Here is a 54,529-nt window from a genome sequence, read left to right as displayed (position 1 = left end):
TCGTCGGACCGATCCAGCACGATCGATGGGTCGGTGAGGTCGAGCAGGGCCAGGGCCAGCGAATAGGCATGCGTAGGGTCGGCACCGTGGTAGCATACCAGCCAGCCATCGTCGACGCGCAGCGGCTCGGGCCCCGCGCCGATCTTGGCGCCTTCCCAGTCGTAGCGCGGGTCGATACCCCCACGCCCCCCGAACAGAAATCGGTGGTTGCCCCAGTGAACCCCGTCGGGCGAGTCGGCCAGCCAGACCGAAGGTTTGCCAATGTCCGACACCATGGGGCGGTGCAGCACGTAGTAGCGGCCGTTGATGCGTTCGGGAAACAGCGCCACATCTTTATTGGGCGGGGGCAGGATCATACCCACCCGCTCGACAGTTACAAAATCGTCGGTAACGGCCAGACCCACGCCCGGCCCGTGTTCCGATACCGCCGTGTAGGTAATCCAGTAGCGGCCGTCGAGCCGCGTAATCCGGGCATCTTCGATTCCGAACGACTCGTCCATCCGGTCCGGAAACAAGAAAGGAGTCGGGTCGATGGTGAAGTGAATGCCATCCGGGCTGCGGGCCAGCCGCAGGTGGCTCAGCGATGTCAGATAGGTCTTACCATCCAGCGTTACCACGCGGGGGTCGTAGGGGCCTTCGGGTTCGGGAAAGTGCTTCACCGTCAGCGCCGGTGTGCCTGTTTCATCAGTCAGCATCGGCACACTGATCTGGCCGGGCCGGGCGGGGGGCGCTTCGGCGACACGCAGCAGCAGCAGCACCTCATCGCCCACCAGACAGGCGGCCGGATTAAAGGCCCCCAGTACGGAAAACCCCTCTACAGCGGGTAAAACATCGGTTGTTTTTAAAATTGGCTGGTCGGAAAGTCGGCGAAGTTTATAGTTTTGCACGGTAGTCGGCATTAAGCGGTTGGGACATCTGGTCGGCACTCGATTCGAGCAGCTACCCTGTTTAAACCGCAAAAGCCGGGTGGAGTTTAGCCACCGGCCGTTTGCTCGATTAGTCGGGCGGGCGGATAACCCTCACCTGCGCTACCAGGTTAGGAAAGCGTACAAAAACAGACCTTATTTAGCCATGATGAACCAGCTAGCGTTTGACCAGGACGAAGACGTGCTGATGATGAATCCAGATCCTGAAACTGCGGCTTTCGAAGACGACGATGACGACTTCGATGGCGGTGCCGAATTCGACGAACTGGGCTCAGGAAACACCAGCGGATACGGCGAAGACGATCTTGCCGATATCGACGACGAAGAATTCGATGAAGCCAATCTGGACGATGATCTGGATCTGGATCTCGATGACGACGATCTGGACGACGATATAGACTAAGCCGGATGGGGCTGTACTCCGCAGCCCTGCCAATCACCCTATTACCAGACTACGTATGACTCCCCAGCAACAAAATGTGGAAAAGGAAGAGATGGTAGAGCCCGCATCGACCAACAATGGTCCCGATGAAACGGCTCCCGACGCCGACACCCAGTCGTCTGATGCCAGCCAGGCTGGCCATCGCACGGCCGAAGGTGGCTCGCGTGCCCCCATCGATCCGGCCGAAGGCGCTTAGGCGTTCGCATACCGGTCTGCCCAGCGGGCGTACTACCAGTCATCAGCGGCTGGTAGTACGCCCGTCTTTTTTGGCCAGCACTGAGAGCAGGGTCTGGCACTTCATTTCGGTTTCGAGCCACTCGCGCTCCGGCACCGAATCTTCGGTGAGGCCGGCACCGGCGTAAAGCGTTGCCAGCCGTCCTTCGAGTTTCATACAGCGGATATGCACATACAGGTTGCTGGCGGGGCCATCGCTGCCGGCCGGGCTGTTGACGGGCCCCAGAAAACCCGCATAGAGCTCCCGCTCATGGGGTTCGTGGCTGGCAATAAAATCGATGGCCCGGTCGCGGGGCATGCCGCACACGGCCGAGGTGGGGTGCAACAGCCGCAGCATAACCGTACTCAGCTGTGGGTAATGAACCGCCTGCGTGTCGACTGTAAAGCGGGTACTGAGGTGCATCAGGTTGCCCGCAATAATGGTTTTCGGACCTTCTTCAAGGTATTCGCGCAGCCGTATTTTTTTGAAACACTCGATGATATAGCGGCTCACCAGGGCCTGCTCTTCGATTTCTTTCTGCGACCACATGGCTTCCGACGGTCGCTTGGGCGTACCGTCGGGTTCGTAGGCCGACTGCGTACCGGCCAGCGATACGGTCTGAAACAAGCCGTTGGCCTGCTGGCTGATGAGCCGCTCGGGCGTGGCACTGATCCAGATCTGGCCCCGCTCCGGAATCGACACGGCCGATACGAACGCGGTTGGGTAGGTGGCACACAGGGCATCGAACAGGGCTACGGCGTCGGGCGCACTCGTATACTGAAGCTGCTTGGTGCGCGAGAGCACCACCTTGCGCACATCGCCCCGTTGCATGGCGGCTACGGCTTCGGCCGCGTTGTGGAGGTACGTTTCGCGCTGGGCGTCGTCGGGTAAGACCGTAAAGGCATTGATCGCCGGGCCCGCCTGTACAGGCCGGGGCCGAATTGCCTGCCGAAAACGTTCGGCATCGGGGCCGGGCGCATAGGTCAGTGTGGCGGGGGCATCGGTCGTAAAACGAGCCTGGAGGTCGGCGCGCAGAAACAACGACTGGGCGGGGTTGTCGAGGCCGCCGTCGAGGTTGTCGAACGGACTCACCACAAATCCCGCCGGCAGTTCGTCGAGGTCGACCACCACGTGGGGCAGCGTTTCTTCAAACGATACGATCAGGTGTTTATCCTGCTGGCTGGGCAGTCGCCACAGGGCGGCTGGCAGGCCAAGGTGCCGGGCCGTATCCCAGAGATCGGCAGCCGTGGGCTGATGGGTAACTACTGAGTTGATGACGTAATCCGCTTGCATACGAAGAATCGGTCGCAAAAAGGGCCGCTGACAGGACAACAGTTTGTGGGCGGATTTTGTGCAGCCGGGCTCCGTTTCGGGCGTTTTTTTTGTGTTGTTACCAGCGTTGTGGGGGCGTTGATGACCTACTGGCCGCCCATAATGGCCACCGTAAGCCGGCTGATGCAGACAAGCCGGTCGGCTTCGTCGGTGATGCGGATATCCCAGACATGGGTCGAACGGCCGGTGTGGATGGGCGTGCAGCGGCCATAGACCCAGCCGCTCCGCACAGCCCGCAGGTGGTTGGCGTTGATCTCCAGCCCCACGGCCTTTTGCGTAGTGGGATCATCGAGCAGCATCCACGAGGCAACACTTCCCAGCGACTCGGCGAGTACCACTGAGGCTCCACCGTGCAGAATACCGAATGGTTGGTGGGTGCGGCCATCGACCGGCATCCGGGCAATCAGATAGCCTTCGCCGGCCTCCGTAAACTCGATCCCGAGGTGCTTGACAATCGAGTCGACGTGGGCGAACTGAAGGGCACTTAGATCGAAAGCAGCTTTCATAACGAGGTGATTTTGCGTAGTTTTGCCCCCTGTTTTCCGAAACGACAAATCTACAGTCTTGCAGCATAAAATCATCTACCTGATTCGCCACGGCGAAACCGATTACAACCGCCGGGGTGTAGTACAGGGCAGTGGCGTCGATTCTGACCTGAACGCCATGGGGCGGGCCCAGGCTCAGGCTTTCTTTGAGGCTTATCAGCACGTTCCGTTTCAGAAAATTTTCATCTCGGGGCTTAAGCGCACCTACCAGACCGCCGAGCCGTTTATCAGCCTGGGCATTCCATACGAGTCGCTGACGGGCTTCAATGAGATCAGTTGGGGCATCATGGAAGGCCGGGTGCCGGGCAGCACCGAAGACGTGTACTACAAAAGCCTGACCGATGCCTGGGCCGCCGGTCGTACCGATACCACTACCGACGGGGGCGAGAGCCCCGATCAGGTGGCTGCCCGGCAGCGCGAGGCCATGGCCGTGGTGCTGGCCAACCCCACCGAAACGCCGGTGCTGATTGCCATGCACGGCCGCGCCATCCGGATCCTGCTATGCTGGCTCACGGGCCGCCCCCTCTCAGAAATGGATCAGTTCGAACACAGCAACCTGTGTCTGTATAAACTCCGCTACGACTACGACACCCGCCAGTTCACCATTGAGTTGAGCAACGACACCGCGCACCTGCTCTCGCTGGCGATGGGTTAGTAGCTGCCGGCGGTTTTCGCCCTTTCTTACCCGTATAGCTCCATTAATGTAGTAATCCGGCCACTATGACCGGCTTGTCGTACTTTCGTATAGTATGCGCTAAACGTGTTGCCAGCGAATGGGTCCAGGAAAACAGAAAATATATTGGATTTGCCAGATCTTCGGCTGGACATTACTGATCCTGATCGAATACCTGGCTTATCTGCTGCAGGATGGCTTTGATCCGAATGCCGTGTATCTGGCGATTGCCAATATCGGCCTCGGTATCTCCTTGACGCACCTGTACCGGCGCATGATCCGGCGATTGAACTGGGTGCGGCTGCCGTTTCTGCAACTGGCTCCCCGCGTGCTGCTGTCGGTGTTTGTGCTCGCCCTGATCATGACTGCCGTCAACCTGCCCATCGACCGACTGATTGTGCCCGATTACCTCGTCGACGAGCCCTGGGTGGTCATCGGCTACATCATGACCTGGGGTAAAACCATGCTGGCCTGGGTGCTCAGCTATACAGTCTATCATTACGTCGAGCGCACCCGCGACGCCGAAATCGAGCAGATTCTGCTTAAAACGAGCATCCGCGATACCGAAGCCAAAGTGCTGCGTTCGCAGCTGAACCCGCACTTTGTGTTCAACGCACTCAACAGTATCCGGGCGCTGGTCTATGAAAATCCCACCAAAGCGCAGCAGAGCATTACGCAACTCTCCAACCTGCTCCGCAACTCGCTCCTGGCCGATCGGCGCAAGACCGTGGAGCTGCGCGAAGAAATCAAGACGGTAGAAGATTACCTGGCGCTTGAGAAGGTCCGCTACGAAGAACGGCTGAACTCCCGCATCAACCTCGACTCGCGCACGCTATTCTGGCAGGTGCCCCCCATGATGCTGCAGACACTGGTCGAAAACGCCATCAAGCATGGCGTGTCGCAGGCGGTCAGCGGGGGCTTTATCGAGGTACTGTCGACGGTCGACGCCGATAAGCTGCACATTTCCATCCGCAACACGGGTACCCTTGGTGACAAGGAAGCGTCGGGTGGGTTTGGCCTGGCCAACACGGCACAGCGGCTCGACCTGCTCTATGGCCCCGACGCGGCCTTCAGCATTGCTCAGGAAGACGACAACGTGGTGCGGGCCGATATTGTGATCCCCATGCAGTCGGACACGATCTTTCGTCGGCGTGAAACGGCAACATCGTAATCCGTTTTCAGGCTGCGGTTTACAGGGCGCTCCCTTCTTTGCCTGTTACCCGTTGCCTGTCCTGAGCCGTACACCAAAAACTGCTATACAGAAAACTCTAGACCAACATAATGAAAACCCTCCTGATCGACGATGAACGGCTGGCCCGCAACGAGCTCCGCCGGTTACTCGAAAATTTTCCTAAAATTCAGATTGTGGGCGAGGCTGCCAATGCCGATGAAGCCCTGCCGATGATCGACGAGCTGGAACCCGAGCTGCTGTTTCTGGATATACAGATGCCCGGCAAAAACGGGTTCGAGCTGTTGCAATCGATCGAAGGCAAAGCGCCGGAGGTGATTTTTACAACCGCCTACGATGAGTATGCCATCAAAGCCTTCGAGTTCAATGCCCTCGATTACCTGCTGAAGCCCGTTGAGCTGGCGCGGCTCTCCGAGGCCATCCACCGGGTCGAAGAAGAATTGCACAGTGCCGAGCCTGCCAGCCCGGCCGGAACCCCATCGACCAAAACGCTGGGCGAGAACGACCAGGTGTTCGTGAAAGACGGCGAAAAGTGCTGGTTTGTGAAGCTGGGCAAGGTACGACTCTTCGAATCGATGGGTAACTACGTGCGGCTGTATTTCGACGATCAGAAGCCGCTGGTTCTTAAGTCGTTGAACGCGCTGGAAGACCGGCTCAATCCGGCTACTTTTTTCCGGGCCAACCGCAAGCACATCATCAATCTGCAGTGGATCGAGAAAATCGAGCCCTGGTTCAGCGGTGGTCTGCTGGTGACGCTTCGGGGGGGCGATAAAATCGAAATAAGCCGGCGGCAGGCAATTCGGTTTAAAGATTTGTTAAGTTTGTAGAAGGGCCGACCGGTGACAAACATATGTACAACGGCGGTTCGCGTCGGTACTTAGTCTCCGGCTGGCGGTCGTTGGGGCCGTCGCTTCCTCAACGGTATGATTACATTGCTTCGCCTGGCATTGCCCGGCTGCCTGCTGGTGCTGGCGGCCTGTTCCCCTACACCATCGGGTCCGCCCGCCCTCGATCGAAAAGCGTATACACTGACGGGTGCCAGTCAGTGCGACACCACCACCAATAAAGGCATTGATCTGTCGGTTTCGTATCTCCAGCTCCGCGATGAGTCGGATGCGGCCCGGCAGATCAACGACAGCCTGCAGCAACTGGGCGTGGGCAGCATCACGGCCTGGCTCGACAGCACCGATGTAGCCACCCATCCCGAAGCCCGTACCAATCTGAAAGCGGCCGCCGATCTGTTTGCCGCCAGCTACCAGTCGCTGCTGAGCGAGATGGGCGGGCTGGGTGGCTGCTGGCAGCTCGAAACCAAAATGGATACGCTGTTCTCGAGTCCGAATCTGCTGACGGCCCGCATGGAAACGTTTGCCTACACGGGGGGCGCCCACCCCAACGCCAACGTTACGCTGATGACCTTCGACCGCCGAACGGGCCGCCCCGTCAACCTGGCCGACATTGTGGCTGATACCACGGCGCTGCTGGGCGTAGTCGAAACGGCCTTCCGCAAACAGCAGGGGTTGCTGCCGCAGTATAACCTCGAAGAGCGGGGCTATTTCCTGCGCGACGGTCACTTCTTCCTGCCGGCCAACATCGGCGTGGGGCGCAAGGGCCTTATCTTTTATTACAACCCCTACGAAATAGCGGCCTATGCCGTGGGGCCGATCGAAGTGGTGGTGCCCTACGAGCAGATGAACGGTATGCTGAAAAGTGGCTGGATGTAGCCCGGATCAGACAAATTTGATTTTGTTGAGGGCGAAGAACGTCATCTTCAGCAACAACCAGCCGTGGCTGAAGCGCGAGATGTTTGTTTCGCCGTAGGTGCGGGCCCGATACCGAATCGGAATCTCGACAAACTGCAGGTTTAGTTTGGCCGATCCGAAAATCAGGTCGAAGTCGCCGAAGGGGTCGAAATCGCCGAAGTAACTGCGGTTGGCAATCAGACGCTGGTAATTGGCCTGGGTAAGTACCTTGGTGCCGCACAGGGTATCTTTGATGCGCTGGTTGAGCAGCCACGAAAAAGCAATCGAGAAAAACTTGTTGCCCAGCAGGTTCAGCGTGCGCATGGCTTCTTTCTCCATGGGATATACAAGCCGGGTGCCGTTGATGTATTCCCCTTTGCCCGACGCAATGGCGTCGAAAAACTTGGGCAGATCTTCGGGCGGAACGGTCATGTCGGCATCCAGAATCATCAGAATATCGCCCGTGGCCATCCCAAATCCCTTCCGAACGGCGTCTCCCTTGCCCTTGCCATCCTGTTGCACACACTTGATGTCACGCACCGTTCGATAGTGGGCCGTTACGCGCTGAATTTCGGCCCAGGTATCGTCGGTCGAGTTGCCCTCCACAAAAATCAGCTCGGTGTGCCGGCCCATCTGGGGAGTGCGCCTGACAATCGATTCGATGTTGCCGCTCTCGTTGCGGGCCGGTACCACCACCGTAACGGTATGGTCGGCCGCGGGTTTGCGCTGGTGTTGGCTGCGGGCCACGATAAACGAATAGAGCCCGAAGTAGTTGAACAGCGGCAGGTTGGCCACGTAGCGATTCAGAAAGGTCGACAGCAGGGGCACATAGCGGGGCATGAGCAGCTTGCGACCCGTGCGGACAACGTCGAGGTCGGCCACGTCGAGCAGGTTGGTAATGTCGGCGCGGTCGAGCCAGTTCTGGCGGGCTTCGGGCATTTTGAGGCCCAGCCGTTCGGCCATGGTCAGCACCGGTGTCCAGAGCGCATTGCGGTACGTGATAAGGATGCGCGTGTCGGGATGGCATACGGCGTGCAGCTCACTGAGTACCTGCTGCACATCGGTGAAGTAGCCGATGGTATCGCTGAGCACCACGTAGTCGAAGCGTTCGTTGAGCGCCGACAGCGCAGCGGCATCGAGAACCTGAAAGTGGAGGTGGGGGTAAGCGGCCTGGGCATGGGCCACGAAATCGGGGTTAAGGTCGATGCCGACCCCGCGGGCAGGGGCGAGGGCATTGAGCACGTAGCCCGTGCCACAGCCAATTTCCAGCACCGAGCGCTGGGTGGGAATGGTATACTTGAGAAAATCGATCAGACACCGGTAGTAGTAGCGATTGCGACCAATCCAGCGATCCCGTTCAGGGCCAGTCATGAGGAAGGTTGTAAAAAAAGTTAGGCGTGGGCGTAATACTAACGCATAGGACCGAAAACACAAACAGGTTGTGTGTAGGCGGTAGAAGGCGCTCCTTCCCGAAAAAACCGATTAGGTTTGTGGCTCAGACGTTCAGACACTATGCAACGGTCGACCTACGGACTCATTCTGCTGCTGATTGGCTTCTTTGGTATCAAAGTGCTGCGTTTTCAGACGCTGGGCTACACCTTCAACGACATGTATGCCTTTCTGCAGATGTCGCACAGCTGGCTGGATGGGCGGCCGTTCATGTACGACAATATCTGGGGGTATCACCACCGCATTCACAACTACTACACCGTACTGCTCTGGGGGCCGCTGACCTACTGGTTTGGCGCCTACGGTCTGTTTGCCGTTCAGGCGGGGCTGCTGGCAGTGGCCTACGCGCTCGTCAACGAGCGGCTGGGCCGGGGGCCGGCCTGGATGCGCTATACCCTGCTGGGAGTCGTGCTGCTGGGGCCGGTGGCGTTCTGGCTCAACGATCACCCGTCCATCGGCTGGCACACCGAGCTGACGTACCTGCCGGCGGCCCTGCTCTTTGCCCTGGCGTTGCTGAGCCGGCAGCCGCTGGCGATAGGGCTGGCCGGCCTGGGGGTTGTGCTGATTAAAGAAGACGGGGCCATTCTGGCCGCGCTGATTCAGCTGGGATACGAGGCTCTGCGCTGGATCAGGCAGCAACCCGGTCAATCGTGGCTGGCCGGGCTCAGACAGCCCCGGCTCTGGGTCATCGCGGGCGGCTGGGTGCTTGTTTTTGGCCTGGGCATGGTGTGGCTCCGGCTCAAGAACAGTGCGCCCGAGCCGCGTCTGCAGCAGGCCATGGCGTTGCTGACTGCCAACATCGGCGAGCGGGCGTTCTGGAAACAGATGCTGGGCCTGCTGAGTCGTTCGCTGCTGCTGCTGCTCCCCGTGCTGGCCATACTGGTGCTCTGGTTGCGGCAGTGGCGTGGCCACCGCCCCTGGGCCGTGCTGGGCCTGTGGCTGGTGGGGGTAGCCGTGCTGACAGCCCTCAACTTCGTGCAGAGCGTGCTGTACTTCGGGCAACCCCTGTTCTACCTGGTGTCGCTGACATGGCCCCCGCGCTTCGTGCTCGTGTGGGGTTTCTCGGCGGCTTATCTCCTGCTGCTGGCCGGCCTTTTCACAGATCAGTGGCAGCCCCTGTCGGCCCGTACCACCGCCCTGACCGTGGTGGTGCTGCTGCTGGTGCAGGTGCCGCTCCTGTACATAGCCCGCCCCGACATACCCGATGCCCGCGACTGGCTGGGCGTGGTGCGGGGGCAGCCGGCCCGCTATATGGACCGGACGCTGCTGCAACCCGACGACCTGGCCGTGGTGCGTTGCCTGGCCGATGCACTGCCCCGGCACGCCAGCGTCTTTGTCTACGATTTTCTGGTGCCGTACTTCCATCGTCAGTATGGTATATGGCCTACCGGCCGACAATACGAACCGGCCGATATAGCGCTTATTCCGCGGCCCGATACGCCTGGCTTACGCAAAGCGTTACCCATGAAGCCACCCTACGACGTGATTCACCTGCGGGCCTACGACCTGTACGTGGCCACGCGCTACCGAACGCAGGTTCAGACCTGCCTGCCTCCACCGGCCGACCGTCGGTAAACAGGGCCTGGGCGGAACGCCGGGGGGCTGCTCGCTCAGATAGTAGCCCGCAACGGGCCTGCACATGTACACTTGACTATCTTTACGCCCGAATGATACGGACCTGTCCTGATCGACGCCTGCCCTGGCCTTCCTGCCGGCGCCGAAAGCATCGGGGCACGCCAGCTGCCCCGTCTGGCAGGTCGCCGTTTTTTACTACACTATATGCAATCACTGTACCCCTGGCGTAGGGCTGTAACGCTGTCCTGTCTGCTACTCCTGCTTTTTTTTGCGTTTAAGACACTGCGGTTTCAGGCACTGTACTACACTTTCAACGACATGTATATTTTCATCCAGTCGTCGTGCAGCTGGCTGGATGGCCGGCCGCTGCTGTACGAAAACATCTGGGGCTACGACAGTCGTATTCATAACAACTACATCCTGCTGCTTTTCGGCCCGCTGATCTACGGGTGGGGCGTCTACGGCGCGTTTGGGACACTGGTGCTGCTGTTGCTGGTGAGTTACTGGCTATTGCTTAAAACGCTGGCCCGTCGGGGGAGCTGGTTTATGTGGCTCACGCTGGCGGTGCTGTTGTTCGGGCCGGTCTGGTTCTGGTACAACGAACATCCGGGTATTGGCTGGCATCCCGAACTGCTGTACTACCCGCTCGTGCTGCTGTTTATGCTGGCGCTCACGACTGCCACAACGGCCTGGCCGGTCTGGGTAACGGGGGGGCTTATTGTGCTGGTCAAGGAAGATGGCGCGCTGCTGGCGGGTTCAGTTCACCTGGCCGTGATCTGTCTGCAGTACCTGCGGGCCGATGCCGGCCGTCGGGTGCTGGGTGTGCTGGGGCAGCGCCGGTTCTGGCTGACAGCCGTAGGCTGGGCCGGGGTCTTTGTGGCAGGTGTGCTGTTTCTGTCGTTCAAAAACCGGGCGGCCGAACCCGAACCCCGGCTTCAGCAGGCCCTCATGGCCATCCGGACGGGGATAACCGACCCGACGTTTATTCAGATAAACCTGACCCTGCTGGGCCAGACCCTGCTGCTGCTGCTGCCTTCGATGGGTATGCTGGTACTGGTGCTGAACCGGACGGGCAACCGGCAGGCGGGAAGTATCTGGCTGGTGTATGCCGTGGCCCAAACGGCCCTGCTGCTGTCGAACTGGGTACAGGGATCGACCTACTACGGTACCAACCCGTTGTTTTATCTGGTATCGCTGACCTGGCCCCCGCGTTTTGTGCTGGTCTACGCCTTTTCGGTGGCCTACGTGGTGGCGGTATGGCTGCTCTACGGCGCCGACGCCCGGCCCTTGCCCCGGTTGTGGGTGATCGGTCTGGGCGTGGTGCTGTTCCTGATCCAGCTTCCGATTGTTTCGCTGGCGCGGCCCGACGTCGACTACCAGTCCACCTTTGTCAGTACGTTCACGCACCGCTTCGATCCCGTCAAGGAGCCCCTGTTGCCTGCCCGCGATGTTGCTATTGTGACGCAGCTGGCCCAGACCATTCCGCCCCGGTCGAGCGTGTTTATGTTCGATTACCTGATTCCGTTTTTCCACCGCCACTACAACATCTGGCCCACGGGCAAGCAGTGGCAGAACGCCGATCTGGCCATTGTGCCGCGAACTGGTTTTGAGCCGCTGCGGGCCTATGTGCCAAAGGCGATGAAACAACCGTACCGCCGGATAGCGTTATCGACCTATGAGGTGTACGTAACACCGGCCTTCGAACCCTATCTGACCAAAGCGCTCCATGACAACCGCTGAATTTGCCCAGTCGCTCACCGGCCCGCAGCCCCCCGCCGGTGTGTCGCCCCTGCTCCAGGCCCTCTGGCATGATGCCAACGGCAACTGGGAAGCCGCCCACGCCATTGCGCAGGACCGCGAAGGGGAGCCCGACCACGATCGGCTGCATGCTTACCTGCACCGCAAAGAAGGCGACGACTGGAACGCCGGTTACTGGTACCGCCGGGCGCGCACACCCGTTTTCACCGGTACTCTCGATCAGGAGTGGCAGGCGCTGGTGGCGCAGTGGCTGACAAGCTAGCGTCGTTTCGGCCGCCTGTCTCTGAACGCTTCCGGCGGTCGGGAACGGTCGGCCGTAGCCACCAAAAAAAAGGCCGCTCCCCGAAAGAAGCGGCCATCGTCTGTCGATGAATCGGTAATGAACTTACTGGGCGTAGGCTTCGTCGGCCATGAGTACGTCGCTGACCGGCGTAAGCGGCAGACCGAAGGCATCGGCTACCCCTTTGTAGACGACTTTACCGTCGACCACGTTGAGGCCCAGTTGAAGATCTTTATTGTCGCGGCAAGCCTGCTGCCAGCCTTTGTCGGCCAGTTGCAGTGCGTAGGGCAGGGTGGCATTGGTCAGGGCTACCGTGCTCGTGTAGGGCACAGCACCCGGCATGTTGGCTACGCAGTAGTGCACCACACCGTCGATGATGTAGGTCGGATCTTCGTGGGTGGTGGGCCGGCAGGTTTCAATGCAACCACCCTGATCCACGGCTACGTCGACCAGCACCGTGCCCGGCCGCATCAGCGACAGCATGTCGCGGGTGATGAGGTGGGGGGCTTTGGCACCCGGAATCAGAACGGCACCCACAATCAGGTCGCATACTTTGATCATCTCCCGAATGTTGTATTCGTTCGACATCATGGTCTGCACGTTGGGGGGCATAATGTCCGACAGGTAGCGCAGGCGGGGCAGGCTCACGTCCATAATGGTTACGTGGGCACCCAGACCGGCCGCCATCTTGGCCGCCTGCGTCCCTACGATGCCACCACCCAGCACCAGCACGTTGGCCGGTTTCACACCCGGCACACCGCCCAGCAGAATGCCACGGCCTTTGAGGGGCTTCTCGAGGTACTTGGCGCCTTCCTGAATGGCCATCCGGCCGGCTACTTCCGACATCGGCACCAGCAGCGGCAGGCTGCGGTCGGGCCGTTCAACGGTTTCGTAGGCCAGGCAAACGGCTTTCTTCGCCAGCATCGCCTGGGTCAGTTCGTCCGACGAGGCAAAGTGGAAATAGGTAAAGAGCAGCTGATTTTCCTTGATCAGGTTGTATTCCGACGCGATGGGTTCCTTCACCTTCATGATCATTTCGGCAATGCCGTAAACGTCTTCGATGGTGGGCAGCATCTGCGCGCCGGCCGCAATGTATTCTTCGTCTTCAAAACCGCTGCTTTCGCCGGCGTTGACCTGTACGTAAACCGTATGGCCATGTTTGCGCAGCTCAGTAACACCAGCGGGCGTCAGTGCCACGCGGTTTTCGTTGTTTTTGATCTCTTTGGGAACACCAATGACCATGACGATGCGGAGTGTTTAGGTTTTCATTGTTGACTGAACAAAAGTACGGGCCTTGCTTCTATTTTCTAGTTAGTGCGCTATTTTCAGGAAATTGGTCTATTTTGTATCCGCTGATCAGACTAATTATCTGATTGCGCTGAAAAAGTCTGAACCTAACCGTAAAAAATCCCAATGGCTGTACTCGACCGGATCGACCGGCAGATTCTAGGGCTGCTGCAGGAAAACGCCCGCCTGACCATTCAGGAGATCGGGCAGCGGATCAACCTCTCCAAAACACCCGTGCACGAACGCATCCGCCGGCTCGAACGCGAAGGCATTATCGATCGCTACGTGACGGTGCTCAACCGCAAAAAAATCGACAACTCGCTGCTTGTGTACTGCCAGGTTACGCTCGATAAACAAACCCGCGACACGTTTGTCAATTTCGACGAAGCCATCCGGCTGCTGCCCGAGGTGCTGGAGTGTAACCGGGTATCGGGCACCTTCGATTACCTGCTCAAGATTGTGAGCCGCGATATGGAGACCTACAACCGCTTCTACCAGGAACAGCTGTCGGTGCTGCCGGGCGCGCTGCACATCAGCAGTTTTTTTGTGATGTCGGAAGTGAAAAACTCGACCGTGGTGCCGGTCGAGTAGGGGTAGGCTTAAACCTCGATCACGCGGCCGTGGGTTTGCCGCATAACCTGCCGAAGCGCCGGTTTGACCAGCGAGAAGGCCTGCACGGCCAGATCGGACAGGCGGGGGCTGCCGAAGAGCTGCTGCACGGTACGGCCTACCCACAGCCGGCGGGCAAACAGGGCGGTCCAGTGGTGGCGGTACTGCTGTTCGAGCACAGGGCGGGTCAGCTGCCCCGTCAGATAGGCGTCGCTCAGTTCGCTGACAAGTTTGGCGCCGTGGATGGCCATGGCCATGCCGTTGCCGCACAGGGGCGTGATAAGTCCGGCCGCGTCGCCCGCCATCAGGATATGCCCTTCGACGGGCTCTTTGCGGGCAAACGACACCTCGTTGATCACTTCGGGCTTGTCGAACAGAAAATCGGCCTGCGTGAACACGCGCTTCAGGTGCGGATTCTGGTAGAGCACCGCCTGCTCCATGGCCGGGATACTGCCGTGGGTGCGCAGGTTCTGGCGGGACGTGAGGTAACAGACGCAGTAACGGTCATCTTCAATGGCCGACATGCCGCAGTAGCCTCCGTCGAAATTATGCAGCGCAATCAGGTCGGTGGGGAAGTCCATCCGGACGTGGTACTTGACGCCTACGTAGGGCGATGGCTGGTGCATGAACGCCCGGTCGAGGCTTTTGTCGAGTCGGGACCGTTTGCCGAACGTGCCGATAACGAGCCGGCTGGTTAGCTCGGTACCATCGGCCAGCTCAACCGTAAACTCATCGTTGGCAAACCGGATGGCCTCGACGGTATGGCCGGTCATGAACCGTACACCCGCCTGCAGGCCAAGGCGGTAGAGCGTGTCGTCGAGCCGGTAGCGGCTGATGCCGAAACCGCCCAGGTCGAGGGCTGCGTGAACCTGCCGGCCCGAGGGAGCCGACACCGTAAACTGCCGGATGTCGGCAACACCCAGCGCAGCGAGGTCGAGGCCCAGCCGGCTCAGGTAGGGACGCACTTCGTTGGAAATGTACTCGCCACAGACCTTGTGGAACGGGTAGGTCTTGCGTTCGATCAGCACGACCCGGTGGCCGGCCCGGCTTAGTTCGAGGGCGGCTACCAGTCCGGCCAGCCCTCCGCCCGCCAGCACTACGTCGGAATCGGTCATACAGAACAGGTCAGACAATCAGTGGGTTGTCGTAGCCGCCCAATGCGGACGATCTACCGTAGGTGTAGGACAAAAAAGCGAGCCCTTTGGTTTTCTGAAAAGCGGTTTACATTTGCCGTATGGCAACAGAGATTGATGAACTGCTCCAGCACTGGCGTCAGCATAAAGCAGCATACATAGAAACCTACGAAACCCGGCAGCAGACGTTTGTGCCTAACCTGCTGCCGCAGACGGCCGTGCAGCTGTCGGTCTACCAGACCCTCGACATGCTGCACAAGCGGTTGGGCAACGAGGTGCTGCGCCGGGCGCTCGACCCCATGCAAACCATTGGCAGTCCTGTTGCCGGGCGGGCCGGAGGCAGCAGCTGGCTCAAAACCAGCAATATGGTGGGCGTAAACGTTCGTACCATCGGTTCGTTCTGGCGCGTGGTCGGGTACACGCTGACCCTGCCCGAACTGCACGACAGCATTCACCTGCTGCCCATCTGGGAGCCGGGGGTGGTGGGCAGTCTCTATGGTATGGCCAGCTGGCAGATCAACCCCGAGTTTTTCGACGTCGATCTGGCGCGGTACATCCCCGGCCTCGACACCGTTGAAAAACAGCTGCGGGTAGTGGTCAATCTGCTGCATGCCATGGGGCGCACGGTGGGTATGGACGTGATTCCGCACACCGACCGTTTCTCCGAAATGGTGCTGGCCTGTCCGTCACTGTTCGAGTGGGTCCGCCGGGATGGCGACCGGCTGGCCGACCACAGCAGTCTGGTTTACCGCTATGTCGAAGAAGCCATCTGGCAGTTTCTGCGGTCGGAGGGCGCGGCCGATGGCACCCCCCTGCACTTTGCCCGCGAACACTTTTTCTCAACCGAACTGCCCATCCTGACCGACGAGCACCGGTTCCGGATTCTGTTTGGTTACCCCCACGATTACGGCGGCCGGCTGCGTCGGCGCATTGCGCTGATCCGGCATTTGGTAGGGATGGGGTTCGAAACCTTGCCGATGACCATGGCGCCACCGTACCGGGGCATCCATATCGACCCGGCCGACTTTACCCTCGACGAATACGGGCAGACCTGGTACCAGTATGCCTTCGACAAACCGCAGGCCATGTCGCGGGTGTTCGGACCGCTGGCCCGCTACCGGTTCTATGAATCAAAGGCCGACAACCAGCACTGGGAACTCGACTTCGACCGGCCTAACCGTCCCGCCTGGGATTACCTCTGTCACAAGGTAGCCGAGTGCCAGCGGCTGTATAACTTCGACTTCATGCGGGGCGATATGGCCCACGTGCAGATGCGCCCCGATGGCGTGCCGGCCAGCCGCGACGACGAGAGCCTGCGCTTTTACGATCCGTTGCGGGCCATCAAGAAACACGTGCAGGGCAACGGCATCGGTTATTTCGGGTTCTTTGCCGAAACCTTTCTGGCACCCCCCGATACCATGGGGTATGGCGACGAAGACGATCACCTCGACGCCATTGCGGCCGATTCGACCCTGGGTGATCTGCAGTCGATGGTGGTGACCGGGGCCGGGTTCGGGCAGCAGCTGGCGCGCTATTACGAGCTGCTCAAAACCCGGCAGTTTGCGCCCAACTTCACGGTGATGACCGCCGACAAGGATGATCCGCGGTTCGACGAATTTTACCGCACCGGCAACCTCTTTCGCTACTTCACGGCCCTTTTTCTAACCGATATGCCCAGTTACGTGGGGCTGGGTTTCGAAGTGCGTAACCGCCATGAAACCCGCGGGGCCAACGAAGAATACACGAAGCTATACGTGTTCCAGATCGGCGACGACCGGCAACCCGACAAGGTAACGCACGGCCCGTTCGAGTGGGGGCAGAACGCCGAACAGTTTCTGACCATTGGCCGTATGCGGGCGTTTGCCGAGTCGATCTGGCCGGCTATCGTGGGGCGGGCTACCCGCTGGCTGCTGCCCCCGGGCCACCCCTCGGGCGTGCTGGCCTGGACCCACGCCGACCCAACGGGCTACACGTTTCTGACGGCGCCCTCGGGGCAGTTGCCGGCCAAACGAGGGGGGCTCAAACCCACCGGCCAGCTGGTGTTTGCCGAGGCCGGCTGTGAGGTGTGGTTCGAGGCATCGGACAGTAAGCTGGCTACCGTTTAATCAATCGGCGGCCGCAGCCGATGTTTCGTGAATGGTAGTTTGCCTACCGCTTACGAAACATCGGCCGATTTCTGTAGCTTTGTTTGTGGGCCGCCGGCAACGAACGTACCGCGGTCGAACCTGTCCACAAACCGGTAGTATGACAACTCTGTCACCGCTCACCCGTATCCGCCTGCTGATTAGCTGGCCGTTTTTCATTTGTCTGACCATTATTCTACTGGGCTATCAGTCGACGTTGCTCGACGATGCTACGCCCAGCAAGACCGAGGAGCTATTGATCTGGCTCATCAGCCGTGCCATGCTCGTAGCGGGTATCGGTTACGGATACCTGGCGGCTTCGAGCTACCCGCTGCTCGAACAAATGCAGGGCCGTCGGGCACCCTACATCATGGCGGGCTGGTTTGCGCTGCGCGGAGCGCTGGCCCTGGGCTATTATCTGCTCATGGGCGACACCACGTTTCTGGGCTTTGTGGCGGGCGGCATTGTGATGATGGGCCTGTTGCGCGTACGGGCCCGCTGGGTAGCCCTGCTGACGCTGGTTTTGCTGCTGAACCTGCCGGGCCAGCTGGGGCGCTGGATTCAGGCCAACCGCAACTACCCCTTGCCGCCCTCCGAACAGGTAAACTACTACGAGCAGCAGCAGCGGATGCTTCGCCACGAACATGCCGTAGCCGCACAGTACTGGCTCGATGGCCACTACGCGCCCCTCATCCGGTACCATCTGGCGGTCTGGAAAGTGCAATGGCTCAAGCAAAGCAGCCGCTGGAGTGTGCTGATGGGGTCGATTTTGCTGGGTATGTGCCTGTGGCGCTGGCACCGGCTGCTTATCCGGCGGCTGCGCGATGCCATGGTTGGCGTAGTCGGCTTCTGTGGCCTGACAACCTTTCTGGAACTGACGTCGGGCCGTACCTACACAACCACCCTGCAGCGCTACGACGATAGTTTCCGCTACGCCGGTTATTACGTGTTCGACGTACCGGATGCCCTCTACCTAACAGTGGCGGAGCTGGCCTGCCTGAGCATGGCGCTGCTGGCCATCATGCTCGGCTACCTGCTCATTGGGCAACCGCTGGCCCGCTGGCAGCCGCTGCGGACGGGCCGGGCACTCCCTTCCTGAAGCCCGCTTTCAGGCGGCCGGCATACGGCCTTCGACCGGTGTAGTGTACCTTCGCAGCGGCACACAACCAACGCCGAACCGTTCATGACCACTTCTCCGTATCGCCTGTTCCTGCTGGCGGGTCTCTGCCTGACCCTGCAGGCCTGCCAGAAAAAACAGCAGGACACGACCCACACCGCCGACTCGGCCACGGCTACCGGGCAGCCCGTTGCCCCCAATGTCGACTATGCTCCCGAACCCATGCCGGCCCAGCTGGCCGATCTGGGCCTCACCCGCGATAGCCACTGGCGCGGCATAAACCTCGGCGATCCGTTTTCGGCCGTAGGCGAACACGAAGCCGGCAAGCCTTTCGAGCAGGATGCACAGCACGTAGGCTATACGGTAGATTTCAAGAATCTGGAGTCGGCCGATATGCTGTATTATCAACAGAGCGGCAAGGTGTCGCGTATTGAGGTCGATCTGTTTCTGAACAGCCGGGCAGCGGTCCAGACCTACACGCGCGAGCTGACACCCTACTTCTCAACGCGCTACGGAACGCCTGCAACCAGCGCCGGCACCACCACCTGGCTGGGCACCGATGGGGCGCGGGTCACCTTGAAAGACGTATCGAAGGGCAAGGACTTTGGCTTGAAAATCACGTTTAGTCCGCAAAACGGCGGGGCTACGGCATCGGCCCGGTAAGCATTACCAGCGCACCTGCCCGTCGCCCACAACGATCCATTTTTCAGTAACCAGTTTTTCGAGCGCAAACGGACCACGGGCGTGCAGTTTCTGGGTCGAGATGCCGATTTCGGCTCCCAGCCCAAACACCCCCCCATCGGTGAAGCGGGTCGATGCGTTGGCGTAGACGGCTGCCGCATCGACCTCGCGCAGAAACGTGTCGACCAGCGCCTGGTTCTGCGACAGTATAGCTTCGGAGTGGCGTGAGGAATACGCCTGAATATGCGCCAGCGCTTCGTCGATCCCGTCGACTACGCGGATAGCGCACTTGTAATCCAGAAACTCCCGGCCGAAATCGTCGGGGCTGGCGGGCTGCAGCGCGTCGAAACCGGCGGCTTCGAGTATGCCATAGGCTGTTTCGTCGGCGTAGACCGTTACGTTCCACTGGTTGAACTCAGGAATCAGGCGGGGCAGAAACTGGCCGGCAATGGCCCGGTCGACGAGGACACAGTCGAGGCTGTTGCACACCGACGGGCGCGACACCCGGGCGTTGACCACAATGGCCACCGCCTTGTCGAGGTCGGCCGAGCGTTCGACGTAGGCGTGGCATACCCCGGCGCCGGTTTCGATGGTCGGCACCAGCGAATGGGTCCGCACAAACTGAATCAGCGAGTCGGAGCCGCGCGGAATAATGATGTCAACGTAGCGGGTGGCGGTCAGCAGTTCGGTGACCACGGCCCGGTCGGGTGGGAGCAGCGTAACGGCGGCCGGGGGAACGTCGAATTCGGCAAGTACGGACTGGATCAGCCCGACCAGTACCCGATTCGAGTGGTCGGCTTCTTTTCCCCCTTTGAGCACGCACGCGTTGCCCGAGCGCAGGCACAGCGACGCTACGTCGATGGTCACGTTGGGGCGGGCTTCGTAGATAACGCCCACCACGCCCAGCGGTACGGCAATTTTTTTGAGCTGCAGGCCCTGCTCAATGGTACGGTCGATCAGCACTTCGCCGGCCGGGTCGGGTAAAACGGCCACCTCGCGCAGACTGATGGCCAGACCATCCAAGCGCGCTTCGGTCAGTTTCAGCCGGTCGTATTTCGGATCGGTCGTGGGCATCCGGTCCAGGTCGAGCTGGTTTTCGGCCAGCACGTGCGTGCGGTTGGCCAGCAACACCTCGGCCAGCCGGTTGAGCAGCTCGGTTTTACGATCGGGACTGAGCCGGCGCACGGCGGCTGCCGCCTGCTGGGCGGCCTGAAGCAACGGAGTAATGGAGGTCATGCAGAACAGACAGGTTACGGGCGGGCGACGGACCTGCCATTGGCTACGGTCCGCATCACCGGCGCGCCGGTGCCAGAGAAAACAAGCGTTGGGAAGCAGCTGATGAAGCCAGACCGGCGACGGCGGGGCAGGTGCCGTGGTGCGGGCTACAAAAGTACGATATCGCTGGCATTTGCCACCTCTACATTCTGCCGATTCAGTTGCTGCATCAGGGTATTGGCCGAGACCCGCGTGCGGGCAACGGCAATGGCCGTGTCGGTCGGGTCGAGCAGTTCGACCATCTCGCCCGCGGCAAAATCACCAAGTACCAGCTGCACACCCACGGCCAGCAGACTCCGGCGCTGTTGTAGCGCGCGCACCGCCCCCTCGTCGAGCCGCAGACGCCCCACCACCAGCGATCCACTGGCCAGCCAGCGGTTACGCGCCGACAGGGCCGTTTCGGCCGGTGTAAAGGAAGTGCCCGTTTCGCCCTGCAGCGCCCGCGCCAGGCTGTCGGGTTCGCTCATGCCGAAAATAACCACCCGAATACCCATGCGTGTGGCCAGTTTGGCAAATGTTAGTTTGGAGGCCATGCCGCCCAGGCCAAGCGACGATTTGTCGGGCCGCACTACGCTGAACAGCGCTTCGTCGAACTGGCTCACGGTGCGAATGATCTGCCCGTTGCCATCGAGCAGCCCCCCCACCGAGGTGCACAGCATAAGCGCTTCGGCCCCGAAGCCAACCGCGATGAGCGTGGCCAGTTCGTCGTTGTCCGAAAACTTCAGTTCACGACTGCTGACCACGTCATTTTCGTTGGCAATGGGAATCAGGTCGTTGGCCCACAACTCGTCGTAGGTCTGCTTGAGTTGCAGAAACTGATCGCGGTTGGCAAAATGCTGCCGTTCGCACAGACTCTGGGCGATGTTGATGCCGTAGATGGCAAAAAAGCGGGAGTACTGGTTCAGCAGCAGCAGGTTGCCGATGGCGGCCGCGGCTTTGCGCTGCGTAATGTCGCCCCGGTAGTCGCGGATCTGGGCTTTGCCGGCGCCCACCGCACCCGACGAAACCAGTACGATGCGGTAGTGCGCGTGCAGGGAAGCCACCTGCCGGGCAATGTCGACCATAACGGGTTCGTTGGGTTCGCCAGAGGGTCGGGTGATGGAGGCCGTGCCAAATTTCAGCACAAGTACGGGCTTACTCATGGCGCAAAGGTACGGGATGTGGGCCCACACTGGTCATGTGGTGCCCATCGAATCGAATCGTTTGTGGCGAAGGGATCACTCGGCGTGGTTGCGGAACATGTGCTCGACCATCGGCTCGGTGAAACGGGCTTTCCGGCGCAGCCCCTTCTTCAGCAGCCGCAGGTAGTCGGATTTGGGAATCTCGATGGCGCCGAATCGCCGGACGTTGTCGTTGATGAACTGGGTGTCGAGCAGTTCGAAATGCTGCTGCCGGAGCGTCAGGATGAGGTGGTGAAACGCTACTTTAGACGCATCGCTGACGTGGTGAAACATCGACTCGCCGAAAAAAACACCGCCCAGCGCAACGCCGTAGAGCCCCCCCACCAGCCGATTATCGATATACGTTTCAACGCTGTGCGCAAGGCCCATGCGGTGCAGTTCGGTATAAGCCTGCACAATCTCTTCCGAAATCCAGGTGCTGTCGTCGGCCGAGCGGGGTTCTGAGCAATAGCGCATCACCTGCTCGAAACCAGTGTCGATGCGTACGTCGAAACGCTGCTGATTGAGGACGGGCCGGAGCGAGCGGGCCGGTTTATACGTATCGATCGGAATGATGGCGCGGGGGTCGGGGGCATACCAATAGAGCGTACCATCGGTATCGGCCATCGGAAAAATGCCGTTTACATAGCCATAGATTAACTCATCTGCCGTCAGTACGCTCATAAAGCCCAAAATTGCCCTGTTGACAAAGATAAAAAAAAAGGGGAGGGCACCATATTACGGTTGGATTAACTATTGCATACGACCGACCAGTATATTGCACGGTTAAATCCACATACTTCCCATTCTTCATGCTTAGGTTCACCCAGGCATGGCAGTCGCTGACACGAACTGCTGTGTGTCTCCTCGTCAGTGTCGCCTGCAGTTACGGTCAGCAACCGGCCGATCCCGCACCCGTCGTAAAATTTGGCAAACTAACCCCCGATGCGTTTCAGACGCCGGCTGCCGACTCCACCGCCGAAGCCATTGTGCTCTACAAATCCGGCATCACTTCGTTTAAGGTCAATAGCAGCCAGTTGTGGCTGACGACCAGTTACCACGTCCGGACGCTTATCCGCAAAAAATCGGGGTATCCGCTGGCCACGCTCGAGATGATGACCCGGCGGGGTTCGGCGGGGCAGCACGAGTATGTAAGCGGCTTTGAGGGCCAGACCTATAACCTGGTGAACGGGGTTGTACAGGTCGACAAGATGCCCAAAACCAGCCACTTCTCCGAACACAGTTCCGACAAATACTGGCTCGAGAAGTACAGCCTGCCCAACGTGCGCGAAGGGTCGATCATCGAGTACCGCTACGACATGGTGACGCCCTTTTCGGTGAGTCATACCCCCCGGCCCTGGTCGTTTCAGTCGGATGTGCCCGTGCGGTGGAGCGAGTACCAGATCACCATCCCGGATTATTTCAACTACAACATGATCCACAACGGCTACCTGGCGCTGGCCGTTAATCAGCACGACCGGGCGCTGGTGGCGCTGCTGCCCGGGCAGGACCAGGCGCCGGCCACCGCCTACCGCTTTGCGGTGAAAGATGCCCCGGCTTTCCGCAACGAAGCGTACATCACCACCCCCGACGATTATCTGTCGCGCATCGAGCTCGAACTGGCCAGTTACCAGCTGCCCAACTCGATCCGCGAAGATCTGTCGAACACCTGGGAGTCGATCGATAAAACACTGCTCGCCGACTCGGAATTTGGCGGGCAGATCCGGCGGGGGGGCTTTCTGAAAGAAACCGCCAAAACGCTGCTGACCCAGCACCGCGACACGCTGGCCCGCATCTCGGCGGCCTACGATCTGGTGCGCCAGCGCGTGAAATGGAACGAGGAGAATGCGTTCTGGTCGGCCAACGTGCGGAAAGCGTTCGACGACCGCAAGGGAAGCGCCGGCGATATCAACCTGTTGCTGGTGGCGCTGCTGCGCGAAATGGACATGGATGCCAACCCCGTCATTCTGAGTACGCGCGCCAACGGGCGGATCAACCCGGCTTTTGCCCTGTTGCGCAAGTTCAATTATGTGGTCGCGCACGTGTCGGTGGGCGGCAAAGAGCTGCTGCTCGACGCAACCGACACATGGCTGACGCCGGGTATGGTAGCGCGCCAAGCCCTGAACGGCGTCGGTCGGCTGGTGCACCCCACCCAGGCGCGGTTCATTCCAATCGAAACGGCCGCCCGGTCGGTCGAAACGCTGTCGGGCGTGCTGACCATCAATGAAGAAGGCGATGTGTCGGGAACGATGGCCCTGATCGAGTCGGGCTACGACGGCCTCGATACCCGCCGGAGCGTGGCTGCCCACGGCAAAACGGGTTATGTAGAGGAGCTGCAGAAAGATCACAAGAGCTGGCAGATCGAGTCGGCCACGGTGAGCAACCACCCCGACATGGCAACGGGAACGACCACCTCGCTGACCGTGACCGTGCCTAACGCCTGCGGGCAGGCCGGCGATCGGCTGTACCTGCGCCCCCTGCTGACGGAGGGGTACACAGAAAACCCGTTCAAGGAAGAAAATCGGCTTTACCCGGTCGATTTTGGCGTACCCATCACGGAATCGTTTTCGGCGGTATATACCCTGCCGGCGGGCTATGCGGCCGAAGAACTGCCCAAAACGGCCGTAATCAGCCTGCCCGACAAAGGCGGGCGGTTTACCTACGAAGTCAAAGCCGAAGGCAACCAACTGCGGGTGCTGAGCCGGCTGACGCTCAACGAGGCAACCTATTCGGCCGAGGCCTATGGCGCCCTGCGCGAGCTGTTTGCCATGATGGTGGCCAAACAGGCCGAGCAGGTGGTACTGAAACGGCAACCGGGTAAGTAAGCGCCGATGAAAACGTTACTGCTACTGCTGCTGACCCCTGTGGGGCTGGCTATAGGCCAGACCGAGTATGGCAGCACCACGCTGCCCGAGGCCCTTAAAGAAAATGCCCATGCGGTTATGCGCCGGCACGAGCTGACGTACGCGGTAAAATCGCCCGGCGAAGCCACCCAGCGCCTGCGCCAGGTCATCACCGTGCTCGATGAACAGGGCGACGAGTATGCCAAACACGTTGTCGGCTACGACAAGCTATCGACGGTGCTGGATTTTACGGGGGCGCTCTACGACGCCGACGGCAAACTGATCCGGCGCCTGAAAAAAGCCGACATTACCGACCAGAGTGCCCAGTCGGACTATACCCTGTTCGATGATCAGCGTTATAAATCGGCGGTATTTCCGAAGCAGCCAGCCTATCCCTACACGGTTGAATTCGTGGTGGAGACAGGCGAGCGCAACCTGATGTTCTATCCAACCTGGATACCGCAGGATGACGAACACCTGAGTGTAGAGCAGTCGACGTTTACCGTGCAGATGCCCGCCGGGCTGGCGCTGCGGCACAAAGCAGTCAACCTGTCGGTGCCGCCCACGGAAACCGCCCGGCCCGACGGGGGCAAAACGTATGTCTGGACGCTGGCCAACCAGCCGGCGGTGGTATTTGAGCCGCTGCATCCGCCTGTTCGTGAGATGATGCCTATCGTGTACACGGCTCCGGCCACGTTTGAGTTGCAGCGCTACACGGGCAACCTGACGTCGTGGCGCGAGTTGGGCCGGTTCTACCACACGCTCAATACGGGGCGCAACCAGCTGCCGCCCGCGCTGCAACAGCAGGTGCTGGATTTGGTAAAGACCGAAAAGACCACCGCCGGCAAAGTGGCGCGGGTGTACCGGTATCTGCAGGATAACACCCGCTACGTAGGTATTCAGCTGGGTATCGGAGGCTGGCAGACTATCGAAGCCGAGCAGGTTGCCCTGAGCAAATACGGCGACTGCAAGGCGCTGACCAACTTTGCGCAGGGTATGCTGGCGGCCGTTGGGGTTCCGGCCTACCCGGTGCTGGTGCGGGCGGGCAGCGGTCAGCCGGCGCTGATGGCCGATTTTCCAAGCTTTCAGTTCAACCACGTGGTGCTGTGCGTACCCGACGGCCGTGATACTACCTTTCTGGAATGTACGAGTGGCCACAACGCGCCGGGCTACATGGGCGACTTTACCGGCGGCCGGCAGGCTCTGCTGGTGCTACCCGACGGAGGGCGGCTGATCCGGATGCCCGATTACCGGGCGGCCGACAACCGGCAGCAGCGGTCCATTACGGCTACCATTACGCCCGAGGGTGATGCCGATGCCGCCATCCGAACCCGCTACACGGGCCTGCAACAGGATACCTACGCAGAGGTCATGCACAGCCTGAGCCGCGACGACCAGCGGGCGTGGCTCATCAAACGCATCAGCCTGCCCACCTTCGACCTCACTACGTTCGGGTATGCCGAGCAGCCCGGCCGGGTGCCGGCCATTGTCGAAACCATTGCCCTCAGGGCGCGCCGGTGGGCAACGGCCAGCGGGAGTCGGCTTATGCTGCCCCTAAACCTGCTGTCGGCGCAGGGCAACGTGACGCCGGTGGTGGGCACGCGCAAAATGCCCGTGCACATGGACGACAGCTACGAATACGACGATCGCGATACCGTTGTGTATCAGTTGCCCAAAGGGTACACGCCCGAGTTTCGGATGGAGCCGATCAGGATCAGTTCGGCCTTTGGCGACTACGCGGCCGAGGCCGTCATCGAGGGCGACCGGGTGCGGTACTACCGGCACATGCGCATGCACGGCGGCCGCTATCCCGCCACGGCCTACGCCGACTGGGCGGCCTTCCGGCGCAAAGTGGCCCGGGCCGATCGGGCGCAGCTGGTTTTCGTGAAAACAGATTAAACCAAATCCTTTCGGCCCTGTCGAACGTTTAGGTAAGAAACCACTATCACGAGCAATGAAAAAAATCCTGGTGCTGGGCCTGCTGGCCCTGCCGCTGCTGCTGCTGACGCAGTGCGGCATCAATAAACAAATCTCGCAGGCGAAAACGCTCGGCGATTGCCGCTACAGCCTGGCATCGGCCGACAGCGTTTACCTGGCGGGTATCGACGTGAAGCAGCTGCGCCGGATCGAAGACCTCGACCCGCTGCGGTTTCCGCGGCTGGCGGCCGGCCTGCTCATTCGCAATGTGCCCCTCGATGCCCGGCTCAATCTCGACATCACCAACCCGACCAACCGCATTGCCGGTATCAACCAGATGGAATACAAGGTGCTGCTGGCCGGGCAGGAACTGTTCAACGGTTTCCTGAACCAGCGGGTCGAAGTGCAGCCCGGGGGGGGACGGGTGCAGGTGCCCATTCACCTCAACACCAATGCCTATCAGCTGCTGACCGACCCCAAAACGCGCGGTGCCTTCACCGAACTGGTGCAGAACCTGTCGGGGGCAGCCAACACCCGGCCGTCGAAGCTGACGATCAAAATGAAGCCGACGCTCGATCTGGGCGGCAAACAGATCAACTATCCTGGCTACATCACCATCGATCAGGAGGTGACCAACAAAATGATAGGCCGGTAGGGTAACGGACCTGTTTCAGCGCCTGAGTAATAATCAGGAAGCCTCGGCTTTTGTGAGCCGGGGCTTTTTTTATGGCCCCGCTACCCGTAGCAACCTGTTTATCCATTACCTGTTTCCCTGCCTATGCGCCGTTTATTACCTGCCCTGCTGTTCCTTGGCACCACCCTGCTGACACAGGCGCAAAACCGAATTCAGCTGACCCATCAGGAAGCCAGTAAGCGCGTTACCGTCACGGTCGATGGAAAACCCTTCACGGCGTATATCTACCCCGGCCCCGACGTGCTCAAGAAGCCCGTGCTGTACCCCATTCAGACGGTGGGCGGCCACTTCATCACGCGAGGCTGGCCCATGGACCCCCGCCCGGGCGAGCGCGTCGATCACCCGCACCATGTGGGCATGTGGTTCAACTACGGCGATGTTAACGGCCACGATTTCTGGAACAACTCGACCGCCATTGGGCCCGAGCATAAAGGCCCGTTCGGCACCATCGTGCACACGGGGGTGAAACGCATGGTCAGCGGTAACGACCGCGCCGAACTGACCGTAACGGCCGACTGGCTCGACAAAGACGGCAAACGGATGCTGCAGGAAACGACCACCTACGTGTTCCGGGGTGATGCCGCCAGCCGGACCATCGACCGCGTGACGACCCTGCGGGCGCAGGGCAACGAGGTTGTTTTCAAAGACAATAAAGAAGGCATGATTGCGATCCGGATGGCGCGGCAGCTGGAACAGCCATCCAACAAGGCCGAAGTGTTTACCGATGCGCAGGGCGTAACCACCAAGGTGCCCGTGCTCGACAATACGGGTGTAACGGGTCTGTACACAAGCAGCGAAGGCGTCACGGGCGATGCCGTCTGGGGTAAACGCGCCAAATGGATGAGCCTGACGGGTACCCTCGAGAACGAACCGGTGGTGGTGACCCTGCTCGACCATCCCAAAAACGTGGGGTACCCAACGTACTGGCACGCCCGGGGCTATGGACTCTACGCGGCCAACCCACTGGGACAGGCAGTCTTTACCGACGGGAAACTGCCGGCCATGAACTACACCCTGCCGGCCAACAAGTCGGTAACGTTTCGGTACCGGGTTGTGATCCAGTCGGGGAAAGCCGATCCGGCGACCCTCGACAGGCAGGTAGCCGAATTTGGTCGCTAACCGCGCCAGACTACCCCCCCCATTTGCCTGCCCGGCCCCGGTAGTTCGCTGCCGGGGCCGGGCAGACTGGTTAATTGAGGTGCAGAAACGCCGAGCGGTACACCCGGTTATCGAGCGAATCGACCCACTGGCGCAGGCGCGGATTCCGGGCCGTGGCTTCGTTGAGCTCGGTATCGATCTGGCGAAGCAGAAAAAACAGTTCGTGAACGTGCTGCCACTGGCGCTGCAGCTGCTGGGTATCGGCCGCCGGGCGGGGGATCTGCCGGGCCGACTGGGTCAGCTGGCGCAGGCTCATCTTCAGGTGGTACCGCAGCATCATGAGCCGGCCCGCCATGCGGGTTTCGGCCGGAAACCGCTCCAGGTGGGCAATGCTCTTGGCCAGCACATTGTTGCGCTGCTGCAGCTGATCGGAAACGGTCAGCCAGGCCTGCTCGACTTTCAGAAACTCATAGTTTGTTTTGCTCATGGTTAATGCACATTACGGATTGTAAGTAAATATACAATTCACGGGCCTAATGATCGGCAAAATGCGATTACGGTAAAATTTTAATCTGGTGTTCGCTTCTTTTGCCAATGATTGGACAACAGAAAGCCGCGCAGGTTTAACGGCTGACCGGTCTGAAAGGGGCTGACCCCCACTGCGCTATCTCGGTCAGATTGCCGTACTTTAGGGCCATCAAACTGGCATTCGTATGGTACGCTGGCAACGCCTTGGCATAGGTTTATTCGTGGTTGGTTTCGGGCTGTGGCTGGTGGTGCTCAGTTTCAGCCAGTTCAGGCTCACCAACGCCCTCATCGACCGGGTTGTGAAACCCGATCATCGGTCCATCGTTCGGCAGCAGACAGCCTTCATGGTCGACCGGCTCTATACGAGCAACCTGGCCTTTATCCGCGATTTTCGCGGGGCTATCGATCGCTACAACGCGCAGCAGCAGGCCGCCAAAGCCTGGGATAAAGTAATCGGCGATAACTACGTCTTCGACATTACGAAGGGGGCGTCGCTGGGTATGCTCACCACCGGACAAAGCTGGCTTTGGTTCTGGCTCACCATGGGCGTGGCCGCGCTGGGCGCCCTGCTCTACGCCCTGGCGGGCCTGAAGCGACTGCCCGGTATCCGCAACGACAACCTCATGCGCCATCCGGCCACCCACCGGGGCTGGATCGGCATTGCCGTAGGGGTGTTTCTGGTCGCTTTTTATATCGCTCTGTATTTCTACCCCGAGTACATAACCAACTGGGTGCTGCTGGTTGATCCGATCAGCCGGGCGCTCAACGGCGGACCGGCGAGCCGCTGGTTTCTCTACGGGTTTCTCTACACCCTGGCCATCCTGGTGATGGGGGTTCGGATGCTGGTGCACTACCGCCACAGTCCCTACCAGCAGCTGCGCACGGCCTCGGTCATGTTTTTTCAGACCGCCTTCGCTTTTCTGATTCCCGAGATTATGCAGCGGCTCAACCAGCCGTATCAGGATCTGAAAAATATCTGGCCGCTCGATTACACCTTCTTCTTCGATTACAAGATCAATGAAAAAATTCAGGCCGGCTCGTTCGGTATTTTTCTGCTCGTGTGGGGTATTGTGCTGGCCGCCGTGGCGGTGCCGGTGCTGACCTATTTTCTGGGCAAACGCTGGTACTGCTCGTGGGTCTGTGGCTGCGGTGGCCTGGCCGAAACCCTCGGCGATCCCTACCGCCACCTGTCCGACAAAAGCCTCAATGCCTGGAAAGCCGAGCGGGTCATTATCCACGGCGTACTGGTGTTTGCGGTGGTCATGACAGCGCTGATGCTCTGGACCTACGCGACGGGGCAGGGTACGGTGCTGGGCTTTCTCGACAGCTACAGCATCCGGTCGACCTACAGCTTTGCCATCGGCTCTATCTTTGCCGGGGTGGTCGGCACGGGTTTTTATCCAGTCATGGGCAACCGGGTCTGGTGCCGGTTTGGCTGCCCCCTGGCGGCATACCTAGGCCTGGTGCAGCGGTTCCGGTCGCGGTTCCGCATCACCACCAACGGCGGTCAGTGCATCTCGTGCGGCAACTGTTCGACCTACTGCGAAATGGGCATCGACGTGCGGGCCTATGCCCAGCGCGGGCAGGACATTGTGCGGTCGTCGTGCGTGGGCTGCGGCATCTGCTCGGCGGTGTGCCCGCGCGGGGTACTCAATCTGGAACTGGGGCCCGTATCGAGCCGCACGATTTAAGCTATTCTGGTCGTTGGGTGCGTAGCGATTCCGCCCGCCCAACAGCGCTTACCCTTATCTCTTTTCCGCATGGATCCTATCTATAGCGTACTGATCGTTTGCACCAACCATACCGATTTTCCCGTCAAGCCGGCCAAAACGGGGACCTGGCTGAGCGAGGTAACCCACTTCTGTGATGAACTGGTTGATCGGAACCTGCCCTACGATATTGCCAGTCCGGCGGGCGGCCCGATTCCGATCGACGAGCGCAGTCTGGAGCGCCGGGATACGACCAACGAAAAGTGGACGCACAACCCTGCGTTTCAGGAGAAAATGGCCAATTCGCTGCGGCTGGCCGATGTAAACCCGGGCAAATACCAGATCGTGTACCTGGCCGGCGGGCACGGCTCCCTGTGGGACTTTCCCGACGATCCGGCGCTGCAGGCTATTGTACGGCACATCTACGAACGGGGCGGCATGGTGTCGGCCGTTTGCCATGGCGTGTGCGGGCTGCTCAACGTAACGCTGTCCGACGGGTCGCGGCTGATTGCCAACCGGCAGGTAACCGGCTTTTCCAACGTCGAAGAAAAACTGGTTCGACTGGATGAGGAAGTGCCGTTTCTGCTCGAAGATCAGCTTCGGCAGCGCACCACGCTGTACAGCAAGGGCCTGATTCCGTTTTTGCCCCACATCGAAGTCGACGAGCGGCTCGTGACGGGGCAGAATCCGCTTTCGGCCCGCAAGGTGGGGCGAAAGGTAATGGAAGAGATGTACGAGAAATAACGGATTGGCCTCCGTCGGAAATCGGCTGCCGGCTAGGTATGCCGCTGGGCCAGCTGCGCCCGGATGCGGCTCAGCGACGGCCCCCGAATACCCAGATACGACGAAATATGCCCCAGCGACAGCCGGTTGTGTAGGTCGGGGTAGGTAGTCATAAAATCGATGTAACGTTCTTCGGCCGTTTTGGTCAGCAGACTTTCCGAGCGGCTCTGGGTCAGCACAAGGTATTGCTCGGCCAGCCGCCGGCCAAACCGCTCCCAGCCGTGCGATTGCGCATAAAGCCGCTGTAGATCGTCGTTTTCAATAACCAGCAGCCGGGCGTCTTCCATGGCCTCGATGCTGTAGGGGCAGGCCGTCTGAGTCACCATGCTCTTGAGCGACGCCAGAAACTGCCCGTCGGGGATAAAGAAAAGATTATGCTCCTGGGCCGAAACGGGGTCGAGGTAATAGACCCGGAACAGCCCCGACAGCACAAGGCCCACATGCCGGCATACCGAATTCCGGAAATTGAAATAATCGTGCCGGGGAATGGTACGGAGTGTCCAGTAGGGGGCACCCAGCGCATAATCGGCGTCCGACAGATCGGCAAGCTCGTTGAGCTGCTGCCGCAGCAGGGGATAAGAGTCAGAAAAAATCATGCGTAGGGGCGCAGCCGGGCTATTCTTTTAACATAAGTGAAATTTCGGTAAAAATGGGTCAATTACCTTTGTCCTACACGAGTCAAAACAGCACAACTATGAAAATCACGCGTAATGCATCGGCCCACTGGGCTGGTACCGGTAAAGATGGTAAGGGCACGGTAAGCACGGCCAGCACGGTGCTGAACAACACCCAGTATTCGTACAACACGCGCTTCGAAAACGGCGCGGGTACCAATCCCGAAGAGCTGGTGGGTGCGGCTCATGCCGGCTGTTTCGCCATGCAGCTTGCGTTCAACATTCAGCAGGCCGGTTTTGCCGCTGAGTCGCTGGACGTAGCCTGTGCGATCACCCTCGAAGACGGTGCCATCACCAGCTCGAAACTAACCCTGAACGCCACTGTTCCCGGCCTCGACAAAGCCAAATTTGATGAGCTGGTCGACCATGCCGAGCATAACTGCCCCATTTCGAAACTCTTCAACGCCACCATCACCGTCGACGCTACGCTGGCCTAAGCCCGTGTCGGCAGTTGGCATCGCTGATGCCGGTTGCGAAGCCGCCCGTGTACAGACGCCCAGCTGGGCGTCTGTACACGGGCGGCTTCATGTTAACCTGGTGTCGGAGCGTTACTGGACGGGCAGGTGGCGGCAACACAAAAAAAAGGCGGCTCGCCGGCCCGATGCCGGCAAACCGCCTGTATGACCGGGCGCAGCCGGGGAAGCGCCTAGACCGATGCGTGGGGGAATACCTCGCGCAGAGTCAGCAGCTGCTGATCTTTGTCCGAAACAAGGGGATCTTTAACGCCCCAGTCGATGTTCAGGTCGGGGTCGTTCCAGATAATGCCCGACTCCGACGCTTTATCGTAGACGTTGGTGCATTTGTAAGTGAAGATACTGTCTTCGAGGGCCACAAAGCCGTGGGCGAAGCCTTCGGGAATGTAAGCCATATTGGCCAGTTTGGCGTCGAGCAGAAACGTCTCATACTGCCCAAACGTAGGCGAGTTCTCGCGCAGGTCGACGGCGATGTCGAGCACCTGCCCGCTCGATACCCGCACCAGCTTACCCTGCGCAAACGGCGCTTTCTGCATGTGCAGGCCCCGCAGCACGCCCTTCACCGAGAACGACTGGTTGTCCTGCACAAAATCCATGGGCAGGCCCAGCGAGGCAAACAATGGCTTGTTGTACGATTCAAAAAAATAACCCCGTTCGTCTTCGAAAACACGGGGAATCAGTTCAATCAGCCCATCGATGGCCGTGTGGCGAACTTGCATAGGAAAGCGTATATAATCGGTACAGAATTGGTTAAAGCCGGCTAACTAGCCCAACAAAAGTACTAAGCAGGGGGCATAGTTCGTACCTTTGGCCCAAACCTATTTAGCCAGTAGTTGCTTCTGACCGAATGACGTACGATGAATTGAGCACGCAGATTTTCGACAAACAGTCGTATTTGTGCGTAGGCCTCGATACCGACCCCCGCAAACTACCCCGCCACCTGCTCGCCGACTCCGATCCGGTTTTTGCGTTCAACCGCGCCATTATCGACGCAACGGCTGATCTGGCCGTGGCCTACAAACCCAACATCGCCTTCTACGAAGCGCAGGGCCCCCGGGGCTGGGAAAGTCTCCAGAAAACGCTGGACTACATCCCGAAAAACTGCTTCACCATTGCCGATGCCAAACGGGGTGATATCGGCAATACGTCGGGGCTCTACGCCCGCGCTTTTTTCGAGCCTGCGGCCGCAGGTCTCGACTTCGATTCGATCACGGTGGCGCCCTACATGGGGCGCGATTCGGTACTGCCGTTTCTCGATTATCCCGGCAAATGGGTGATTCTGCTCGCGCTAACCTCCAACCCCGGCAGTGCCGATTTTCAGCGGCTGCCGGTGGGCTCCGACAGCGACGACGAGCTGTTTGAAGCCGTTATCCAGACCGCCGGCACCTGGGCGGGTCCCGACCGGCTGATGTTTGTGGTAGGCGCCACCCAGGCCGATGTGCTGAACCGCATCCGGGCGCTGGCCCCCAGTCATTTCCTGCTGGTACCGGGCATTGGCGCGCAGGGCGGGAGCCTGGCCGACGTGTCGCGCCACGGGCTTACCCACGACGGTGGCCTGCTGGTCAATGCGTCGCGCAGCATTCTCTACGCGTCTGATGGTCCCGACTTTGCCGAGAAGGCCCGGGCCGAAGCGCAGGCCCTACAAACCGAAATGGCCGGCTACCTGGCCGCTGTCCGGCGCTAGAACCATGCAGACGGAGTCATCCATTGTCATCGGCCCGGCTACCGAGGCCGATGTGCCGGAACTGAACCAGCTCGTCAACAGTGCCTACCGGGGCGATACCTCGCGCCGGGGCTGGACCACCGAGGCCGATCTGCTCGACGGTATCCGCACCGACGAAGCCGGCCTGCTGGCCATGCTGCGCCAGCCCCATACCCGCATCCTGACCGCCCGTCAGAACGGGACCCTGGTGGGCTGTGTCTATCTGGAGCAGAAAGCCGATGAGCTGTATCTGGGTATGCTGTCGGTGGCACCCGACCGGCAGGCAGGTGGCCTGGGTCGGCAGCTGCTGACGGCGGGCGAAGCCTATGGTCGGGCGGTGGGATGCCGGCGGGTAACGATGACCGTGATTTCGGTGCGTCGGGAGCTGATTGCCTGGTACGAACGACGGGGGTATGCGCCCACGGGCGAGAGCCAGCCCTTTCCGGCCGACGAACGGTTCGGGATCCAGCGACAGCCGCTCCGGTTCATCGTCATGGCCAAAGCACTGGACTGATCGTCAGGTCTGATCGGTGTATCGACATGAACAATTGCCTTTTCTGGTCGGTTAGATATTGCTGCAGCCCCAGTCTGGATTAAACCCTGCGGGGCCAATGCTGTCTTATCGATGCATTACGCAGTTTAACCTAACACAGAAAGACCATGAAAACCATCCATTCAGTTACCATACTTGTTCTGCTGGCTGTTCTGACGCTGGCGCAATCGACCCAGGCTCAGCAACGCCGTCGCTGGAGCCCACAGGCCAAAGGGGCCGTTATCGGCGGTGCTGCCGGTGGTGCCGTTGGTGCCATCATCAACAAACGCAACCGGGTCGTTGGCGGTCTAATCGGTGGTGCCGTTGGTACGGCCGCCGGTTATGGTATCGGGAAAGCGAAAGATAATCGCAACAAGGCCGAAGCGGCCCGTGTGGCGGCTCTGAACCGCGCGGCCGAAGCCGAACAGCGCGCCCGTCTGGCCGAAGCCAAAGCCGAACGCGCCCGCATTGCCGCTGCCAACGCAGCGCCCAAACACGGTTTCGGCGTATCGCGCCCCGCAGCCGTAGCCGCGGCCCGAACAGCCGCCGTGCCCGTTACGCTGGCTGCCACCACCTTTGCCGCTACCTCGGGCTTTCTGCCCAACACCAGCATGGGCAACTCCGACGCGCCCTACTCGTCGTCGGAATACCGCCGGAAAAGCTGGTAAGCTAGTTCGTACCCGACCGGCAGGGGGCGCAACCGTCTCCTGCCGTTTTTATACATCCCGTTCACAAACACAGTCAACTTATGAAAACGATTCTGTACACGCTGGTTGGCGCAGCTTTGCTGACCAGCTGTAATAAAACAGACGAGGCTGTTTCGGTGCAGTCGCTGAACCAGCAGTTTATTGGCGCCTGGAACAGCAAAAACGCCGATCAGATCAACAACATGCTGGCCGACGACATCGACTTCGTGCAGGGCGAGGCCCATTTCAAGGGCAAAGGCGAAGTGTCGAGCAAATGGGTGAAAGAAACCCTGCCGACGCTGAGCAGCCTGAAAACCAGCGTGCTCAGCTCGGGCACCGATTCGCAGATTGCCTACGAAGCCGGAACTTTCTCAGTCGATGTGCTGCCTGAAGATGGGCAGCAGGTACGGGGCTACGGCGAAGGCAATTTTATCCTGCTCTGGAAAAAAGGAACTGACAACACCTGGAAACTGAGTTATGCGCAACTCGAAGATATGCCGGTTCGGGTGAAGTAAGCCCAACGGGTTTTTTACCAGCAGCGCCCCGCATCACCTAAACTGATGCGGGGCGCTGCTGTATTCAGGGCTGACTGGTCGGTTGGCCGAAGATGGCCCTGGTCCTTACAAGTCGCTGTCGTCGCCGGCATGGGCACCGCTGACAATCTGCACGGCTTTATCGATCAGTTCGTCATCGACGCCGTCGATGGTCAGGGTATCGTTGGCTACGTCGCTGACGATCAGCACACTGGCCAGGTTGATAGTGGGGTCGAGTTGCAGGAATGCGTCGCGAAACTGCTGCTCGATCTGACGGTCCTGTATTTTGTTGGCTTCGTCTTCGAGCTGACGGCCGATGCTTTCGTGCGTCTGGTCCTGATTCATGGGTAGGTTTGTAGACTAAAATGATCAACGAAAAAGTGTGTAAAGCCGGGGGCTGCCTGTTTGGCATGAACCAGACACGACCGGGGCTAAATACCAGCACAAATACGCGAACGCCGGCCCGAAAAAAAAGTTATTCGCACAGTTTTACGCTGGCTGCGTTGCCGGAGGCCCTGACGACTGGGCTACGGGCTGCAGCATGCCGCTGACAATCAGGTACTGCGCCAGCAGGTAGGTCGGCATAACGAAGAAGCGCACAACGGCATTGGGCGTGCCGAAGCGCTCCAGAGCCAGCAGGTAATCGGAACAGACAAACAGGCAGGCGCCGGCAAAAACCGGCCAGAACCGCGCGGGGGGCACGGCCTCCCGGCGGCAGAGCGCGGTCAGGGTCATGGCCGTGATGGCGGTCATGTACAGCAGCACGGGCAGGCGCAGCGCATCGGGCACCAGGGGAAACAGACGGGCCATCAGCGCTCCGATCCCGGCCAGCACGACCCCGATCAGCACCCAAGTCCGGGAGGAGGGGCGCCGGGCATCTAACAGGAACGCGCGGCTGTAGAGCAGCTGCATGACCAGAAAAGCGCCAAGCCCCAGCTCGAACAGACCAGGCCCGCTGAACAGCAGCAACACGTCGCCCAGCCAGGCGAAGGCCAGACCAAACAGCAACGCGCGCGTTTGCGGAGTCCGGTGCGCGCGCGTCTGCTGCCACGCATACGCGCCGAGCGACAGCATCAGCAGCGGCTTGTAGCCATAGGCCGGTACGTCGGACAACGTCACATGGACGATGTCGATCACGGCAACTACGGTGAACAGCCGAAGCCAGAACGAACGGTCTTGAACGAGCATAAAAAAAGGCGGGTGAATTAGCTTACGCAAAGTAAACCAATTCACCCGCCCGATCAATGTAGCTGGCCATCGCCGGCGCTGCCGGCGTTAGCGCAGCAGTCCGTCGCGCCGGGCCCGGTCGCGGACGCGCTGGGCCCGGGCTTTACTGTCGGGGTGATCCGATACGATAGTCGACAGACCACCCCCGCCACCACCCTGAGCAGCCAGTTTCTCAAACGAGGTGGCCAGCGCTACGACGTTATACCCGTACTTTTTCAGGAAACCATAGCTGTAATCGTCGGCTTCGGTTTCCTGCTGCCGGCTAAACTTGGCCCCGAGCAGGTAATCGGCCACTCCGCCGGCCTGACCCCGCGCCAGTGCGCCGATCGTACCCGAATTGGCCGCTACGGCGTTCCGGACTGCCGACCGCCGGAGCGAGCTTTTCATGGCATCGCGCGTGTCCTGGTTCACGACGTGTCCCATCTCGTGACCCATTACAGCCAGTAGTTCGGTATCGGTCATGAGGTCCATCAGGCCTTTGAAAACCCGCACACTGCCGTCGGCCGTGGCGAAAGCGTTTACATCCTTGACCATGTACACCTTGTAATTGATCGGGATGCCGCTGATGGTCTGGTGCCGCCGGACAATCCGGTTGAGCCGCTGGGTATAGGGGTCGGAGGGACCGGCCACGGGGTTCTGGGCGTCCATCTGCTTGACCGCCTGTTTAGACAGTTGAACAACCTGGGCGTTGGAGAGGGTGGCCGAGTTGATGGCGTCGAGGCCGGCCTGCAGCAGGTTGCCCGCGCCCTGAGCCTGTGCAAACAGCGGAGCTGCTACGATCAGGGAGATTGACAAAAGAATGCGTTTCATAGTGAGTAAGCTGGTTGGATAATCCGGTGCCTGTGCAGTACCGGGTGCGTAGCCGCCCGCCCGTTGGCCGCCGGCTACACATACCTATGTGACTGTTGGGAGGGGTAAATGGTTTAACGAACTGAGCGTAGAAGCCCGTCAGATCGGTTTTTATCCGGCGGGAGCGCGCCTGCCATAAATCAGGTGCCGCCCTGACGGCGGTCAGCCCGGCAATGCCCCGGCGGTCGTTGTTTTGTGCTGTCACTCAATCGACGCACAATCATGGTAACGATCAACCAACCAACCAGCGCATACAGCCCACCGGCCACCGTCGCCCAGAACCAGTCGTTGTTTGCCCGCTTCAATCAGCTGATGGCAACCCTCGAATTCAACCGCATCGGCTGGGCCGCCACGGCGGTCATTATTCAGGGCTGCGTGCTGACCCCGGCGCTGCTGCTGGTGATGTTCAACTTCAACGGGGGCGACTGGCAGCTGCTGACTGCCTTCCTGTGTTTTCTGCTGGTACTGATACCGGTGTTGTCGGCTATGCCCGTCCGCTACTTCATGCCGGCCTTTGTGTTCAGCGCCCTGATCCACCTGGCCATCACACTGATGGACCTGCTGTAGGCGGCTGCCGTTTCGATTCTGCACACAACCCCAACCGACGCACTCTATGAAAACCTTTGTGCTGGCAACCGATTTTTCCGAAGCGGCCAATCAGGCGGCCGATGTAGCCATGCACCTGGCCACTGCCCAGGGGGCGTCGCTGGTGCTGATGCATGCGTTTCACTTCTGGCCCGACAACCCGGCCGAAAGCGGTTTCGATTTTCCGCTGAGCCGCACGGCCATGTTCGACGATAGTGAACGGCGGCTCCGCCAGCTGGCCAACGAACTGCAGGCGCGCTATGGCACGGCAGTACCCATTCGGCACCGGACCCGCGAAGGCCATACCCTTGCCTCGATCCACGCCGTGGTTTACGAAGAGCAGGCCGATCTGCTCATCATGTCGACGGCTGGCAGTGCGCCCCAGAGCGCGCAGCTGCTGGGCAGCGTTGCGACCGATCTGATTGCCGATATCGAGGTGCCGCTGCTGCTGATTCCGCCCGGCGCCCACCTGAGTGCCGTTACGAACGTGGTGATGGGGGTAGACCTGATAACGCCCCCCGATGTGCTGGCTATGGAAACCGCCCTGCGGTTTGCCCGGCAGGTCGGATGCGTTGTCAACGTGCTGTGCGTCGACCCGCTGCCGGCCAGCGCCGGGCGCCACGAGCAGGCCGAGCTGATTCGCCGGCTGATGGGTACGGTGCCGCATACGCTGACGCTGCTGTCGGGAGACGATGTATGCGAGGTGCTGCTGGCGTTTGCCCATGAGCAGAAAGCCGATCTGATTGTGATGATGCCCCAGGCCCACAACTGGCTCAGCCGCCTGCTGACCGACACCCGCACCGAGCGTCTGGCCCGTCTGACGGATATTCCGCTGCTGGCCATCGGTTGAAGCCGGCTCAACAAACAAGGGGGGCGACCGATAAACGTGCACCACGTTTATCGGTCGCCCCCCTTTGCTGGTGGTTGGTGTATCGTTTCGTGGGGGGCGGATGGTACTGGCACCATCCGCCCGCCACGCAATTAGTTGTCAGTCAGGCCCGACGGTTTGTTTTCGAGTAGCCGGACACAGCGCCGGCGCTCCAGCCGGAAGTCGTTCCGAACCCCATCAATCAAAATTGCCGACAGGCCCTTTACGTGCAGCCGGATATCGGTACACCGGCTGTTTTCGTCGGAAATGGTGCAGCGTGTAACGGGGCAGATAACACTCCGCAGCAGGCGCCGTACGCGCATTTTAAGCCGGTGGAGGGCCTGAACATGCAACTCGTAGGCGGGCAGCGGAGCCAGCTCGGAACGATTCGCCAGCTGTTTGAGCAGGTCATCGATCTCCTGATCGCACTGCTGCAGTGACCGCGACCACAGCTGCTGTTGCTGCTGGCACTGGCGGTTAAGGGCGGATATGGCTGGGTTAATCGGCATGTTGGGTGCAGGGTTTGGCTAACGGATCAAAGTTGGCGGGTAGCCAACGGCCGTCTAATCGCCCGGATCATAGGATCGTATGAACCTGGTCAGGCGAAGACCTGCGGCCCGTCAGGTCGTCAGCAGTTGCCGGGCGATGTGCGTCAGCGTGGCGGGGTCGGTAGACCCTTCCTGTCGCCATAGCTCCGTGCCGTGCTGGACCAGCACAAAGGCAGGCGTAACGTGAATATCGAAACTGGTCATAATCTCCGGATGAAGGGCCGTATCGACGCGCAGCACCCGCAGCCGGGGGCCAACCCCGTGCTGAATGGCTTGGGCCAGCCGCTGCGCCGAGGCACGCTGCCGCAAATCACCCCAGTCGGGCGGCATGAAAAACAGCAGGGTAGCTGATGGCAGCAGCGCGGATTCAGCAGAAGCGTTCATAAGGAACAGACCGATGGAACAAACGAAGAGATCATGCCCGGCAAAAATAGGACTACCGTCAGGCCGGCGGGCTGATCGGCGTCAGCCACCCAGGTGATTTTCGTAGCGGCTTAGTCAGATTCGCCGTATTTTGGCCGCATACGCCGGTACACCCCGGCTGCAACGCGTTTCGAGTCTTATGGAACCCGACCTATACACCCCCGAACTGTCGGCGTTGCTCTTCGAGGAGAACGACGATTTTGTCGGTATCTACGACCTGCTGGATGAACGATTCGTGCGGATCAACCAGGCGGGGGCCCGCCTGCTTGGTTTCGACTCGGTACCGGCACTGCTCAGCGACCCCGTCCGGTCGCGGTCGCTGCGCACCCAGCCCCTCACCGCCGACGAGCGGCTGGCGCTTTATAACCGGCTCGACGCGGGGTTTTATCAGGAAACCACGCTGATTGGCCGGCAAAACGGCCCTGCCTTTCTGGGGCGGCTCAGCATCCGAACCTACATGGCCGGCGAGCGTCGGTTTGCACTGGTACGGCTTATCAGTCAGGAGCAGCTGCACCGCACCGAGGTCGAACTCGAGCACAGTGTCCGGCGCTACGAAGCTATCTTCTCCAGTGCTACCATCGGCATCGTGGTCTGCGACGAGCAGGGGCATATCGTATCGGCCAACCTGATGGCCGATCAGCTGTTTGGCTACCCGGCGGGCGGCCTGCTGAATCAGACAATCGAGCAGCTCGTGCCCACGGGCGTCAGCCGCTACCACGAAAAACTGCGCCAGTCGTTCAACGAACGGCCGCAGGTGCGCGCCATGGGGCACAACCGCGACCTGCACGCCCAGCGGCTCGACGGGTCGGTGTTTCCGGTCGAAATCAGCCTGAGCTACTTTCGGCTCGAAGACGAACTGTATGTGGTGGCCTACATCATCGATACCACCCTGAAGAAGGAAGCCGAACGGCAGCTGCTGGCCCACCGCGACCACATCGAGCGGCTCAACAGCGACCTCGAGCAGAAAGTGGCCGACCGGACACAGGCGCTGCTCAACACCCTCGACCAGCTCGAGCAGTCGAAAGACGAGCTGGCCCGGGCGCTGGTGGCCGAACGCGAACTGGGCGAACTGAAATCGCGGTTCGTGGCCATGGCCTCCCACGAGTTTCGAACCCCGCTCACGGCCGTGCTGTCGTCGGCATCGCTGATCGAGAAGTACCCCGGGGGCGATCAGCAGGACAAGCGCCAGAAACACCTCGATCGTATCAAGTCGTCGGTGAAGCACCTCAACGATATTCTGGAAGAGTTTCTGTCGGTCGGGCGGCTGGAAGAAGGCAAGGTAGAAACCCGGCCCGTGGCCACCGATGTGGCGCGGCTGCTGACCGATACCAGCGCCGATATGCAGGCACTGCTGAAGCCGGGGCAGCGGATCGAACCAACCGTCGACTGCCCCACGCCCATCTGGCTCGATTCGTCGCTGCTGCGCAAGATGGTCGTCAACCTGCTCTCTAATGCCCTCAAATATTCGGGGCCCGATACGGTGGTCGGCCTGTCGGCTGCCTGCCGCGATGGCTACCTGACACTCACCGTTCAGGATCAGGGTATCGGTATCTCCGACGAGGATCAGCAGCACCTGTTCGAACGCTTTTTCCGGGCCAAAAACGCGACCAACGTAGCCGGAACGGGGCTTGGCCTGCATATTGTGGGCCGCTATGTCGACCTGATGCGCGGCCAGGTATCGCTGCGCAGCGAACTAAACAAGGGTACAACCGTAACCATTCAGCTCCCCTATGACAACCATTCTGCTGATTGAAGACAACGACGCGATTCGCGAGAATACGGCCGAAATTCTGGAACTGACCGGTTACGCGGTAACGACGGCCGAGAACGGCAAAATCGGCGTTGAGAAAGCCCTGCTTCAACGCCCCGATCTGGTTATCTGCGATATTATGATGCCGGTGCTCGATGGCTACGGGGTGCTGCATATCTTCAATAAAAACCCCCAGCTGAGCGGTGTGCCGTTTATTTTTCTGACGGCCAAGACCGAGCGTACCGATTTCCGGAAGGGCATGGAACTGGGGGCCGACGATTACCTGACCAAGCCCTTCGACGAATCGGAACTGCTGAGCGCCATTGAGGGCCGGCTCAACCGCTTCCGGCACCTGGTGCCGGCCGAACCGGCAGCTACCCCCGCCGATCTCGACCGCTTTCTCGACGAAGCCCGCCAGACCGCGAGTCTCGATAGTCTGTCGATCGATCGCAAGGTGCACGCAGTGCGCAAAAAGCAGTATGTGTATTCGGAGGGCGACGAGCCGACGCGGCTTTATTTTCTAAAATCGGGAAAAGTAAAGACAATTCGGACCAACAACGATGGGAAAGAGTTTATCACGGGCCTCTACCATGCCGGCGATTTTTTCGGCTACTTCGCCCTGCTCGACAACCGCGAGTACACCGACTCGGCCGTTACCCTCGATGACTCGGAACTGATCTATATTCCGGAGGCTGATTTCCGGCAGTTGCTGCTGGCCAGCCCCAGTGTGAGCCAGCAGTTTATCCGGCTGCTGGCCGGTCGGGTGGGCGAGCGCGAAGAGCAGCTGCTGGGGATGGCCTACAGTTCGCTGCGCCGGCGCGTAGCCGATACGCTGCTGCGGCTCCACGAGCAGCAGCCCGATAGCCCCATCCAGCTCTCGCGCGACGATCTGGCCGCCATGGTCGGCACGGCGACCGAGTCGCTGATCCGTACCCTGAGCGAGTTTCGGCAGGATGGGCTGATCGATATGGGCGGCTCGGGCGGCATCCGGCTGCTGCAGCCCGATCGCCTGCGCCGGAGCAACTGGTAGGCATGTATCACCACGGCCGTCTGGCCTCAATCTGCCAACCCATGAGTCTGTATACCGACAGCCTGGCGACCCTGACCCGGCAGTTCTACGGCAATACCCACAAAACCGACCGCATTATCCGGGCCAGACACCTTATGGATGCCCAGCTGGGTAATCCCATCACCCTGGCGCAGCTGGCGGCTATAGCCTGCTGTTCGCCCTCTCATTTCTGCCGCGAGTTCAGGCGGCTCTACGGGCTGTCGCCCCGGGCGTATCTGATCCGCAAACGCGTGGCGCGGGCCCGCCAGCTGCTCGCCCGGCGCGAATCGGTGCTGGATGTATGTCTGGCGGTGGGCTATGAAAGCATCAGCACGTTCAGCGGACTCATTAAAAAGCAGACCGGTCGGCCGCCCCGCGCTCACAAACGAGCAAGATTGAAGAACTAAGTCAACCGGCGGCCGCCCATCTTTACGGACAACCAAATCTGACCGATAATGCGTATCGATGTATGTAGTCTGCTGGTTTCCGATCAGCAGCGAGCCCTGGCGTTTTATACCGATGTGTTAGGGTTTACCCTCAGACGGGCCGTGCCGATGGGCGAGATGCAGTGGCTGACGATTGCGTCGGCCGAACAGCCCGACGGGGTGGAGCTGTTGCTGGAACCCATGCAGTTCGAACCAGCTCAGGTGTACCAGCGGGCGCTCTACGAGGCCGGCATTCCGGCCATGGTCTTTACCGTCGACGATGTAGACAAAACGTACCAGCAGTTAGTGGAACGGGGTGTTCAGTTCAGCGTACTGCCAACGGATATGGGGCCGGTCAGGCTAGCCGTGCTCGACGACACCTGCGGCAACCGCATTCAGCTGGTCATGCTGCGCTGAAGCCCCGGCGGTCGGGCTGTCAGAAATCAGTTCGTGGCCTGATCGGGCGCAGGGTACCGCGCGGTGGGTTTAACCACCTTTGCCGGGTCGGTACAACTCGCAACCATACAGCATAGCCATGAACATCGCCTTCTTCAGCGCCCTGCCCATTGAGTCTCACTGGTTTGATCAGTTCCGGGGGATGCACCGGCTTACGTACCTGCCGCAGACCCTGACGGCCGAGACCGTTGACCAGGCGGCTGGTCATGACGCCGTTTGTGCCTTCGTCAACGATGACCTGAACCGCACGGTGCTCCGGCGCCTGCACGCACTGGGCGTTCGGACGGTGGGGATGCGCTGTACCGGACTCGACAACGTGGATCTGCGGGCGCTGGCCGAGCTCGACATGCAGCTGCTGTCGGTGCCGGGCTACTCGCCCTATGCCGTAGCCGAACAGGCGGCCACGCTGCTGATGGGACTGGTGCGGCACCTGCCCGAAGCCAGCCGCCGGGTCAGGGCCGGCGATTTCACGATCGAGGGGCTGCTGGGCACCGACCTCCACGGCAAAACGGTAGGAGTGGTGGGCACGGGCCACATTGGCCAGGCTTTTCTGCGCATCATGCAGGGCTTTGGCTGCAAACGGCTGGCCTACGACCTCAATCCAGACCGGCGGATGAGCGAAACGGGGGTGCGCTATGTGGCGCTGTCGACCCTGCTGGAGGCCGCCGATGTAGTGTCGCTCCACTGCCCGCTTACCACGCTCACTGACCACCTGATTAATGAGCAGACGCTCTCGCTGATGAAGCCTGGCGCGTTGCTGGTTAATACGGGGCGGGGGCGGCTGGTCGACACGACGGCGGTCCTCGATGCGCTCGACAGCGGCCAGCTGGGTGGCTATGCCGCCGATGTGTATGAAAACGAACGGACTTATTTCTACCACGATTTCTCCGCAACCCCCATCCCCGACGAACGACTCAACCGGCTGCGCCAGCACCCCCGCGTGCTGCTGACCCCTCACCAGGGGTATTTCACCGACGATGCCCTGCAGCAGATAGCCCGCAGTCTGCTCAACCAGTTCAGCTACGCCGACAACCAGCAGCAGTCGCTGGCCACGCGGGCATCGATGTGCTGAACTCCGGGCCGCGTAGGTCGGGCCGCGTAGGTCGGGCCGCGTTGGTCGGGCCGCGTGGACAGGCTGTTTGTGCCCGCAACGACTCCTAACCGTTTACGCCCATGACTACTCCCCTCGAAGTGTATCCGATGATGACGCTACCGCTGATCCGGCAGCATTTTAGTGAGCAGTTTCCCTATCTGCAGCTGTCGATCTCGGCCGATAGTCAGCTGCCGCATCCGTTTCGACAGCCGTGCTACAGCTGCTTTCTGATCGAACCCGGGATGACCGTGGCCGAACTGGTCGACAACTTCAGAAACTGCTTTGGCCTGACGGCGCAGGTACGACGCTGGACGGGCGCCAGCTGGCACGATACCGACGACACGGTCAACTGGTCGCTGGCCGAGCAGAACCGCAAAGGCAGCGAGTCGGTAATGCCGGCCATGACCTGCCATCGATAAGGTAAAGACGGGTTTTTTCGGACCTGCCCAGACCGGACACCGACGCTGTTGGTGCCCGGTTTTTTCTTGTAATCAGCGGCCGTGGCAAAGCGGAATGGGCTGGCTGGGGTCGGCCCTGAAGGCCGTATACGGGTAAAGGCCGCGCCCGATCAGTAGCAGGGCTACCAGCAGCGTAACCGCCGGCAGGGTTCGGGTGAGTCGGTGCCGCAGCAGGGGCGTAAGGCGGCCGGCAACCAGTTGCAGCCCCAGCAGCGCGGGTAGCGTGCCTGACCCGAACAGAAGCATATAGCCGATGCTGCTGCCTACCGAAAAGGTGGCGAGTGCGCCGGCCACGGCCACATAGACCGAACCGCAGGGCAGCAGGCCGTTGAGCCAGCCCAGCAGCAGCACATGACCGAACCGGGGGTGCCGGAGCAGTCGGCTCATGGGGGCCGTGAGCCAGCGCGTCACTACTACCGACCAGCGGGCCTGCGGCACCGACCGGTGGAGCGCCAGCCAGCCCAGCAGCAGCAGTCCGGCCCCGATCGATACGGGCTGCTGCAGCCCGCTCAGCAACACACGCTGACCCAGAAGGCCCACCACAGCGCCCAGCCCGGCGTAGGCGCTGAGCCGGCCGGTATGGTAAACGGTCCGGACGAGCCCCCGCTGGCCCGGCGCAAACCGGCCCACGGGCAGGGCCAGTACCAGCGGCCCGCACATACCCAGGCAGTGCAGACTGGCTGCCAGACCGGTCAGCAGGGCCGGTAGCCACCAGCCCGTCATGGCAGTTGCAGGCTGCGTTCGGTGTAATAACTCCGCTGCCCGTCCGACCAGGTGAGCTGCGCCCGCCACAGGCCCGCCGGCCGGTTCTGCATGGCGAGCGTGGTGGTGGCCGACCCTGCTGGCGATAGGGTTAGCCGGATGTCGGCCCGGCGATTGGCGGGGCAGTACAGGAGCAACGTACCCTGCAAAAGCGAATCGGGTCGGACAATGTGTACCTGGCGGTGTGGGGCGTCGACCTGGATGTAGGCATCGGGGTCGAGGTGCCGGGCGTTGGCTACCTGGTCGATGTGCTGCTGATAAGCCAGTTCATCCTGGTAATAATCGTCGCGCACCAGGTCGACCTGCTGGCGACTCATCCAGAAAACCATCGTGCCGATAAAGCCGGCAAAGACGATGAATACCAGAACGATGCTTTTTCCCCAGTTCATGATTGAGTGATTGGTGAATGAGTGATTGGTGAATGAGTGATTGGTGAATGAGTGGTTTGAGATTGAGTGATTGGTGAATGAGTGATTTGAGATTGAGTGGTTGAGTGATGGTTATTGAGTGGTTGAGTGATGGTTATTGAGTGATTTGAGGTTGAGTGGTTTGTGAATGAGCCAGAATTTTTCTGCTGGTACGCAATTCATAGCTTCGGCCTCTGGCGGTAGCCTGTACGACTCGTAGCCCGCACAATCACCAACCACTCAATCGCTCAATGCCAACGCGTATCCCGCACCATCGCCAACCACTCAATCGCTCAATGCCAACGCGTAGCCCGCACCATCGCCAACCACTCAATCGTTCAATGCCAACGCGTAGCCCGCTCAATCACCAACCACTCAATCGCTCAATGCATACCCCTCAGTGAACACCCGTCGCCGGCCCCGTGAAGGTGGTGTTGAACTGGTTGACCAGGCGACCATCTGACAGGACATCGATGGTCAGGGGCGTAGTTGGCTGATGGATTGTGGTGTCGGGCAGGGTAATGAAAAACAGGGCTTTGGTGAGTGTGCCGGGCAACACCTGCGTCAGCGGCTGCACCAGCCTAAGGGTAGCCCCTGGCCGGTCGACCCGAAGCGTCAGGGGCAGCGTATGGTAGGTTTTGTTGATGATATCGGCTGTGTACAGGTTCTGAATCTGACCGGCCGGCGTGCGCTGGTAGAGCTGACCCGGCGCCCGCAGGATGGTAACGTCGAGGTCGGGGCGGCTCAGCAGGCCGTAGGTCATCACGCCCAGCAGTACCAGCAGCAGGGCGGTGTAGGCCCCCAGCCGGGCCGTTATTCGAAAGCCCTGTCCCGTTTCGATACCCTGCTGTGAGTCGAGCCGGATCAGGCCCCGGGGGCGGCCGATCGTGGTCATCACCTGATCGCAGGCGTCCATGCAGGCCGTGCAGTTGATACATTCCAGCTGCGTGCCGTTGCGAATGTCGATGCCCGTCGGGCAGACCTGCACGCAGAGGGCGCAGTCGACACAGTCGCCGGTTTTGGGGGCCGGTGCGGGGGCGGTGCGCCGGCGTTTGCCCCGCGGCTCGCCCCGAACAAAGTCGTAGGCAACCACGAGCGAGTGGCGGTCGAGCAGCACGCTCTGCAGCCGGCCGTAGGGGCAGATGGTTGTGCAGACGATCTCGCGCAGGTGGGCAAAAACGGCGTAGTAAACCCCGGTAAATACCAGCATGGCCAGCAAACCCAGCGCGTGCTGGTCGGGCGGGTCGCTGACGAGCTGTTGCCAGGCGTCGCGCCCGATCACATACGCCAGAAACACATTGCTGATGCCGAAAGCCATCAGGAAAAAGACCAGGTGCTTGGCGGTTTTCCGGATGAGTTTATCGGTGGTCCAGGGGCCGGCGTCGCGTTGCTGCCGGGCCTTGTGGTCGCCTTCGATCCAGCGCTCGACGGTGCGGAAAACGCCCTCCATGAAGATCGTCTGTGGGCAGGCCCAGCCGCAGAATACCCGGCCGTAGATAACCGTAAACACCGCGATAAACACCACCGAGGTAATGAGGCCAATGGCGACCAGGTAGAAATCCTGCGGCCAGAACGGTACGCCGAACAGAATGAACCGGCGCTCCAGTATGTTGAACAGAAACAGCGGGTGACCGTCGACCCAGACGAAGGGGCCGGCAATCAGCAGGGCCAGCAACACCCCCGCCACCACCATCCGCCAGCGGGTATAGCGGCCGGTGGTGGCGCGGGGATAGAGCCATTTGCGCTCCCCGCTGGTCAGCTGGTTGGGCAGGTGCGCCCGAAAATCATCGGGGCTGGCAGCGGGTGGTGTGGGGTTGGCGTGCATGGGGCTGGATTACCGCTGGGCAACCGTTTGGGTCGATGGGGCGGCTACGGGCTTTTCGGGAGTGCCCTGTGGCGCTTTGGCACCCGGCGGGTTACTGCCCTGCAGCGACAGAATGAAGCTGGCCACCTGCTGCACCTGGAGCGGATTGAGCTGCTTTTTCCAGGAGAGCATGCCTTTTTCGGGCACCCCCTCGGTAATGGTGTGGAACACCGCTTTCATTGACCCGCCGTGCAGCCAGTAGGCATCGGTCAGGTTAGGGCCAACGCCCCCCTGCGCCTGCGCGCCGTGGCAGGCTACGCAGTATTGCGTAAACAAGGCTTTGCCCGCGTCGAGCGATTTGGCATCGGCGACCTGCACAACGGTATTTTCGTTGATCGAACCGGCCACTTTACGGATATAAGCCTCGCGCGCTGCGTCGGCCAGGGCTACCTCGCGGGTGTATTCGGCCGTTTGCAGATCGCCCGCCCCGAATACGTGGAAAACCAGCAGGTAGACCAGTCCGAAGCCGATGGTGCCGTAGAACAGGGCCATAAACCAGGGCGGGGTGGGGTTGTCGAGCTCGGCAATGCCATCGTAGGTGTGTTCCATCATCAGGTCTTTTTCCTGACTGAGGTTGTGCAGACCGGCCAGCTTCTGCCAGCCCGGACGCGTATCGATGGGCGGGGGCGGACTCAGGCTCCGGCGCAGCACAGCCAGCAGGTAGATCGCGAAGCCACCTACCAGAACCATCCCGACCAGCAGAAACAAACTCAGGCTAAGCAGCAGCAGATCCTGCCCCGACGTAATGGACCAGGTCGATGCAGGGGTAGTTAGAAGCAGTACGTTCATAAGGGGGTGGCGGTAGCGAGTGGGTCGGTGGTCATATCGTCGAGGGGCAGGTGGCTCATCCGGCTCATGTGGTGGCGATCGGCCAGCCACAGGTAAAGCCCTACCAGTACGAAAAAGAGGAAGAAGGTCAGAAACGAACCGACCAGGTAGCGGTCGGCGCCGGGCAGCCGGTCGATGAATTGCTTGAACATGGGCGTTGGGGTTGGGTGGCCGGCACCGGGCCGGCCACGGTCGTTAGTTTTCCATCTTGCGGATATCGGTACCCAGCCGTTGCAGGTAGGCAATGAGGGCTACGATTTCGCGGTCTGATTTAACCTTGATGCCGTCGGCTGCCAGCGACCGGCTGATGGTGCCGGCCTGCTCCTGCAGCGTCACGCCCGAGCGGTCGATAGCGGCATCGTCGTAGGGCACGCCCACCCGGCGCAGCGCCCGCATCTTGTCGGCCGTATGCGACACATCGAGGGTCTGGTCGAGCAGCCACGGATAGGGCGGCATAATCGAGCCCGGCGACATAGACGCGGGGTCCTGCATGTGGTGGTAGTGCCAGGCGTTGGGGTATTTGCCCCCCTCGCGGTGCAGGTCGGGGCCGGTGCGTTTGCTGCCCCACAAAAAGGGATGGTCATACACGAACTCGCCGGCTTTGGAATACTCGCCATAGCGTTCGGTTTCGGAGCGGAAGGGGCGTACCATCTGGCTGTGGCAACTCACGCAGCCCTCGCGAATGTACAGGTCGCGCCCTTCGAGTTCGAGCGGAGTGTAAGGCTGTACCGACGCAATGGTCGGCACGTTGCTTTTGACCATAAAGGTGGGCACCAGCTCGATCATGGACCCGATCAGGATAACCACCAGCGATCCGATCAGCAACGGCACGGGTTTGCGCTCGAACCAGCGGTGCCAGAACGTGTCGCCCCCGGTTGGGGTGTACTGGGTGGGCAGGGGGGGCGCCTGGGCCGGTTCGCTGGCGGTCAGCGTGCCGGCGGCCATGGTTTTAACGAGGTTGTAGGCCATCAGCACCGCCCCGAGCAGGTAGAGCGTACCGCCAATGGCGCGCATCCGGTGCATGGGCAGAATCTGCAGGGTGGTGTCGAGGAAGTTGCCGTAGCGCAGCGTGCTTTCGGGCGTAAATTCCTTCCACATCATGCCCTGCGTGAACCCCGAGATATACATGGGCACGGCGTAGAACAGAATACCGAGGGTGCCCAGCCAGAAGTGGGCGTTCAGCAGCCGTTTCGAGTAGAGGGGCGTGTGATAGAGCCGGGGCAGCAGCCAGTAAAGCATGGCAAACGTCAGAAACCCGTTCCAGCCCAGCGCGCCTACGTGTACGTGGGCCACGATCCAGTCGGTGAAGTGAGCGATGGCGTTGACGTTCCTGAGCGACAGCATGGGGCCTTCGAATGTGGCCATGCCGTAGCAGGTCAGGCCCACCACCATAAACTTGAGCACGGTATCTTCGCGCACCTTGTCCCAGGCTCCGCGCAGGGTCAGCAGCCCGTTGATCATACCGCCCCACGAAGGCGCAATGAGCATGATCGAAAAGACAACCCCCAGCGACTGCGCCCAGTCGGGCAGCGAGCTGTAGAGGAGGTGGTGGGGCCCCGCCCAGATGTAGATGAAGATCAGCGCCCAGAAGTGCAGAATCGACAGCCGGTAGGAGTAAACGGGGCGGTTGGCCATTTTGGGCAGAAAATAGTACATCATGCCCAGGTAAGGCGTTGTCAGGAAGAACGCCACCGCGTTGTGGCCATACCACCACTGCACCAGCGCATCCTGCACCCCGGCATAGACCGAATAGCTTTTAAGAAAGCTGACGGGGATTTCCATCGAGTTGATGATGTGGAGCACGGCCACCGTAACAAACGTGGCGATGTAGAACCAGATGGCTACGTAGAGATGCCGCTCGCGCCGTTTGATGATGGTGCCGAACAGGTTGATGCCAAACACCACCCACATGAGCGTGATGGCGATGTCGATGGGCCACTCCAGTTCGGCATATTCTTTCGACGTGGTGAGGCCCAGGGGCAGCGTGGCCACGGCCGACAGGATAATGAGCTGCCAGCCCCAGAAATTGATGCGGCTCAGCCAGTCGGAAAACATGCGGGCTTTGCAGAGCCGCTGCAGCGAGTAATACACGCCCATGAAAATGGCGTTGCCCACAAAGGCAAAAATAACGGCGTTGGTGTGCAGCGGCCGGATGCGGCCGAAGGTGGTATAGGGCGTACCCAGGTTGGCCCCCGGCGCTACCAGCTGCGTGGCCGCCACGACGCCGACCAGCATGCCGATCAGGCCCCACACGATGGTGGCAATGGCAAAGTTGCGGACAATGGTATTGTCGTAGGCAAACGATTCGGCCACGGGGCGGGTGCCCGGGGGCAGGCCCGTAGCCGAATCGGCAGGCAGGGGCGGAACGGGGGGCGATTGAGTTGGCAGAGCGGGAGAAAACTGGGTGTTCATACGGCAGAAGAAGCCCGGCTGGGCATTGGTTGGGTGGCTGGGTAATCCGGATCGGGCACGGCCGGTACGGGTGGGGGCGCATCGTCGAGCAGCATCCGGAGCGAGGGCGTGTACAGGTCGTCCTGCTGCCCGGTGCGCATCGACCAGACGAAGGCACCCAGAAACCCAAGCGCCAGGGTCAGGCTCACGCCAATCATGACGTACAGAATAGACATATCCGATGGAATTGACTGCCGCAAAACTGCCACTGCCCGGTCCCGGCCCCGATGAGGCCCGTCAGGCCCCGACCTGACGTTTGTCAGGCCCGACCCCCTGACGCAGATCAGGCCGGCGGCTGACGGGCGTCAGGGTAGCGGGCGGGGCCGGGCTGCACATTTGCGGCATCAACGTCCTGACACGTATGAACAGCGCCCCCCGCCCCGATTCACTCCATGCCCTGCAGGCCTGCCACGCCCAGCACCAGACCTGGGCCAGTACCCTACGCCAGAGCGAGCAGGAGATCGATCAGCTCCTGACCCTGCTGGCCGATCTGCCCGGCCCTGATGCCTACCACAGCCTGAACCACCCCGCCGATGCCTACGCGCAGGCCCTGGGGCGGCTCAAAAACCGGATTCATGACCTGCAGACAGATATGGTCTGCACCGGCACCGCCTGCACCGCTGTGCCGGCCACCAGTACCCGCTGTGCCGATCCGCACTTCAGTATGCCCGTGGCGGGCAACAGCCTGATCGGAACGGTATCGGCCGAATATGTCCGGCTGAAAGAACGCTGTCAGTCGTTTCTGAGCGAACTGATGGGATTAAACCTGATCTGAGCGGCTCCACCCGCACCTTCCTCTTTTTTATGCTGATTCTGGCTTTCTTTCTGGCGCACTGGTACCTCTCGGTGCTGATGCAGACCTTTTTTCTCCACCGCTACGCGGCCCATCAGATGTTTACGATGAGCCCGGGCTGGGAGAAGTTTTTTTACGTGCTCACCTTTGTGGGGCAGGGATCGTCGTTTCTGAGCCCCCGGGCCTATGGCATCATGCACCGCCTGCACCACGCTCACGCCGATACCGAGCACGACCCCCACTCGCCCGAGTATTCGCGCAACCTGTTCGACATGATGTGGAAAACCCGGACCTACTACAACGACATCCTCAACAACCGCGACCTTATTCCGGCCCGGTTCAAGAAGGGGGTGCCCAACTGGGTCTGGATGGAGCGTTTTGGCGACCGGTGGCCGGTGCGCCTGGCGTGGGGGGCGGGCTATACGCTGTTCTACTGGCTGTTTGCCCCTTCGCCCTGGTTCTTTCTGCTGCTGCCGGTTCATTTCCTGATGGGACCGGTCCACGGGGCCATCATTAACTGGTATGCCCACCGCTACGGTTACACCAACTTTGAGCTGGCGGATACGGCCAAAAACCTGCTTCCCTTCGATTTTCTGATGATGGGCGAATCGTACCACAACAACCACCATAAGTTTGGCGGCCGGCCCAACTTTGGCGGGTTCCGCTGGCATGAATTCGACCCGGCTTATCCGCTCATCCGATTGCTCAACCGGCTGGGCGTGCTGCGCCTGCGACTCGGCCGCGACGAAGCCTATATGTAGCTGGACGATCAGATCAGCGTTTCGCTCCGGGCGACGGTACGACTCCAGACGGAGCCGCTGCCGTCGCCCGGTCTGGTTTGAGCGCCGGCCCGGCGCTGCTTACCGGCGGGCCAATGAGTAGTTCGGGCACCCATGCCCCTTGGCAGGGCAACGCCTGATACGATGAATCTTACTCCGTGAGCAAGTCTGTAAAGTTTGCCATTGCTCAGTGTCCGGTGGGAGATCGTAGGACCATTACTATGAGCTAGCGGCTTCACGAGCTAATGCACGGATCAATAAGATATACTCCAATTTTGACAGGAAAATCTAAATCACATAGGCAATAATAGAAACCAAAATATATAGGTATATATACTCAGATAGTAAGTAACAGTAAGGTGTAATTCGTATCACAGCAACTTCTGTAAGAATATAAATACGCCTGATGAAACAGATCGAATTAAGTTAATAATGTGAAACGTTTAGATAAAATCACGAAATATATTGAATGGTATTTTTTTAATATCTTATTGAAGATTGACAGCTTGGTCTCCCGTTATGTCTTACCATTAAAAATGCAATTATTTTAATTTCTATATAAATAAAGCCACAAAAAATACCTTTTAATAAATATAAATTATCTAAATATAAATTATAGAAAAATATAATTTTTTCAATAAAAAAACAAAGCATTTTTATGGTTAAATTGAAAGGTATATGTTTGAGTACTAAATTTTACTACTAGTTCTATTGCATGAATGAGTAGTATCTTACACATTTTACTTAAACAAAAATTGAACTTTATGAAATCATTGAAAAGTCTTTTTCTAATATGCGTTATATCAATTAGTCTTATTGTTCGAGTTCAGGCGCAGGATGAACCCACTACTTGGGAAACACACTTAAATTTACGCGGAGTCAATGGTATACTTAGAACGTGTTTGGGAATTGACAGAACTTGAGAGTCGTGCCAACTTTGTGGTCGCCAAACTACAGAGTTATGACCAAACAGTGGAAGCCACCGCTTCGGCGGTCCGATGACCGACCCTCAATGGGCCGCAATTTCGCCTTTTTTCAATCTCAAACGAAAGCGTAAACACAACCCCCGTCAGATCGTCAACATTATTCTATGGCTCTTACGAACGGGTTGGCAGTGGCGTAACTTACCCAACGAGTGGCCCAATTGGCAGGCCGTTTACTACTATTTTGATCAGTGGAAGCAGGATGGCACTTTCGAGCGAATCAATGTTGCCCTTAATCAACTGGACCGTAAAC

Annotated in this window: 59 protein-coding genes (1 of these 59 cut by a window edge); 35 read left to right on the top strand and 24 right to left on the bottom strand. The window is 60.1% G+C overall.

Annotated elements, in window-relative coordinates; all coding sequences use genetic code 11:
• Positions 1–887, bottom strand: the 5' portion of a protein-coding gene (locus ACYVAC_RS00295) for a glycoside hydrolase family 130 protein (protein WP_461095538.1). It extends 178 nt beyond the left edge of the window; 887 of the gene's 1,065 nt are visible here — the first part of the coding sequence; the start codon lies at positions 885–887; the stop codon falls past the left edge of the window.
• Positions 888–1,071: 184 nt separating this feature from the next.
• Between ACYVAC_RS00295 and ACYVAC_RS00290 the strand changes: the two genes are divergently transcribed.
• On the top strand, positions 1,072–1,329 hold the full coding sequence (locus ACYVAC_RS00290; protein WP_461095537.1) for an adhesin: 258 nt from the start codon (positions 1,072–1,074) through the stop codon (positions 1,327–1,329).
• Between the two features lie 55 nt (positions 1,330–1,384).
• On the top strand, positions 1,385–1,564 hold the full coding sequence (locus ACYVAC_RS00285; RefSeq protein ID WP_461095536.1) for a hypothetical protein: 180 nt from the start codon (positions 1,385–1,387) through the stop codon (positions 1,562–1,564).
• A 42-nt stretch (positions 1,565–1,606) separates the two neighbouring features.
• Here the strand turns inward: ACYVAC_RS00285 and ACYVAC_RS00280 are convergent, their stop codons facing one another.
• Both ACYVAC_RS00280 and ACYVAC_RS00275 read right to left on the bottom strand, forming a co-directional pair.
• Positions 1,607–2,875 (bottom strand): chorismate-binding protein, encoded by a 1,269-nt coding sequence (locus ACYVAC_RS00280; RefSeq protein ID WP_461095535.1) that lies wholly within the window; start codon positions 2,873–2,875, stop codon positions 1,607–1,609.
• A gap of 125 nt (positions 2,876–3,000) precedes the next feature.
• Positions 3,001–3,420: a hotdog fold thioesterase gene (locus ACYVAC_RS00275; RefSeq protein ID WP_461095534.1), complete on the bottom strand. Its 420-nt coding sequence runs from the start codon at positions 3,418–3,420 to the stop codon at positions 3,001–3,003.
• Between the two features lie 58 nt (positions 3,421–3,478).
• On the opposite strand from ACYVAC_RS00275, the gene ACYVAC_RS00270 reads away from it, so the two are divergent.
• From ACYVAC_RS00270 to ACYVAC_RS00255, 4 genes are all read left to right on the top strand, one after another.
• On the top strand, positions 3,479–4,114 hold the full coding sequence (locus ACYVAC_RS00270) for a histidine phosphatase family protein (RefSeq protein WP_461095533.1): 636 nt from the start codon (positions 3,479–3,481) through the stop codon (positions 4,112–4,114).
• A gap of 118 nt (positions 4,115–4,232) precedes the next feature.
• On the top strand, positions 4,233–5,303 hold the full coding sequence (locus tag ACYVAC_RS00265; protein ID WP_461095532.1) for a sensor histidine kinase: 1,071 nt from the start codon (positions 4,233–4,235) through the stop codon (positions 5,301–5,303).
• A gap of 110 nt (positions 5,304–5,413) precedes the next feature.
• Entirely contained in the window at positions 5,414–6,148 is a 735-nt protein-coding gene (locus ACYVAC_RS00260) for a LytR/AlgR family response regulator transcription factor (protein WP_461095531.1), read from the top strand.
• Positions 6,149–6,244: 96 nt separating this feature from the next.
• Positions 6,245–7,042, top strand: coding sequence for a DUF3298 and DUF4163 domain-containing protein (locus tag ACYVAC_RS00255; RefSeq protein WP_461095530.1), 798 nt, complete (start codon positions 6,245–6,247; stop codon positions 7,040–7,042).
• 6 nt (positions 7,043–7,048) lie between these two features.
• Here ACYVAC_RS00255 and ACYVAC_RS00250 read toward each other — a convergent pair whose 3' ends face one another.
• Complete coding sequence (locus tag ACYVAC_RS00250; RefSeq protein WP_461095529.1) at positions 7,049–8,431, bottom strand: glycosyltransferase; 1,383 nt, start codon at positions 8,429–8,431, stop codon at positions 7,049–7,051.
• A gap of 141 nt (positions 8,432–8,572) precedes the next feature.
• Here ACYVAC_RS00250 and ACYVAC_RS00245 point away from each other — a divergent pair, with 141 nt between their 5' ends.
• The 3 genes from ACYVAC_RS00245 to ACYVAC_RS00235 all read left to right on the top strand — a co-directional run bounded on the left by ACYVAC_RS00245 (position 8,573) and on the right by ACYVAC_RS00235 (position 12,104).
• Positions 8,573–10,084: a hypothetical protein gene (locus tag ACYVAC_RS00245; protein WP_461095527.1), complete on the top strand. Its 1,512-nt coding sequence runs from the start codon at positions 8,573–8,575 to the stop codon at positions 10,082–10,084.
• 204 nt (positions 10,085–10,288) lie between these two features.
• Entirely contained in the window at positions 10,289–11,824 is a 1,536-nt protein-coding gene (locus ACYVAC_RS00240) for a hypothetical protein (protein WP_461095526.1), read from the top strand.
• A complete protein-coding gene (locus ACYVAC_RS00235; protein WP_461095525.1) occupies positions 11,811–12,104 on the top strand; it encodes a hypothetical protein in 294 nt (97 codons plus the stop codon). Before ACYVAC_RS00240 ends, ACYVAC_RS00235 begins: the two co-directional genes overlap by 14 nt.
• A gap of 123 nt (positions 12,105–12,227) precedes the next feature.
• On the opposite strand, the gene ald is transcribed toward ACYVAC_RS00235, so the two are convergent.
• Positions 12,228–13,364 (bottom strand): alanine dehydrogenase, encoded by a 1,137-nt coding sequence (ald, locus tag ACYVAC_RS00230; protein ID WP_461095524.1) that lies wholly within the window; start codon positions 13,362–13,364, stop codon positions 12,228–12,230.
• 171 nt (positions 13,365–13,535) lie between these two features.
• On the opposite strand from ald, the gene ACYVAC_RS00225 reads away from it, so the two are divergent.
• Positions 13,536–14,000, top strand: a complete 465-nt coding sequence (locus ACYVAC_RS00225) for an Lrp/AsnC family transcriptional regulator (protein WP_461095523.1) — start codon at positions 13,536–13,538, stop codon at positions 13,998–14,000.
• A gap of 8 nt (positions 14,001–14,008) precedes the next feature.
• Here the strand turns inward: ACYVAC_RS00225 and ACYVAC_RS00220 are convergent, their stop codons facing one another.
• Positions 14,009–15,133 carry an NAD(P)/FAD-dependent oxidoreductase gene (locus tag ACYVAC_RS00220; RefSeq protein WP_461095522.1) on the bottom strand — a complete coding sequence of 375 codons (1,125 nt, stop codon included), beginning with the start codon at positions 15,131–15,133 and terminating at the stop codon, positions 14,009–14,011.
• Positions 15,134–15,252: 119 nt separating this feature from the next.
• Here ACYVAC_RS00220 and ACYVAC_RS00215 point away from each other — a divergent pair, with 119 nt between their 5' ends.
• The 3 genes from ACYVAC_RS00215 (at position 15,253) to ACYVAC_RS00205 (ending at position 19,054) form a co-directional block, all read left to right on the top strand.
• Positions 15,253–17,256: a hypothetical protein gene (locus ACYVAC_RS00215; protein WP_461095521.1), complete on the top strand. Its 2,004-nt coding sequence runs from the start codon at positions 15,253–15,255 to the stop codon at positions 17,254–17,256.
• 139 nt (positions 17,257–17,395) lie between these two features.
• Positions 17,396–18,373 (top strand): hypothetical protein, encoded by a 978-nt coding sequence (locus tag ACYVAC_RS00210; RefSeq protein ID WP_461095520.1) that lies wholly within the window; start codon positions 17,396–17,398, stop codon positions 18,371–18,373.
• Positions 18,374–18,457: 84 nt separating this feature from the next.
• Positions 18,458–19,054 carry a hypothetical protein gene (locus ACYVAC_RS00205; RefSeq protein WP_461095519.1) on the top strand — a complete coding sequence of 199 codons (597 nt, stop codon included), beginning with the start codon at positions 18,458–18,460 and terminating at the stop codon, positions 19,052–19,054.
• A 3-nt stretch (positions 19,055–19,057) separates the two neighbouring features.
• Here the strand turns inward: ACYVAC_RS00205 and ACYVAC_RS00200 are convergent, their stop codons facing one another.
• The 3 genes from ACYVAC_RS00200 to aat all read right to left on the bottom strand — a co-directional run bounded on the left by ACYVAC_RS00200 (position 19,058) and on the right by aat (position 22,191).
• Complete coding sequence (locus ACYVAC_RS00200) at positions 19,058–20,308, bottom strand: glutamate-5-semialdehyde dehydrogenase (protein ID WP_461095518.1); 1,251 nt, start codon at positions 20,306–20,308, stop codon at positions 19,058–19,060.
• 146 nt (positions 20,309–20,454) lie between these two features.
• Positions 20,455–21,489, bottom strand: a complete 1,035-nt coding sequence (proB, locus tag ACYVAC_RS00195) for a glutamate 5-kinase (protein WP_461095517.1) — start codon at positions 21,487–21,489, stop codon at positions 20,455–20,457.
• Positions 21,490–21,564: 75 nt separating this feature from the next.
• Positions 21,565–22,191, bottom strand: a complete 627-nt coding sequence (gene aat, locus ACYVAC_RS00190; RefSeq protein ID WP_461095516.1) for a leucyl/phenylalanyl-tRNA--protein transferase — start codon at positions 22,189–22,191, stop codon at positions 21,565–21,567.
• Between the two features lie 173 nt (positions 22,192–22,364).
• On the opposite strand from aat, the gene ACYVAC_RS00185 reads away from it, so the two are divergent.
• The 4 genes from ACYVAC_RS00185 to ACYVAC_RS00170 all read left to right on the top strand — a co-directional run bounded on the left by ACYVAC_RS00185 (position 22,365) and on the right by ACYVAC_RS00170 (position 28,080).
• Positions 22,365–24,332, top strand: a complete 1,968-nt coding sequence (locus ACYVAC_RS00185; RefSeq protein WP_461095515.1) for a transglutaminase domain-containing protein — start codon at positions 22,365–22,367, stop codon at positions 24,330–24,332.
• 6 nt (positions 24,333–24,338) lie between these two features.
• A complete protein-coding gene (locus tag ACYVAC_RS00180; protein WP_461095514.1) occupies positions 24,339–26,249 on the top strand; it encodes a DUF3857 domain-containing protein in 1,911 nt (636 codons plus the stop codon).
• A gap of 55 nt (positions 26,250–26,304) precedes the next feature.
• Positions 26,305–26,922, top strand: a complete 618-nt coding sequence (locus tag ACYVAC_RS00175; protein ID WP_461095513.1) for a hypothetical protein — start codon at positions 26,305–26,307, stop codon at positions 26,920–26,922.
• 123 nt (positions 26,923–27,045) lie between these two features.
• The gene (locus ACYVAC_RS00170; RefSeq protein WP_461095512.1) at positions 27,046–28,080 is read left to right on the top strand and encodes a DUF6807 domain-containing protein; all 1,035 of its coding nucleotides are present in this window, start codon (positions 27,046–27,048) and stop codon (positions 28,078–28,080) included.
• Positions 28,081–28,150: 70 nt separating this feature from the next.
• Here ACYVAC_RS00170 and ACYVAC_RS00165 read toward each other — a convergent pair whose 3' ends face one another.
• Positions 28,151–28,546: a hypothetical protein gene (locus ACYVAC_RS00165; protein ID WP_461095511.1), complete on the bottom strand. Its 396-nt coding sequence runs from the start codon at positions 28,544–28,546 to the stop codon at positions 28,151–28,153.
• 226 nt (positions 28,547–28,772) lie between these two features.
• On the opposite strand from ACYVAC_RS00165, the gene ACYVAC_RS00160 reads away from it, so the two are divergent.
• Together ACYVAC_RS00160 and ACYVAC_RS00155 are read left to right on the top strand one after the other, a co-directional pair.
• Entirely contained in the window at positions 28,773–30,278 is a 1,506-nt protein-coding gene (locus ACYVAC_RS00160) for a 4Fe-4S binding protein (protein WP_461095510.1), read from the top strand.
• Positions 30,279–30,347: 69 nt separating this feature from the next.
• Entirely contained in the window at positions 30,348–31,040 is a 693-nt protein-coding gene (locus tag ACYVAC_RS00155; protein WP_461095509.1) for a type 1 glutamine amidotransferase domain-containing protein, read from the top strand.
• A 32-nt stretch (positions 31,041–31,072) separates the two neighbouring features.
• Here ACYVAC_RS00155 and ACYVAC_RS00150 read toward each other — a convergent pair whose 3' ends face one another.
• Positions 31,073–31,675: a Crp/Fnr family transcriptional regulator gene (locus tag ACYVAC_RS00150; protein WP_461095508.1), complete on the bottom strand. Its 603-nt coding sequence runs from the start codon at positions 31,673–31,675 to the stop codon at positions 31,073–31,075.
• Between the two features lie 98 nt (positions 31,676–31,773).
• On the opposite strand from ACYVAC_RS00150, the gene ACYVAC_RS00145 reads away from it, so the two are divergent.
• The gene (locus ACYVAC_RS00145) at positions 31,774–32,190 is read left to right on the top strand and encodes an OsmC family protein (protein WP_461095507.1); all 417 of its coding nucleotides are present in this window, start codon (positions 31,774–31,776) and stop codon (positions 32,188–32,190) included.
• Between the two features lie 209 nt (positions 32,191–32,399).
• Here ACYVAC_RS00145 and rfbC read toward each other — a convergent pair whose 3' ends face one another.
• Positions 32,400–32,945, bottom strand: a complete 546-nt coding sequence (gene rfbC / locus ACYVAC_RS00140; RefSeq protein WP_461095506.1) for a dTDP-4-dehydrorhamnose 3,5-epimerase — start codon at positions 32,943–32,945, stop codon at positions 32,400–32,402.
• Between the two features lie 128 nt (positions 32,946–33,073).
• Between rfbC and pyrF the strand changes: the two genes are divergently transcribed.
• The 4 genes from pyrF (at position 33,074) to ACYVAC_RS00120 (ending at position 35,661) form a co-directional block, all read left to right on the top strand.
• Positions 33,074–33,910, top strand: a complete 837-nt coding sequence (pyrF, locus tag ACYVAC_RS00135) for an orotidine-5'-phosphate decarboxylase (RefSeq protein WP_461095505.1) — start codon at positions 33,074–33,076, stop codon at positions 33,908–33,910.
• A gap of 4 nt (positions 33,911–33,914) precedes the next feature.
• Positions 33,915–34,442 carry a GNAT family N-acetyltransferase gene (locus ACYVAC_RS00130; protein ID WP_461095504.1) on the top strand — a complete coding sequence of 176 codons (528 nt, stop codon included), beginning with the start codon at positions 33,915–33,917 and terminating at the stop codon, positions 34,440–34,442.
• A gap of 146 nt (positions 34,443–34,588) precedes the next feature.
• On the top strand, positions 34,589–35,128 hold the full coding sequence (locus ACYVAC_RS00125; protein ID WP_461095503.1) for a glycine zipper domain-containing protein: 540 nt from the start codon (positions 34,589–34,591) through the stop codon (positions 35,126–35,128).
• An 80-nt stretch (positions 35,129–35,208) separates the two neighbouring features.
• Positions 35,209–35,661 (top strand): YybH family protein, encoded by a 453-nt coding sequence (locus tag ACYVAC_RS00120; RefSeq protein ID WP_461095502.1) that lies wholly within the window; start codon positions 35,209–35,211, stop codon positions 35,659–35,661.
• Between the two features lie 105 nt (positions 35,662–35,766).
• On the opposite strand, the gene ACYVAC_RS00115 is transcribed toward ACYVAC_RS00120, so the two are convergent.
• The 3 genes from ACYVAC_RS00115 to ACYVAC_RS00105 all read right to left on the bottom strand — a co-directional run bounded on the left by ACYVAC_RS00115 (position 35,767) and on the right by ACYVAC_RS00105 (position 37,716).
• Entirely contained in the window at positions 35,767–36,024 is a 258-nt protein-coding gene (locus ACYVAC_RS00115) for a hypothetical protein (protein WP_461095501.1), read from the bottom strand.
• A gap of 144 nt (positions 36,025–36,168) precedes the next feature.
• Positions 36,169–36,867, bottom strand: a complete 699-nt coding sequence (locus ACYVAC_RS00110; protein ID WP_461095500.1) for a lysoplasmalogenase — start codon at positions 36,865–36,867, stop codon at positions 36,169–36,171.
• Positions 36,868–36,954: 87 nt separating this feature from the next.
• Complete coding sequence (locus ACYVAC_RS00105) at positions 36,955–37,716, bottom strand: M48 family metallopeptidase (RefSeq protein ID WP_461095499.1); 762 nt, start codon at positions 37,714–37,716, stop codon at positions 36,955–36,957.
• Between the two features lie 261 nt (positions 37,717–37,977).
• Between ACYVAC_RS00105 and ACYVAC_RS00100 the strand changes: the two genes are divergently transcribed.
• Both ACYVAC_RS00100 and ACYVAC_RS00095 read left to right on the top strand, forming a co-directional pair.
• Positions 37,978–38,322 (top strand): hypothetical protein, encoded by a 345-nt coding sequence (locus ACYVAC_RS00100; protein WP_461095498.1) that lies wholly within the window; start codon positions 37,978–37,980, stop codon positions 38,320–38,322.
• Positions 38,323–38,368: 46 nt separating this feature from the next.
• Positions 38,369–39,190, top strand: a complete 822-nt coding sequence (locus ACYVAC_RS00095; protein ID WP_461095497.1) for a universal stress protein — start codon at positions 38,369–38,371, stop codon at positions 39,188–39,190.
• Between the two features lie 131 nt (positions 39,191–39,321).
• Here the strand turns inward: ACYVAC_RS00095 and ACYVAC_RS00090 are convergent, their stop codons facing one another.
• Positions 39,322–39,717, bottom strand: a complete 396-nt coding sequence (locus tag ACYVAC_RS00090; RefSeq protein ID WP_461095496.1) for a hypothetical protein — start codon at positions 39,715–39,717, stop codon at positions 39,322–39,324.
• A 111-nt stretch (positions 39,718–39,828) separates the two neighbouring features.
• The gene (locus ACYVAC_RS00085) at positions 39,829–40,140 is read right to left on the bottom strand and encodes a YbbN family protein (RefSeq protein ID WP_461095495.1); all 312 of its coding nucleotides are present in this window, start codon (positions 40,138–40,140) and stop codon (positions 39,829–39,831) included.
• 178 nt (positions 40,141–40,318) lie between these two features.
• On the opposite strand from ACYVAC_RS00085, the gene ACYVAC_RS00080 reads away from it, so the two are divergent.
• From ACYVAC_RS00080 to ACYVAC_RS00055, 6 genes are all read left to right on the top strand, one after another.
• Positions 40,319–41,932: a sensor histidine kinase gene (locus ACYVAC_RS00080; protein ID WP_461095494.1), complete on the top strand. Its 1,614-nt coding sequence runs from the start codon at positions 40,319–40,321 to the stop codon at positions 41,930–41,932.
• Complete coding sequence (locus tag ACYVAC_RS00075; protein WP_461095493.1) at positions 41,910–42,959, top strand: response regulator; 1,050 nt, start codon at positions 41,910–41,912, stop codon at positions 42,957–42,959. Before ACYVAC_RS00080 ends, ACYVAC_RS00075 begins: the two co-directional genes overlap by 23 nt.
• 41 nt (positions 42,960–43,000) lie before the next feature.
• Entirely contained in the window at positions 43,001–43,384 is a 384-nt protein-coding gene (locus ACYVAC_RS00070; RefSeq protein ID WP_461095492.1) for a helix-turn-helix domain-containing protein, read from the top strand.
• Positions 43,385–43,432: 48 nt separating this feature from the next.
• Positions 43,433–43,819 carry a VOC family protein gene (locus ACYVAC_RS00065; RefSeq protein ID WP_461095491.1) on the top strand — a complete coding sequence of 129 codons (387 nt, stop codon included), beginning with the start codon at positions 43,433–43,435 and terminating at the stop codon, positions 43,817–43,819.
• A gap of 118 nt (positions 43,820–43,937) precedes the next feature.
• Positions 43,938–44,930: a 2-hydroxyacid dehydrogenase gene (locus tag ACYVAC_RS00060; RefSeq protein WP_461095490.1), complete on the top strand. Its 993-nt coding sequence runs from the start codon at positions 43,938–43,940 to the stop codon at positions 44,928–44,930.
• A 101-nt stretch (positions 44,931–45,031) separates the two neighbouring features.
• Positions 45,032–45,370: a hypothetical protein gene (locus ACYVAC_RS00055; RefSeq protein ID WP_461095489.1), complete on the top strand. Its 339-nt coding sequence runs from the start codon at positions 45,032–45,034 to the stop codon at positions 45,368–45,370.
• Between the two features lie 72 nt (positions 45,371–45,442).
• Here the strand turns inward: ACYVAC_RS00055 and ACYVAC_RS00050 are convergent, their stop codons facing one another.
• The 7 genes from ACYVAC_RS00050 to ccoS all read right to left on the bottom strand — a co-directional run bounded on the left by ACYVAC_RS00050 (position 45,443) and on the right by ccoS (position 51,897).
• Positions 45,443–46,132: a sulfite exporter TauE/SafE family protein gene (locus ACYVAC_RS00050; RefSeq protein ID WP_461095488.1), complete on the bottom strand. Its 690-nt coding sequence runs from the start codon at positions 46,130–46,132 to the stop codon at positions 45,443–45,445.
• Positions 46,129–46,560 (bottom strand): FixH family protein, encoded by a 432-nt coding sequence (locus ACYVAC_RS00045; protein WP_461095487.1) that lies wholly within the window; start codon positions 46,558–46,560, stop codon positions 46,129–46,131. The genes ACYVAC_RS00050 and ACYVAC_RS00045 overlap by 4 nt, the downstream gene beginning before the upstream one ends.
• 415 nt (positions 46,561–46,975) lie before the next feature.
• A complete protein-coding gene (gene ccoG, locus ACYVAC_RS00040; RefSeq protein ID WP_461095486.1) occupies positions 46,976–48,403 on the bottom strand; it encodes a cytochrome c oxidase accessory protein CcoG in 1,428 nt (475 codons plus the stop codon).
• A gap of 9 nt (positions 48,404–48,412) precedes the next feature.
• Positions 48,413–49,231: a cbb3-type cytochrome c oxidase N-terminal domain-containing protein gene (locus ACYVAC_RS00035; protein ID WP_461095485.1), complete on the bottom strand. Its 819-nt coding sequence runs from the start codon at positions 49,229–49,231 to the stop codon at positions 48,413–48,415.
• On the bottom strand, positions 49,228–49,422 hold the full coding sequence (locus ACYVAC_RS00030) for a hypothetical protein (RefSeq protein ID WP_461095484.1): 195 nt from the start codon (positions 49,420–49,422) through the stop codon (positions 49,228–49,230). Before ACYVAC_RS00030 ends, ACYVAC_RS00035 begins: the two co-directional genes overlap by 4 nt.
• A 43-nt stretch (positions 49,423–49,465) precedes the next feature.
• Positions 49,466–51,682 carry a cytochrome-c oxidase, cbb3-type subunit I gene (gene ccoN, locus ACYVAC_RS00025; RefSeq protein ID WP_461095483.1) on the bottom strand — a complete coding sequence of 739 codons (2,217 nt, stop codon included), beginning with the start codon at positions 51,680–51,682 and terminating at the stop codon, positions 49,466–49,468.
• Positions 51,679–51,897 carry a cbb3-type cytochrome oxidase assembly protein CcoS gene (gene ccoS / locus ACYVAC_RS00020; protein WP_461095482.1) on the bottom strand — a complete coding sequence of 73 codons (219 nt, stop codon included), beginning with the start codon at positions 51,895–51,897 and terminating at the stop codon, positions 51,679–51,681. Before ccoS ends, ccoN begins: the two co-directional genes overlap by 4 nt.
• A gap of 185 nt (positions 51,898–52,082) precedes the next feature.
• Here ccoS and ACYVAC_RS00015 point away from each other — a divergent pair, with 185 nt between their 5' ends.
• The 3 genes from ACYVAC_RS00015 to ACYVAC_RS00005 all read left to right on the top strand — a co-directional run.
• The gene (locus tag ACYVAC_RS00015; RefSeq protein WP_461095481.1) at positions 52,083–52,496 is read left to right on the top strand and encodes a hypothetical protein; all 414 of its coding nucleotides are present in this window, start codon (positions 52,083–52,085) and stop codon (positions 52,494–52,496) included.
• 29 nt (positions 52,497–52,525) lie between these two features.
• Complete coding sequence (locus ACYVAC_RS00010; RefSeq protein ID WP_461095480.1) at positions 52,526–53,275, top strand: acyl-CoA desaturase; 750 nt, start codon at positions 52,526–52,528, stop codon at positions 53,273–53,275.
• 1,016 nt (positions 53,276–54,291) lie between these two features.
• Positions 54,292–54,529, top strand: a 238-nt coding sequence (locus tag ACYVAC_RS00005; protein WP_461095479.1) for a transposase, incomplete at its 3' end; no start/stop codon positions are given.

It is taken from the genome of Spirosoma luteolum, from assembly GCF_054778875.1.
This window is presented reverse-complemented; position numbering and strand designations above follow the sequence as displayed.

Excerpts from the sequence above, each read along its gene's own strand:
- ACYVAC_RS00105 (WP_461095499.1), bottom strand. The coding sequence starts at position 37,716 with ATGAAACGCATTCTTTTGTCAATCTCCCTGATCGTAGCAGCTCCGCTG.
- ACYVAC_RS00155 (WP_461095509.1), top strand. The coding sequence starts at position 30,348 with ATGGATCCTATCTATAGCGTACTGATCGTTTGCACCAACCATACCGAT.
- pyrF (WP_461095505.1), top strand. The coding sequence starts at position 33,074 with ATGACGTACGATGAATTGAGCACGCAGATTTTCGACAAACAGTCGTAT.
- ACYVAC_RS00180 (WP_461095514.1), top strand. The coding sequence starts at position 24,339 with ATGAAAACGTTACTGCTACTGCTGCTGACCCCTGTGGGGCTGGCTATA.
- ACYVAC_RS00045 (WP_461095487.1), bottom strand. The coding sequence starts at position 46,560 with ATGAACTGGGGAAAAAGCATCGTTCTGGTATTCATCGTCTTTGCCGGC.
- ACYVAC_RS00110 (WP_461095500.1), bottom strand. The coding sequence starts at position 36,867 with ATGCTCGTTCAAGACCGTTCGTTCTGGCTTCGGCTGTTCACCGTAGTT.
- ACYVAC_RS00085 (WP_461095495.1), bottom strand. The coding sequence starts at position 40,140 with ATGAACGCTTCTGCTGAATCCGCGCTGCTGCCATCAGCTACCCTGCTG.
- ACYVAC_RS00060 (WP_461095490.1), top strand. The coding sequence starts at position 43,938 with ATGAACATCGCCTTCTTCAGCGCCCTGCCCATTGAGTCTCACTGGTTT.
- ACYVAC_RS00125 (WP_461095503.1), top strand. The coding sequence starts at position 34,589 with ATGAAAACCATCCATTCAGTTACCATACTTGTTCTGCTGGCTGTTCTG.
- ACYVAC_RS00245 (WP_461095527.1), top strand. The coding sequence starts at position 8,573 with ATGCAACGGTCGACCTACGGACTCATTCTGCTGCTGATTGGCTTCTTT.
- ACYVAC_RS00010 (WP_461095480.1), top strand. The coding sequence starts at position 52,526 with ATGCTGATTCTGGCTTTCTTTCTGGCGCACTGGTACCTCTCGGTGCTG.
- ACYVAC_RS00145 (WP_461095507.1), top strand. The coding sequence starts at position 31,774 with ATGAAAATCACGCGTAATGCATCGGCCCACTGGGCTGGTACCGGTAAA.
- ACYVAC_RS00065 (WP_461095491.1), top strand. The coding sequence starts at position 43,433 with ATGCGTATCGATGTATGTAGTCTGCTGGTTTCCGATCAGCAGCGAGCC.
- ACYVAC_RS00015 (WP_461095481.1), top strand. The coding sequence starts at position 52,083 with ATGAACAGCGCCCCCCGCCCCGATTCACTCCATGCCCTGCAGGCCTGC.
- ACYVAC_RS00035 (WP_461095485.1), bottom strand. The coding sequence starts at position 49,231 with ATGAACGTACTGCTTCTAACTACCCCTGCATCGACCTGGTCCATTACG.
- ACYVAC_RS00205 (WP_461095519.1), top strand. The coding sequence starts at position 18,458 with ATGACCACTTCTCCGTATCGCCTGTTCCTGCTGGCGGGTCTCTGCCTG.
- ACYVAC_RS00080 (WP_461095494.1), top strand. The coding sequence starts at position 40,319 with ATGGAACCCGACCTATACACCCCCGAACTGTCGGCGTTGCTCTTCGAG.
- ACYVAC_RS00260 (WP_461095531.1), top strand. The coding sequence starts at position 5,414 with ATGAAAACCCTCCTGATCGACGATGAACGGCTGGCCCGCAACGAGCTC.
- ACYVAC_RS00280 (WP_461095535.1), bottom strand. The coding sequence starts at position 2,875 with ATGCAAGCGGATTACGTCATCAACTCAGTAGTTACCCATCAGCCCACG.
- ACYVAC_RS00070 (WP_461095492.1), top strand. The coding sequence starts at position 43,001 with ATGAGTCTGTATACCGACAGCCTGGCGACCCTGACCCGGCAGTTCTAC.
- ccoG (WP_461095486.1), bottom strand. The coding sequence starts at position 48,403 with ATGCACGCCAACCCCACACCACCCGCTGCCAGCCCCGATGATTTTCGG.
- ACYVAC_RS00100 (WP_461095498.1), top strand. The coding sequence starts at position 37,978 with ATGGTAACGATCAACCAACCAACCAGCGCATACAGCCCACCGGCCACC.
- ACYVAC_RS00235 (WP_461095525.1), top strand. The coding sequence starts at position 11,811 with ATGACAACCGCTGAATTTGCCCAGTCGCTCACCGGCCCGCAGCCCCCC.
- ACYVAC_RS00200 (WP_461095518.1), bottom strand. The coding sequence starts at position 20,308 with ATGACCTCCATTACTCCGTTGCTTCAGGCCGCCCAGCAGGCGGCAGCC.
- ACYVAC_RS00030 (WP_461095484.1), bottom strand. The coding sequence starts at position 49,422 with ATGTTCAAGCAATTCATCGACCGGCTGCCCGGCGCCGACCGCTACCTG.
- aat (WP_461095516.1), bottom strand. The coding sequence starts at position 22,191 with ATGAGCGTACTGACGGCAGATGAGTTAATCTATGGCTATGTAAACGGC.
- ACYVAC_RS00165 (WP_461095511.1), bottom strand. The coding sequence starts at position 28,546 with ATGAGCAAAACAAACTATGAGTTTCTGAAAGTCGAGCAGGCCTGGCTG.
- ACYVAC_RS00275 (WP_461095534.1), bottom strand. The coding sequence starts at position 3,420 with ATGAAAGCTGCTTTCGATCTAAGTGCCCTTCAGTTCGCCCACGTCGAC.
- ACYVAC_RS00150 (WP_461095508.1), bottom strand. The coding sequence starts at position 31,675 with ATGATTTTTTCTGACTCTTATCCCCTGCTGCGGCAGCAGCTCAACGAG.
- ACYVAC_RS00290 (WP_461095537.1), top strand. The coding sequence starts at position 1,072 with ATGATGAACCAGCTAGCGTTTGACCAGGACGAAGACGTGCTGATGATG.
- ACYVAC_RS00055 (WP_461095489.1), top strand. The coding sequence starts at position 45,032 with ATGACTACTCCCCTCGAAGTGTATCCGATGATGACGCTACCGCTGATC.
- ACYVAC_RS00285 (WP_461095536.1), top strand. The coding sequence starts at position 1,385 with ATGACTCCCCAGCAACAAAATGTGGAAAAGGAAGAGATGGTAGAGCCC.
- ACYVAC_RS00265 (WP_461095532.1), top strand. The coding sequence starts at position 4,233 with ATGGGTCCAGGAAAACAGAAAATATATTGGATTTGCCAGATCTTCGGC.
- ACYVAC_RS00240 (WP_461095526.1), top strand. The coding sequence starts at position 10,289 with ATGCAATCACTGTACCCCTGGCGTAGGGCTGTAACGCTGTCCTGTCTG.
- ACYVAC_RS00220 (WP_461095522.1), bottom strand. The coding sequence starts at position 15,133 with ATGACCGATTCCGACGTAGTGCTGGCGGGCGGAGGGCTGGCCGGACTG.
- ACYVAC_RS00120 (WP_461095502.1), top strand. The coding sequence starts at position 35,209 with ATGAAAACGATTCTGTACACGCTGGTTGGCGCAGCTTTGCTGACCAGC.
- ACYVAC_RS00175 (WP_461095513.1), top strand. The coding sequence starts at position 26,305 with ATGAAAAAAATCCTGGTGCTGGGCCTGCTGGCCCTGCCGCTGCTGCTG.
- ACYVAC_RS00215 (WP_461095521.1), top strand. The coding sequence starts at position 15,253 with ATGGCAACAGAGATTGATGAACTGCTCCAGCACTGGCGTCAGCATAAA.
- ACYVAC_RS00115 (WP_461095501.1), bottom strand. The coding sequence starts at position 36,024 with ATGAATCAGGACCAGACGCACGAAAGCATCGGCCGTCAGCTCGAAGAC.
- ACYVAC_RS00250 (WP_461095529.1), bottom strand. The coding sequence starts at position 8,431 with ATGACTGGCCCTGAACGGGATCGCTGGATTGGTCGCAATCGCTACTAC.
- rfbC (WP_461095506.1), bottom strand. The coding sequence starts at position 32,945 with ATGCAAGTTCGCCACACGGCCATCGATGGGCTGATTGAACTGATTCCC.
- ACYVAC_RS00210 (WP_461095520.1), top strand. The coding sequence starts at position 17,396 with ATGACAACTCTGTCACCGCTCACCCGTATCCGCCTGCTGATTAGCTGG.
- ACYVAC_RS00225 (WP_461095523.1), top strand. The coding sequence starts at position 13,536 with ATGGCTGTACTCGACCGGATCGACCGGCAGATTCTAGGGCTGCTGCAG.
- ccoS (WP_461095482.1), bottom strand. The coding sequence starts at position 51,897 with ATGTCTATTCTGTACGTCATGATTGGCGTGAGCCTGACCCTGGCGCTT.
- ACYVAC_RS00075 (WP_461095493.1), top strand. The coding sequence starts at position 41,910 with ATGACAACCATTCTGCTGATTGAAGACAACGACGCGATTCGCGAGAAT.
- ACYVAC_RS00130 (WP_461095504.1), top strand. The coding sequence starts at position 33,915 with ATGCAGACGGAGTCATCCATTGTCATCGGCCCGGCTACCGAGGCCGAT.
- ACYVAC_RS00050 (WP_461095488.1), bottom strand. The coding sequence starts at position 46,132 with ATGACGGGCTGGTGGCTACCGGCCCTGCTGACCGGTCTGGCAGCCAGT.
- ccoN (WP_461095483.1), bottom strand. The coding sequence starts at position 51,682 with ATGAACACCCAGTTTTCTCCCGCTCTGCCAACTCAATCGCCCCCCGTT.
- ACYVAC_RS00095 (WP_461095497.1), top strand. The coding sequence starts at position 38,369 with ATGAAAACCTTTGTGCTGGCAACCGATTTTTCCGAAGCGGCCAATCAG.
- proB (WP_461095517.1), bottom strand. The coding sequence starts at position 21,489 with ATGAGTAAGCCCGTACTTGTGCTGAAATTTGGCACGGCCTCCATCACC.
- ACYVAC_RS00090 (WP_461095496.1), bottom strand. The coding sequence starts at position 39,717 with ATGCCGATTAACCCAGCCATATCCGCCCTTAACCGCCAGTGCCAGCAG.
- ald (WP_461095524.1), bottom strand. The coding sequence starts at position 13,364 with ATGGTCATTGGTGTTCCCAAAGAGATCAAAAACAACGAAAACCGCGTG.
- ACYVAC_RS00255 (WP_461095530.1), top strand. The coding sequence starts at position 6,245 with ATGATTACATTGCTTCGCCTGGCATTGCCCGGCTGCCTGCTGGTGCTG.
- ACYVAC_RS00170 (WP_461095512.1), top strand. The coding sequence starts at position 27,046 with ATGCGCCGTTTATTACCTGCCCTGCTGTTCCTTGGCACCACCCTGCTG.
- ACYVAC_RS00160 (WP_461095510.1), top strand. The coding sequence starts at position 28,773 with ATGGTACGCTGGCAACGCCTTGGCATAGGTTTATTCGTGGTTGGTTTC.